Origin of the sequence: Labrenzia sp. THAF187b, assembly GCF_009363375.1 — a bacterium.
GTDB lineage: Bacteria > Pseudomonadota > Alphaproteobacteria > Rhizobiales > Stappiaceae > Roseibium > Roseibium algicola.
Window position 1 is genome coordinate 1,706,806 of sequence record NZ_CP045344.1, and the last position, 55,738, is coordinate 1,762,543.

56 protein-coding genes (2 of these 56 running past the window's edge) are annotated in these 55,738 nt (G+C 60.6%); 16 read left to right on the forward strand and 40 right to left on the reverse strand.

Features of this window, described 5'->3' with window-relative positions; genetic code table 11:
* On the reverse strand, nucleotides 1-187 hold the 5' portion of the coding sequence (locus FIV03_RS07840) for a 2-hydroxychromene-2-carboxylate isomerase (RefSeq protein WP_265733562.1). The gene continues 416 nt to the left of window position 1, outside the view; only the first 187 of its 603 coding nucleotides appear in the window; it begins with the start codon at nucleotides 185-187; the stop codon falls past the left edge of the window.
* Between the two features lie 156 nt (nucleotides 188-343).
* Here FIV03_RS07840 and FIV03_RS07845 point away from each other — a divergent pair, with 156 nt between their 5' ends.
* The gene (locus FIV03_RS07845) at nucleotides 344-1,204 is read left to right on the forward strand and encodes a phosphatase PAP2 family protein (RefSeq protein WP_209009897.1); all 861 of its coding nucleotides are present in this window, start codon (nucleotides 344-346) and stop codon (nucleotides 1,202-1,204) included.
* Between the two features lie 8 nt (nucleotides 1,205-1,212).
* Here FIV03_RS07845 and FIV03_RS07850 read toward each other — a convergent pair whose 3' ends face one another.
* Nucleotides 1,213-1,473, reverse strand: coding sequence for a hypothetical protein (locus FIV03_RS07850; RefSeq protein WP_023002717.1), 261 nt, complete (start codon nucleotides 1,471-1,473; stop codon nucleotides 1,213-1,215).
* A 120-nt stretch (nucleotides 1,474-1,593) separates the two neighbouring features.
* Nucleotides 1,594-2,052 (reverse strand): low molecular weight protein-tyrosine-phosphatase, encoded by a 459-nt coding sequence (locus tag FIV03_RS07855; RefSeq protein ID WP_152509164.1) that lies wholly within the window; start codon nucleotides 2,050-2,052, stop codon nucleotides 1,594-1,596.
* 134 nt (nucleotides 2,053-2,186) lie between these two features.
* Here FIV03_RS07855 and FIV03_RS07860 point away from each other — a divergent pair, with 134 nt between their 5' ends.
* The gene (locus tag FIV03_RS07860) at nucleotides 2,187-2,486 is read left to right on the forward strand and encodes a 4a-hydroxytetrahydrobiopterin dehydratase (RefSeq protein WP_023002719.1); all 300 of its coding nucleotides are present in this window, start codon (nucleotides 2,187-2,189) and stop codon (nucleotides 2,484-2,486) included.
* Nucleotides 2,487-2,524: 38 nt separating this feature from the next.
* Here FIV03_RS07860 and FIV03_RS07865 read toward each other — a convergent pair whose 3' ends face one another.
* Nucleotides 2,525-2,758, reverse strand: a complete 234-nt coding sequence (locus FIV03_RS07865; RefSeq protein WP_152509165.1) for a sulfurtransferase TusA family protein — start codon at nucleotides 2,756-2,758, stop codon at nucleotides 2,525-2,527.
* 286 nt (nucleotides 2,759-3,044) lie between these two features.
* Here FIV03_RS07865 and FIV03_RS07870 point away from each other — a divergent pair, with 286 nt between their 5' ends.
* Together FIV03_RS07870 and FIV03_RS07875 are read left to right on the forward strand one after the other, a co-directional pair.
* Nucleotides 3,045-3,842: an ABC transporter substrate-binding protein gene (locus FIV03_RS07870; protein WP_173013803.1), complete on the forward strand. Its 798-nt coding sequence runs from the start codon at nucleotides 3,045-3,047 to the stop codon at nucleotides 3,840-3,842.
* A gap of 56 nt (nucleotides 3,843-3,898) precedes the next feature.
* A complete protein-coding gene (locus FIV03_RS07875) occupies nucleotides 3,899-4,450 on the forward strand; it encodes a DUF924 family protein (RefSeq protein ID WP_152509167.1) in 552 nt (183 codons plus the stop codon).
* 99 nt (nucleotides 4,451-4,549) lie between these two features.
* Here the strand turns inward: FIV03_RS07875 and FIV03_RS07880 are convergent, their stop codons facing one another.
* The gene (locus FIV03_RS07880; protein ID WP_152509168.1) at nucleotides 4,550-6,361 is read right to left on the reverse strand and encodes an amidohydrolase family protein; all 1,812 of its coding nucleotides are present in this window, start codon (nucleotides 6,359-6,361) and stop codon (nucleotides 4,550-4,552) included.
* 678 nt (nucleotides 6,362-7,039) lie between these two features.
* Between FIV03_RS07880 and FIV03_RS07885 the strand changes: the two genes are divergently transcribed.
* From FIV03_RS07885 to FIV03_RS07895, 3 genes are all read left to right on the forward strand, one after another.
* Entirely contained in the window at nucleotides 7,040-7,378 is a 339-nt protein-coding gene (locus FIV03_RS07885) for a P-II family nitrogen regulator (protein WP_006938248.1), read from the forward strand.
* A 20-nt stretch (nucleotides 7,379-7,398) separates the two neighbouring features.
* The gene (locus tag FIV03_RS07890) at nucleotides 7,399-8,763 is read left to right on the forward strand and encodes an ammonium transporter (RefSeq protein ID WP_023002725.1); all 1,365 of its coding nucleotides are present in this window, start codon (nucleotides 7,399-7,401) and stop codon (nucleotides 8,761-8,763) included.
* 309 nt (nucleotides 8,764-9,072) lie between these two features.
* Nucleotides 9,073-10,293, forward strand: a complete 1,221-nt coding sequence (locus tag FIV03_RS07895) for an ammonium transporter (RefSeq protein WP_152509169.1) — start codon at nucleotides 9,073-9,075, stop codon at nucleotides 10,291-10,293.
* Between the two features lie 88 nt (nucleotides 10,294-10,381).
* Here FIV03_RS07895 and FIV03_RS07900 read toward each other — a convergent pair whose 3' ends face one another.
* The 4 genes from FIV03_RS07900 to FIV03_RS07915 form a co-directional block, all read right to left on the reverse strand.
* Nucleotides 10,382-11,065, reverse strand: a complete 684-nt coding sequence (locus FIV03_RS07900; protein WP_152509170.1) for an HAD family hydrolase — start codon at nucleotides 11,063-11,065, stop codon at nucleotides 10,382-10,384.
* 70 nt (nucleotides 11,066-11,135) lie between these two features.
* On the reverse strand, nucleotides 11,136-11,960 hold the full coding sequence (locus FIV03_RS07905) for an ABC transporter permease subunit (protein WP_152509171.1): 825 nt from the start codon (nucleotides 11,958-11,960) through the stop codon (nucleotides 11,136-11,138).
* Between the two features lie 362 nt (nucleotides 11,961-12,322).
* Nucleotides 12,323-13,216 carry a cation diffusion facilitator family transporter gene (locus FIV03_RS07910; protein WP_209009899.1) on the reverse strand — a complete coding sequence of 298 codons (894 nt, stop codon included), beginning with the start codon at nucleotides 13,214-13,216 and terminating at the stop codon, nucleotides 12,323-12,325.
* 222 nt (nucleotides 13,217-13,438) lie between these two features.
* Complete coding sequence (locus FIV03_RS07915) at nucleotides 13,439-14,212, reverse strand: DUF1223 domain-containing protein (RefSeq protein ID WP_209009900.1); 774 nt, start codon at nucleotides 14,210-14,212, stop codon at nucleotides 13,439-13,441.
* Nucleotides 14,213-14,539: 327 nt separating this feature from the next.
* Between FIV03_RS07915 and FIV03_RS07920 the strand changes: the two genes are divergently transcribed.
* Nucleotides 14,540-15,706 carry a hypothetical protein gene (locus tag FIV03_RS07920; RefSeq protein ID WP_209009901.1) on the forward strand — a complete coding sequence of 389 codons (1,167 nt, stop codon included), beginning with the start codon at nucleotides 14,540-14,542 and terminating at the stop codon, nucleotides 15,704-15,706.
* A gap of 15 nt (nucleotides 15,707-15,721) precedes the next feature.
* Here the strand turns inward: FIV03_RS07920 and FIV03_RS07925 are convergent, their stop codons facing one another.
* From FIV03_RS07925 to acnA, 23 genes are all read right to left on the reverse strand, one after another.
* On the reverse strand, nucleotides 15,722-16,654 hold the full coding sequence (locus tag FIV03_RS07925) for a diacylglycerol kinase family protein (protein WP_152509173.1): 933 nt from the start codon (nucleotides 16,652-16,654) through the stop codon (nucleotides 15,722-15,724).
* Nucleotides 16,655-16,657: 3 nt separating this feature from the next.
* Nucleotides 16,658-17,875, reverse strand: coding sequence for a glycosyltransferase (locus FIV03_RS07930; RefSeq protein WP_152509174.1), 1,218 nt, complete (start codon nucleotides 17,873-17,875; stop codon nucleotides 16,658-16,660).
* Nucleotides 17,872-19,104: a cyclopropane-fatty-acyl-phospholipid synthase family protein gene (locus FIV03_RS07935; RefSeq protein ID WP_152509175.1), complete on the reverse strand. Its 1,233-nt coding sequence runs from the start codon at nucleotides 19,102-19,104 to the stop codon at nucleotides 17,872-17,874. The genes FIV03_RS07930 and FIV03_RS07935 overlap by 4 nt, the downstream gene beginning before the upstream one ends.
* Before the next feature lie 16 nt (nucleotides 19,105-19,120).
* On the reverse strand, nucleotides 19,121-20,056 hold the full coding sequence (locus tag FIV03_RS07940) for a fatty acid desaturase (protein WP_173013804.1): 936 nt from the start codon (nucleotides 20,054-20,056) through the stop codon (nucleotides 19,121-19,123).
* Between the two features lie 57 nt (nucleotides 20,057-20,113).
* Nucleotides 20,114-21,253 carry a cyclic nucleotide-binding domain-containing protein gene (locus FIV03_RS07945; protein WP_152509177.1) on the reverse strand — a complete coding sequence of 380 codons (1,140 nt, stop codon included), beginning with the start codon at nucleotides 21,251-21,253 and terminating at the stop codon, nucleotides 20,114-20,116.
* 9 nt (nucleotides 21,254-21,262) lie between these two features.
* A complete protein-coding gene (locus tag FIV03_RS07950; protein ID WP_152509178.1) occupies nucleotides 21,263-21,892 on the reverse strand; it encodes a hypothetical protein in 630 nt (209 codons plus the stop codon).
* Between the two features lie 142 nt (nucleotides 21,893-22,034).
* Nucleotides 22,035-23,153: an acyltransferase gene (locus FIV03_RS07955; protein ID WP_152509179.1), complete on the reverse strand. Its 1,119-nt coding sequence runs from the start codon at nucleotides 23,151-23,153 to the stop codon at nucleotides 22,035-22,037.
* Nucleotides 23,154-23,311: 158 nt separating this feature from the next.
* Nucleotides 23,312-24,232: an NAD-dependent epimerase/dehydratase family protein gene (locus FIV03_RS07960; RefSeq protein ID WP_152509180.1), complete on the reverse strand. Its 921-nt coding sequence runs from the start codon at nucleotides 24,230-24,232 to the stop codon at nucleotides 23,312-23,314.
* A 163-nt stretch (nucleotides 24,233-24,395) separates the two neighbouring features.
* Nucleotides 24,396-25,016, reverse strand: a complete 621-nt coding sequence (locus tag FIV03_RS07965; protein ID WP_152509181.1) for a DsbE family thiol:disulfide interchange protein — start codon at nucleotides 25,014-25,016, stop codon at nucleotides 24,396-24,398.
* Entirely contained in the window at nucleotides 25,013-25,195 is a 183-nt protein-coding gene (gene ccmD / locus FIV03_RS07970) for a heme exporter protein CcmD (protein WP_152509182.1), read from the reverse strand. Before ccmD ends, FIV03_RS07965 begins: the two co-directional genes overlap by 4 nt.
* A 5-nt stretch (nucleotides 25,196-25,200) precedes the next feature.
* A complete protein-coding gene (locus FIV03_RS07975; RefSeq protein ID WP_152509183.1) occupies nucleotides 25,201-25,968 on the reverse strand; it encodes a heme ABC transporter permease in 768 nt (255 codons plus the stop codon).
* A gap of 80 nt (nucleotides 25,969-26,048) precedes the next feature.
* Complete coding sequence (gene ccmB, locus FIV03_RS07980) at nucleotides 26,049-26,720, reverse strand: heme exporter protein CcmB (RefSeq protein WP_152509184.1); 672 nt, start codon at nucleotides 26,718-26,720, stop codon at nucleotides 26,049-26,051.
* Complete coding sequence (ccmA, locus tag FIV03_RS07985; protein ID WP_353622184.1) at nucleotides 26,717-27,331, reverse strand: heme ABC exporter ATP-binding protein CcmA; 615 nt, start codon at nucleotides 27,329-27,331, stop codon at nucleotides 26,717-26,719. Before ccmA ends, ccmB begins: the two co-directional genes overlap by 4 nt.
* 238 nt (nucleotides 27,332-27,569) lie before the next feature.
* Nucleotides 27,570-28,352 carry a hypothetical protein gene (locus FIV03_RS07990; RefSeq protein WP_023002746.1) on the reverse strand — a complete coding sequence of 261 codons (783 nt, stop codon included), beginning with the start codon at nucleotides 28,350-28,352 and terminating at the stop codon, nucleotides 27,570-27,572.
* Between the two features lie 267 nt (nucleotides 28,353-28,619).
* Nucleotides 28,620-29,510, reverse strand: a complete 891-nt coding sequence (locus FIV03_RS07995; protein ID WP_152509186.1) for a hypothetical protein — start codon at nucleotides 29,508-29,510, stop codon at nucleotides 28,620-28,622.
* Nucleotides 29,511-29,555: 45 nt separating this feature from the next.
* Nucleotides 29,556-30,479 carry an RDD family protein gene (locus FIV03_RS08000; protein WP_152509187.1) on the reverse strand — a complete coding sequence of 308 codons (924 nt, stop codon included), beginning with the start codon at nucleotides 30,477-30,479 and terminating at the stop codon, nucleotides 29,556-29,558.
* Nucleotides 30,476-31,471: a stage II sporulation protein M gene (locus FIV03_RS08005; protein WP_152509188.1), complete on the reverse strand. Its 996-nt coding sequence runs from the start codon at nucleotides 31,469-31,471 to the stop codon at nucleotides 30,476-30,478. Before FIV03_RS08005 ends, FIV03_RS08000 begins: the two co-directional genes overlap by 4 nt.
* Nucleotides 31,471-32,712 carry a DUF58 domain-containing protein gene (locus tag FIV03_RS08010; protein WP_209009902.1) on the reverse strand — a complete coding sequence of 414 codons (1,242 nt, stop codon included), beginning with the start codon at nucleotides 32,710-32,712 and terminating at the stop codon, nucleotides 31,471-31,473. The genes FIV03_RS08005 and FIV03_RS08010 overlap by 1 nt, the downstream gene beginning before the upstream one ends.
* 53 nt (nucleotides 32,713-32,765) lie before the next feature.
* Nucleotides 32,766-33,722, reverse strand: coding sequence for a MoxR family ATPase (locus FIV03_RS08015; RefSeq protein WP_023002751.1), 957 nt, complete (start codon nucleotides 33,720-33,722; stop codon nucleotides 32,766-32,768).
* Entirely contained in the window at nucleotides 33,712-35,034 is a 1,323-nt protein-coding gene (locus FIV03_RS08020; protein WP_152509189.1) for a hypothetical protein, read from the reverse strand. The genes FIV03_RS08015 and FIV03_RS08020 overlap by 11 nt, the downstream gene beginning before the upstream one ends.
* The gene (locus FIV03_RS08025) at nucleotides 35,031-35,687 is read right to left on the reverse strand and encodes a DUF4129 domain-containing protein (RefSeq protein WP_173013805.1); all 657 of its coding nucleotides are present in this window, start codon (nucleotides 35,685-35,687) and stop codon (nucleotides 35,031-35,033) included. The genes FIV03_RS08020 and FIV03_RS08025 overlap by 4 nt, the downstream gene beginning before the upstream one ends.
* Before the next feature lie 142 nt (nucleotides 35,688-35,829).
* Nucleotides 35,830-36,219: a VOC family protein gene (locus FIV03_RS08030; protein ID WP_173013806.1), complete on the reverse strand. Its 390-nt coding sequence runs from the start codon at nucleotides 36,217-36,219 to the stop codon at nucleotides 35,830-35,832.
* Between the two features lie 364 nt (nucleotides 36,220-36,583).
* On the reverse strand, nucleotides 36,584-39,259 hold the full coding sequence (acnA, locus tag FIV03_RS08035; RefSeq protein WP_023002755.1) for an aconitate hydratase AcnA: 2,676 nt from the start codon (nucleotides 39,257-39,259) through the stop codon (nucleotides 36,584-36,586).
* A 489-nt stretch (nucleotides 39,260-39,748) separates the two neighbouring features.
* On the opposite strand from acnA, the gene FIV03_RS08040 reads away from it, so the two are divergent.
* Together FIV03_RS08040 and FIV03_RS08045 are read left to right on the forward strand one after the other, a co-directional pair.
* A complete protein-coding gene (locus tag FIV03_RS08040) occupies nucleotides 39,749-42,541 on the forward strand; it encodes a bifunctional aconitate hydratase 2/2-methylisocitrate dehydratase (protein WP_152509192.1) in 2,793 nt (930 codons plus the stop codon).
* Between the two features lie 200 nt (nucleotides 42,542-42,741).
* A complete protein-coding gene (locus FIV03_RS08045; RefSeq protein WP_152509193.1) occupies nucleotides 42,742-43,341 on the forward strand; it encodes a hypothetical protein in 600 nt (199 codons plus the stop codon).
* A gap of 102 nt (nucleotides 43,342-43,443) precedes the next feature.
* Here FIV03_RS08045 and queF read toward each other — a convergent pair whose 3' ends face one another.
* The 7 genes from queF to ispG all read right to left on the reverse strand — a co-directional run bounded on the left by queF (nucleotide 43,444) and on the right by ispG (nucleotide 49,152).
* On the reverse strand, nucleotides 43,444-43,911 hold the full coding sequence (gene queF / locus FIV03_RS08050) for a preQ(1) synthase (protein ID WP_152509194.1): 468 nt from the start codon (nucleotides 43,909-43,911) through the stop codon (nucleotides 43,444-43,446).
* A gap of 382 nt (nucleotides 43,912-44,293) precedes the next feature.
* The gene (gene queE, locus FIV03_RS08055; protein WP_152509195.1) at nucleotides 44,294-45,022 is read right to left on the reverse strand and encodes a 7-carboxy-7-deazaguanine synthase QueE; all 729 of its coding nucleotides are present in this window, start codon (nucleotides 45,020-45,022) and stop codon (nucleotides 44,294-44,296) included.
* Complete coding sequence (queD, locus tag FIV03_RS08060) at nucleotides 45,019-45,402, reverse strand: 6-carboxytetrahydropterin synthase QueD (RefSeq protein WP_152509196.1); 384 nt, start codon at nucleotides 45,400-45,402, stop codon at nucleotides 45,019-45,021. The genes queE and queD overlap by 4 nt, the downstream gene beginning before the upstream one ends.
* On the reverse strand, nucleotides 45,395-46,084 hold the full coding sequence (queC, locus tag FIV03_RS08065) for a 7-cyano-7-deazaguanine synthase QueC (RefSeq protein ID WP_077291507.1): 690 nt from the start codon (nucleotides 46,082-46,084) through the stop codon (nucleotides 45,395-45,397). Before queC ends, queD begins: the two co-directional genes overlap by 8 nt.
* 160 nt (nucleotides 46,085-46,244) lie before the next feature.
* Nucleotides 46,245-46,982, reverse strand: a complete 738-nt coding sequence (locus tag FIV03_RS08070; RefSeq protein WP_152509197.1) for a DUF429 domain-containing protein — start codon at nucleotides 46,980-46,982, stop codon at nucleotides 46,245-46,247.
* Complete coding sequence (gene pdxY, locus FIV03_RS08075) at nucleotides 46,975-47,871, reverse strand: pyridoxal kinase (RefSeq protein ID WP_152509198.1); 897 nt, start codon at nucleotides 47,869-47,871, stop codon at nucleotides 46,975-46,977. Before pdxY ends, FIV03_RS08070 begins: the two co-directional genes overlap by 8 nt.
* Nucleotides 47,872-47,892: 21 nt before the next feature.
* Nucleotides 47,893-49,152 (reverse strand): flavodoxin-dependent (E)-4-hydroxy-3-methylbut-2-enyl-diphosphate synthase, encoded by a 1,260-nt coding sequence (ispG, locus tag FIV03_RS08080; protein ID WP_075284112.1) that lies wholly within the window; start codon nucleotides 49,150-49,152, stop codon nucleotides 47,893-47,895.
* 223 nt (nucleotides 49,153-49,375) lie between these two features.
* Here ispG and FIV03_RS08085 point away from each other — a divergent pair, with 223 nt between their 5' ends.
* From FIV03_RS08085 to FIV03_RS08105, 5 genes are all read left to right on the forward strand, one after another.
* Nucleotides 49,376-50,161 (forward strand): hypothetical protein, encoded by a 786-nt coding sequence (locus tag FIV03_RS08085; RefSeq protein ID WP_152509199.1) that lies wholly within the window; start codon nucleotides 49,376-49,378, stop codon nucleotides 50,159-50,161.
* 41 nt (nucleotides 50,162-50,202) lie between these two features.
* On the forward strand, nucleotides 50,203-51,090 hold the full coding sequence (locus tag FIV03_RS08090) for a 4-hydroxy-3-methylbut-2-en-1-yl diphosphate synthase (protein WP_152509200.1): 888 nt from the start codon (nucleotides 50,203-50,205) through the stop codon (nucleotides 51,088-51,090).
* Nucleotides 51,091-51,288: 198 nt separating this feature from the next.
* Entirely contained in the window at nucleotides 51,289-52,071 is a 783-nt protein-coding gene (locus tag FIV03_RS08095; protein WP_152509201.1) for a 3-hydroxybutyrate dehydrogenase, read from the forward strand.
* Between the two features lie 72 nt (nucleotides 52,072-52,143).
* Nucleotides 52,144-53,157 (forward strand): patatin-like phospholipase family protein, encoded by a 1,014-nt coding sequence (locus FIV03_RS08100; protein ID WP_152509202.1) that lies wholly within the window; start codon nucleotides 52,144-52,146, stop codon nucleotides 53,155-53,157.
* A 439-nt stretch (nucleotides 53,158-53,596) separates the two neighbouring features.
* Nucleotides 53,597-54,427, forward strand: a complete 831-nt coding sequence (locus FIV03_RS08105) for a pentapeptide repeat-containing protein (protein ID WP_152509203.1) — start codon at nucleotides 53,597-53,599, stop codon at nucleotides 54,425-54,427.
* A gap of 258 nt (nucleotides 54,428-54,685) precedes the next feature.
* On the opposite strand, the gene FIV03_RS08110 is transcribed toward FIV03_RS08105, so the two are convergent.
* Nucleotides 54,686-55,486, reverse strand: coding sequence for a MipA/OmpV family protein (locus FIV03_RS08110; protein ID WP_152509204.1), 801 nt, complete (start codon nucleotides 55,484-55,486; stop codon nucleotides 54,686-54,688).
* Between the two features lie 228 nt (nucleotides 55,487-55,714).
* Here FIV03_RS08110 and FIV03_RS08115 point away from each other — a divergent pair, with 228 nt between their 5' ends.
* Nucleotides 55,715-55,738, forward strand: the 5' end (the start) of a protein-coding gene (locus FIV03_RS08115) for a YggT family protein (protein ID WP_023002770.1). Its footprint extends 273 nt past the window's final position; 24 of the gene's 297 nt are visible here — the first part of the coding sequence; it begins with the start codon at nucleotides 55,715-55,717; its stop codon lies beyond the right edge, outside the window.

Below are 55,738 nucleotides of genomic sequence, written 5' to 3' on the forward strand. Positions count from 1 at the left end.
GCCACATGTAGTGGCCCTTGGCGGGATACAGGTTGAAGGGAGAGGTGGGCCAGCCCTGCTTCTTGAAGATCGGACCGAGCAAAAATGGCCGCCAGGCGATCTCAACGCCATAGTCGCTTGCCAGTGTTTCGATCCGCATGGCCGAGAGATAGCTGTAGGTGGATGCAAACTCGTACCAGAATTCCACCACCGGTTTCCGGTCCTGCCGCAATGACACTATATTCGTGCCGGTAGGGGCCGCAGGCGGCTGACTGTTTTTCACATTCCGCATCTCCGCAAAATCTGAACCGGCCGGTTTCAGGAAGGGATTGGATCGGGCAATCGGATGCGTTAAAGAGCAGCCATGACGCAAACCCAGCCCCAGCAGCATAATCCCAAGACCGGACTGAGCAAACTATCCATCTGGTGCATTAACCATTCGATGGTGTGCGTTGGGCTTTATATCTGCCTTGTGTCCCTGTTCTTTCTGGCCTTTCCCGGTGTCGATCTCTGGGCGAGCGGGCTTTTCCATTTTGGCGATGAGGGCTTCAAGGCCGAGAACGTCGCGTTCTTGCGCGATGTCCGGCACCTTGGACCGTTTCTTGTCCGGGTGATCGCCATCGTCTGCGTGGCGGTTCTGCTCATCAAGCTGCTGGTGCCGGGCCGTCAGCCGCTGATGCCACTGCGTCAGCCGGTGTTCCTGCTGTCGACGCTGATCCTTGGACCGGGGGTTCTGGTCAACCTGATCCTGAAAGACAACTGGGGCCGCCCGCGGCCCCGCAATGTCGAGATCTTCGGTGGGGATCTGCCGTACCAGCCGGTCTGGAAAATCTCGAACTATTGCGACAGCAACTGTTCTTTCGTGTCCGGGGAAGGGTCGGCTGCCATGTGGCTGGTGGCAGCAGTTACCTTGCTGGTGCCCGCAACCTGGCGCAAGGGCGCGCTCGTCTTTCTGATCCCGCTCGGCCTGATCCTGTCAGCCAACCGGGTGGCTTTCGGCGGGCACTTCCTGTCCGATACGCTGTTGTCCTGGGGCGTGACGCTGCTCCTGATCCTGGCGATCCACCACCTGCTTTATCGCAAGACCCCGCCGCTGGTGAGCGATCGCCAGCTTGACGAGTGGTTCACCGTGAAGGGGCGGCGCCTGCAGCGGGTGTTGCAACGGCTGGCGGTTCGGGCCCGACGGGCACTTCGCGGCATCGGTCGCGTATTTGCCGAACGCTGACAAACACTCTACTTCTTGCGTGGTCTTGTGCGTTTCAGGATGCGGGCAAAGCGCAAGGGCGAGCGGTCTTCCACCCAGGTAATGGCATCGTTGAGCGGCGGCGTCTTGCGTCTTCGGCTGCGCAACATGCGTGCCGCACTCCGGTTCGTGCCGACAATGACAATCATGCCGAGCGCAAGCAGGGGGACGCCGGTCGGGATCGGCAGCCAGACCGTTACCAGCCCGGCCAGGATCAGCGCAGCCGCAAGAGACCACCACAGAATTTTCATATTGGTGCCAAGGAAGTCGTGCAGATCAGACACCCATACACCGGTGTCTGAGACGGATTTATGAACCCGTGCCCGGCAATCCCCGGCTTGTCATGTGTTCAAGCAGCGTGCCTGGCTTTGTCAGGCGCTCGTCGTCAGGTCCTGAAAGAGACGTTGACCACCAGTCCGCACGAGCTGGTACACCTGTTCAAAGCCGTCCGGGCCGCCGTAGTAGGGATCGGGAACATCCTGCGGCGGTCTGTTCAAAAGCAATCGAAGCCGGGGGCTGCTCGCTCCGCCCATGCGTTTGAGGGCCGCGAGATTGTCCCTGTCCATGGCGACGATGGTGTCGAAGCGGCGGAAATCATCTGCCCGCACCTGCCGTGCCCGTTGGGCGGAGATATCGACCTCATGCCGCGCGGCTATCTCGATGGAGCGTGGGTCCGGCGGATTGCCGATGTGCCAGGCACCGGTTCCCGCGCTATCGACCACGAAACTGTCTGCCAGCCCTGCCTCCTGCACGATATCCCGGAAAACGCCTTCCGCAAGTGGCGACCGGCAGATGTTGCCAAGGCAAACGAAGAGGACGGCGTGGGGCAAGCGGATTATCCTTGAAATAGACGCCAAGTGGATGCTGGCAGCCCGCCATTGGGCTGACACAGAACTGGATTAGGTGCACGGCAGGCAGGCGGCTCGTTTTCGAGCCGGGCCGTTACGCAAAACAGGAGGACCAGATGGTTGAACGACTGAAGCCGGAAGACCGCGCCGCCGGATTGAACGATCTGCCGGGCTGGCACATGTGCGAAGACCGGGAGGCGATATCGAAATCCTTCAAGTTTCACAATTTCCGCGAAGCCTTTGCCTTCATGACCCAGATCGCGCTGGTGGCGGAAAAGATGAACCACCATCCCGAATGGTTCAATGTCTATCGCAGTGTCGATATCACCCTGTCGACCCATGATGTTGGCGGTCTCAGCAAACTGGACCTGCAGCTCGCAGCGGACATCGACAAGATTGCCGGAAAGATGCAGTGACACTTCAAGCCGGGTACTAAGTACGGTTGTTTGTTGATCTAGCCGCCCTTGGTCAGCACGAACCGGTGGCCGCCCTCTGTGCGCTCTGCCTCCAGCAAGGTATGGCCCTGCTCGTTGCAGAAATGGGGAATGTCGATTTCCGCCATCGGGTCCGTGGTCAAAACGGTCAGTTGCTCGCCGCTGGATAACCGGGTGAGGGCCTTGCGGGTCTTGAGCACGGGCAGCGGGCATTTCAGGCCCTTCAGATCGAGTGTCGTTCCGGTCGTCAACAAAGTCTCCGTTTCAGGGGCGCCGGTGGCGGGTCGAATTTTCTTCCCTTTGTTGGCCATTCATACAAGATTAGGAAGTCAAAACTAGCCTGATTTGCCGGTGTCACTGGTGTGCAGGGATGAAAACCGTCCCAGGCGGCAGGCCAGGTGGGTCCGGTTCCGGAATGACGGCTGTCGCAAAGGCGCACCCGCAATCCGCCGGCAGGGTTTAACTGCGAGAAACGGCTTCTTCAAAGGCGCGGGACGATTGCATGGTGCAGGAATGAAAGCAGGACTCCGGAGCGCAATCATGCTTGCGGCCGCGGCCCTTTCGCTTGTTGCCGGCCCGGCAAAGGCAGACCCCGCCGAAATCCAGATCGTCACCCAGAGTTTCGCACCGTTGCAATGGGACAACGCGGGCAAACCGGACGGTTATGTCACTGCCTACATGCTCGAAGTTGCCAGGCGGGTCGGAGAAACGATCACGTTGAAGATCGGCGCTTACGAGTTCCTGCCCTGGAAGCGGGCAATGCTCCTGGCCGAAACCATGCCGAATGTGCTTTTCTTCTCGCTGTCGCGAACGCCGGAGCGGGAAGACAAATTCATCTGGCTGGGCGAGGTCTCGCCCTATGGGCAGAATTTCTACCAGCTCTCGACCCGACCGAAGATCGAAGTCGACGCGGTCGAGGATCTGCGTGATCTCAACCTGAGGATCGGCGTTCAGGACGGTTCCAATCTACTTTCCTACCTGAAACAGCTCGGGTTCGAGGAAACCGGGAACCTGGTACCGATCACCGATTTTCACCAGGGCATCGAGATGCTCTACCTGGAGCGGATCGATGTGCTGCCGCTGACTGGGTTCCTGGCTGAGGCCAGCGCCTGCAAGCAGGGATATGACGGCGGCCTCCTGCAGCCGGTGGTCTTTGTCGAAGCACTTGCCAACCCGCTGTGGGCCGTGTTCAGCCAGGGAACGGATCCCGCGCTGGTCGAGGCGTTCAGGCAGGAAATGTCCGCCCTGAAAGACAGCGGCTTTCTGGACGCCCGGACACGGCAACACCAGGTCAACTGGCAGACATTGGCCTGCGGTGCGTTGACAGCGGGCAAGTGAAGCTGGCAGGAACGGATCGCACCCGTTCCACTCCTTCATCTCCGGAAATTGCCGCCATGACAGACCAGCCGATCACCTCCCTCGACGTTCTCGATTTCTGGTGGAACGCCGGGCCGGCGAAATGGTTCGCAAAGGACGACAAGTTCGACAAGTTGTGCCGGGACAGGTTCCTGGCCGCTATCGAGGATGCGGCTGAGGGCAAGCTCGATGGTTGGGCGGATACGGCCGATGGCGCGCTCGCGCTGCTGATCCTGCTTGACCAGTTCCCGCGCAATGTCTTCCGCGGCAGCCCCAAGGCTTTCCGGGCTGACCCGAAGGCCGTAGAGGTCGCCGAAAAAGCGCTTGATCGTGGTTTTGACAGGGCGTTTCCCAAAGAGGCGCGCGGCTTTTTCTACCTGCCGTTCGAACACGCAGAAGACATGGCGCATCAGGAAAGGTCTGTTGACCTGTGCCGCGTCCTTGGCGACACGGAACTCTATCACTATGCGCTGATCCACCTCGACGTCATCCGCCGCTTCGGCCGCTTTCCGCATCGCAATGCCGTTCTCGGCCGGCAATCGACACCGGAAGAGGTCGCCTATCTGGAAAGCGGCGGCTTCTCAGCCTGAGGGTCTGCCGGGAGCTGCTTCTGGGGCGGAGGCATTGACCTGGTTTCTCTGTCTTCAGGACGGTCTTGGAAGGCCGTCCCGACGCAGCGTACGGTCTGCTTACTGATTGGAAGCGCCGCTCAAGCCGTCATACATCGCATGCATCAGGTGATGCGCTGCTTCCGGATTGCCAAAGACCGGAAATTGCGGGGAGAGGTCGCCCCGACGGCTGTCTTGCTGTGCGTCATAGACCAGATTGCCGCCTTTCACGGTCCCTTCGATCTTTATCCCGGCCAGCTTCTCCGGATCGATCGCCGTCGGGTCTTCGGACAGCAGAACGAAATCGGCCAGCTTGCCGACTTCGATCGACCCCTTGTCGTTTTCCTCGAATTGTTGCCATGCGGGCCAGATGGTCATGGCTTTCAAGGCGGTCATGACGTCTACCCGCTGGCTCGGGCCAAGGATGTCGCCCGACCGGGTGCGCCGTGTGACCGTCGCTGAGAGAATACGCATGCTGTCCGGGAAAGCGACGGGCGCATCGTGATGGGAGCCGAACTTCATGCCACGTTCGCGTACCCACCCTGTTGGTGAAATATTGTCCGCGTTCACCGGGCCGACCGTATGGTCTCTGTGCCAATCGCCCCAATAGAAGGTGTGCATGGGGAACAGGGACATGAAAACGCCAAGCCGCTTGTAGCTGTCCACCTGGTCTTCACGCAGGAACTGGCCGTGGATGAGCACCGGCCGGTTGCCGGGGTCTCCATATTTTTTCTGAGCCGCGCCAATGGCGGCAATCAGCATGTCGGAGGCGCCTTCGCCATTGGCGTGCGTAATGATCTGGATGCCGTTTTCGTAGCACCAGTTCACGGCGTCCTGAACCTTTTCCATCGTCACCGAAGCATAACCGGCATAACCGGGAGGATAATCGCCGACGGGATCGTAGTAGGGCCGGTCTCGCAAGGCGGTAAAGCCTTGCGGTGAGCCGTCGATTGTCAGCTTGCATCCGCCCACGCGCACTTTGCCTTCATATTCGCGCGAAACATGCTGGGCGATGTAGTCCTTCGCTTCGAGCACGTCGGGATAGGCGATAACGTCAACCGGAAGACCCTTGTCCGCGTCGACCGCCTTCAAGGCTTCGACCACCGCCCCGGAAGAGCGGCCATCCTGCGCGGTCGTATATCCGTAGCGCATCCAGAGGTCTGCTCCGGCTTCTGCGAAAGCAGACAGTCCTTCCGGCCCCAGAGTTCCGAGTAGCGGGATGAGCACATTGAAAAAGGCATATTCTTCAAGAACGCCATTGGGAGTTCCATCCGATGTGCGCTGAATGACACCGCCTTCCGGATTTTCGGTCGAGGCGGTGATCCCTGCGAGTTCGAGCGCCTTGGAATTGGCAACACCGAGGTGGCCTGACTGATGCACGATCACGATCGGGACTTCCGTCGAGACCGCGTCGAGATCCTCACGGGTAGGGTGGCGGAGTTCGGCCAGTTGTGCGTTGTCGTAGCCGAAGCCGATGATCATCTTCACCTTGTCGACTGTCGCAGCGTTCTTCACCGCCCAGGCTTTCAGCGTTGCCTGCAAGCTGGCGATATCCGTGACGTCGCCATCCGGCGGCGCAAGCAAGTTCGCCGAAAGGGCCTGAATTCCGCCCATTACCACGTGTCCGTGGCTATCTACGAACCCCGGTAGCATCGTCCGGCCGTTCAAATCGAACGCCTCCGTCGTTTCGCCTTTAAAGGTCGAAATATCGGCCAACGTTCCTGCCGCCAGTATTCGCCCGTCTTTCACCGCGACGGCTTCAACCTTCGGCTGACTGTCATTGATGGTCAGGATGGGGCCGCCGGAATAGATGGTGTCGGCCACGTCCTGCGCGTTCGCAAGACCCGGCAAGAAGGAAAGGGCGATGGCCGCTAGCTTGGCACTGTGTCTCATTTCTACCTCTGCCGGTTGGTCCGTTGGGATGGGGTCGTTGAAAAGGCAGAGCAACTAATGGCTGCATCTGCCGGGGTTACTTCTGAAAAGTATACTCCAGGATCCCGAACAAGCTCGAACTTATTCGATGTGGCGGCCCTTTCTCTGACGGTTTCGTAAACAGGCGTGCAGCGCCAGTCCTCCACCTGGAACTTGAGGTACGGATTGTGCCTCCGTACCGAGGCGGTAGCTGCTTTCGCGGCGGGCTGCCGCCGCAGTGGCGAGGCACGGCCGTTTGCACTGCCGTAACTTTGTTGACCGGTTCAGGTGCCGCATTTTTATGCGAGGAGCGATTGCCGGTCTTTTGTGCACAATTTTTAACCTCGAAAGTGTGTCGTGTGTAAAAAATAGGCAGAAAAACTGCCTGAAAAGCCGTCATCCCATTTATGCCACAAAGTTGGCTCCGGCGTTTTTTGCACTGCAAAACCGCGGGATTCCGCGAAAGACTCTCCGAAAAAGCCAAGTTGGCACGGTCCTTGATTAGTAAGAGCCGACACCGGCCCGGGGCCACGACACGTGGTGAAGCCGAAGACCTGAGAAGATCCTTCCAGAGGGGGACAGAACCAGGCGCAGTTTCCGGGGTGGTAGGCCGAGCTTCTTCGACGGGAAGGGGCGCTAAGAAGGGGAATGGAACGAGCAATGAAAATAGTGATGGCCATCATCAAGCCGTTCAAGCTCGACGAAGTGCGCGATGCCTTGACCAGCATCGGCATCCAGGGGCTGACGGTGACTGAAGTGAAGGGCTATGGCCGCCAGAAGGGGCACACCGAAATCTATCGCGGCACCGAGTATGCCGTCAGCTTCCTGCCGAAGCTGAAGATTGAAGTCGCTGTGGATGCCGCCTCCGTCGACAAGGTCGTCGAAGTGATTTCCGGCGCTGCCAAGACCGGCCAGATCGGGGATGGGAAGATCTTCGTCCATTCGATCGATCAGGTCGTGCGCATCCGTACCGGCGAAACCGACGCCGAAGCTCTGTGATTTAGGTAAGGAAACGTATCATGAAAAAACTTGTCGCTAAGGGCGCGACGTCGCTGGCTCTGCTGAGCCTTACGGCTCTGCCGGTGCTTGCGCAGGATACCGAGGCTGCCGCTGCAGCTCCAGCCGCAGTCTCTCCCGAGGTTGCCTATATCTTCAATACACTGCTGTTCCTCATCGGTGGTTTCCTGGTCATGTGGATGGCCGCCGGCTTTGCAATGCTTGAAGCCGGTCTCGTCCGCTCCAAGAACGTTTCTATGCAGTGCCTGAAGAACATCACGCTCTACGCCATCGCAGGCCTGATGTTCTGGATCACCGGCTACAACCTGATGTACACCGGCGTTGACGGCGGTTTCATGGGTTCCTTCGGTCCTTACGCGTTTGACGCCGTCGGCGGCGACGCACTCGACACCGGCTACTCCACGGCGTCCGACTGGTTCTTCCAGATGGTCTTCTGTGCGACCACCGCGTCGATCGTGTCCGGCACGCTCGCCGAGCGCATCAAGCTGTGGCCTTTCCTGGCTTTCACCGTTGTCCTGACGGGCATCATCTACCCGATCACCGGTTCCTGGGAATGGGGCGGCGGCTGGCTCAACGGCGAAGCCGTGAAGGCTATCGGCGGCGCTGAGTTCTCCGACTTTGCCGGTTCCACTCTCGTTCACTCCGTCGGTGGCTGGGCTGCTCTGGCCGGTGCGGTTATCCTTGGTGCCCGTAAAGGCAAGTATGGTGCGGATGGCTCCGTGCACCCGTTCCCGGGTTCCTCCATGCCGCTCGCAACCCTCGGTACATTCATCCTGTGGCTGGGTTGGTTCGGCTTCAACGGTGCGTCCCAGCTTGCCATGGGTTCCATCGGTGACGTCTCCGACATCTCCCGCATCTTCGCCAACACCAACATGGCTGCTGCTGCCGGTGTCGTCGTCGCGGTTGTTCTCACCCAGATCCTCTACAAGAAGGTCGACGTGACCATGGCTCTGAACGGCGCTCTGGCAGGTCTGGTTGCCATCACCGCAGAACCGCTTGCACCGAGCGTGTGGGTTTCCGTCTTCGTCGGCGGTGTCGGTGGCGTGATCGTGGTCTTCGCGGTTCCGATGCTCGACAAGCTGAAAATCGACGACGTCGTTGGCGCCATCCCGGTTCACCTGCTGGCAGGTATCTGGGGCACGCTCATCGTACCGCTGTCCAACTCCGACGCTTCCTACGTCACCCAGCTGATCGGTATCGTTTCCATCGGTGCGTTCACCCTGGTCGTAAGCTCGGTGATCTGGTTCGTCCTCAAGGCCACCATGGGTATCCGGGTGTCCGAGGAAGAAGAGGCCCTTGGTCTCGACAAGGTCGAAATCGGTGTGGAAGCCTATCCGGAATTCGGAACCGGCTCCGGCCGCCTCTAAGGCGGCGCCGACAAAAATCTCCCAGGCGGTCTATTGGCTCAGACCGCAAACTTGGAAAGCCCGGGGGCAACCCCGGGCTCTTTTTTTGGTCAGGTGCCCAGAGTTTCTGTTTTTGCCTAAAAAATTTGCGAATGATTATAAAATAATCGATCTACACACTCTCTTCGGTGAAGTCTCCGAAAGTTTCGATTAAAATATCGGCTGATTTCCGGGTCTTTTTTGAGCTTTTGCCCGTTTGGCATGCAGTTTGAATGCTGCGCGCTCCGAAACGCAAAAACAAACGGCAAATTGCCTATCTGGGGGTCAAAAATGAATGAAACCGGGGTCGGGGCGGACGTCTTTTTCGTCCTTGTGGGAGCTATTCTCGTTTTCGCCATGCACGGCGGCTTCGCTTTTCTGGAAGTCGGCACCGTCCGGCAAAAGAACCAGGTCAACGCGCTGGTAAAAATCCTTGTCGACTTTGCCCTGTCGACAGTGGCGTATTTCTTTGTCGGATATGCCGTTGCCTACGGCACCACGTTCCTGGTGAACGCGGCGACCTTGTCAGGTGGTGGTGAAGGCTTCGAACTTCAGGGTCTGAGCCTGGTGAAGTTCTTCTTCCTCACAACATTTGCCGCCGCAATTCCGGCGATCATCTCCGGCGGCATCGCGGAACGCATGAAGTTCTGGCCGCAATGCCTGGCCACCGTTGCGCTGGTCGGCATCGTCTATCCGTTGTTCGAGGGTCTGGTCTGGAACGGCAATTTCGGTTTCCAGGGCTGGCTGGAAGCGACCTTCGGCGCGCCATTCCATGACTTTGCGGGTTCCGTGGTGGTGCATGCGGTCGGCGGCTGGATCGCGCTCGGCGCCGTTCTGCTGCTGGGTGCTCGCATGGGCCGTTACGACCGCAACGGCCGTCCCGTCGGTATTCCGCCTTCATCGCTGCCCTGGCTCGCCATGGGATCCTGGATGCTTTGTGTCGGCTGGTTCGGTTTCAACGTGATGACGGCTGCCTCTCTTGAGAGCATTTCCGGTCTCGTGGCGATCAACTCGTTGATGGCCATGGTTGGCGGAATTCTTGTGGCGCTGGTTGTCGGCCGGAATGATCCGGGCTTCGTGCACAACGGTGCGCTGGCCGGTCTCGTTGCCGTCTGCGCCGGTTCGGACGTCATGCACCCGATTGGCAGCCTGATTGTTGGAGGCGTCGCCGGCGGCGTCTTCGTAATCGGTTTCGAGATCTGCCAGAACAAGTTGAAAATCGACGACGTTCTGGGTGTCTGGCCGCTGCATGGCATCTGCGGAGCGTGGGGTGGTATCGCCGCTGGCTTCTTCGGGCTCGAGGCCCTGGGCGGCCTTGGCGGTGTATCTCCCGTTTCGCAGGTTATCGGTACGGTCCTGGGGGCGGTCTACGCCCTTGGGGCGGGTCTTGCCGTCTATGGTATCCTGAAAGCGACGATGGGTCTGAGGCTGTCTCAGGAAGACGAGCACCGCGGGGCGGATCTTTCGATCCACAAGATCAGCGCAAATCCGGAACACGATCTCGGGCGCTAGAATGGCCTGCCGCGCGCCGGCTAACGGCGCGCGGATCTCTCAGGAGCATTCGGGTTCTGTCAGATTTTTGGATCGACCCAAAACAGCCTCAGGCTGCGGTGCTTTCACTGATCAGCAGCGCGGCCAGGTTGTCGTGGCTGTCGACAACCCGATGTGCACCGGCACCAAGCAGTTGTTCCGCGTGGCCATCGTGACAATGACCGCCGCCGACAAAACCCCAAACCGTCATGCCGGCCGCAAGGCCCGCCTTCACGCCGTTGACACTGTCTTCCACGACGAGCGCGGCTTTCGGGTCCACGCCCAGTTTATCCGCCGCGAACAAAAACAGATCGGGCGCGGGTTTGCCGTTGGTCACCTGCTCGCCTGAATAGATATGCGGCTCGAAATAAGAGAAGAGCCCTGTGTGTTGAAGCTTGTGGGTCAGCCGGTGCAGGCGGGAGGAGGAGGCGACGGCACGAGGGCCGTCATGGGCTGCCAGCAGCTGTTTGATGCCCTTGATTTCCGCCAGTTCGCGGTCGATCCGCGCCTGGGTGGCAGCGTCCAGATCCGGTCCGAATGTTTCAGGCAGCGGTCCCTTGCCAAGGGTCTGGTAATCCACGTCGAGTGCCGCCCAGAAATCCGTGCTGCCCAGGCCCTGGAACCGGTCCATATACTCATGAAGCTCGTACTTCAGGCCGATCCGGGCCAGATGTTCGCGTTCGACATCGACATAGATGATTTCCGAATCCACCAGAACGCCGTCACAGTCGAACAGGATCGCTTCAAATGCCATGGATGAGGTGCCTTTCGGGTCGTTCTGGAAAAATTGGGGCAGGGACCGCCGGTTTCAATGCCGGATGTCGTCAGTGTGAGCCGTCGAACAGGCCTTTAACGACTTGTCGTTGAAACAATATGACAAGCAGGGCCGGAGGCACGAACGCGAGTACCGCCAGCATCAGTCCGCGCAGGCTGGAATTGCCGAAAAACTGCATGCCACGCACCAAGGTGTAAGTGCTTTCCTCCGAAGTAACCATTACCGGCCACAGATACTGGTTCCAGCCATTTACGAACATCACCAGGAACAGGGCGGCCGCTGTCGGCAACGACAGGGGAACTAGAATGTCCTTGAAGAACTTCAGCGGACCAGCGCCGTCGATCCTGGCCGATTCCAGCAGCGCGTCCGGAACCGTCATCAGGAACTGGCGGAAGAACAGCGTCCCAAGGCCGGAGGCGACCAGCGGCAGGATGAGGCCCGCACGCGTGTTGACGAGGCCAAGTTCGACGGTCACGGCATAGGTCGGCAGGAACCGGGATTCCAGAGGCAATAACAGGGTCAGCAGAAGCACGGCGAAGATGGCGCTGGCAAAGCGGACCCGGAAATAGATCAGTGCATAGGCTGTCATGAGGGACAGAACGACCTTCAGGGTCGCAAATCCAGCGCCCAGCAGGAAGGAATTCCACATCATCGACAATGCTGTGACGTCACCGGAAAAGCCCGCGCCGGTCTGCAGAAAGTGTCCATAGTTTTCCAGCGTGCCGCCGCCCAGATCGAGCCTTGGCCGAACCCTTCCGCCCTCATGGGTGGTTGCGGCGAAGATCGAATAGACAGGTAGCGTCATCACAAGGGCGCCGCCGATCAGGATCAGATGATCAAGAAGCTGGGCATGCCAGCGCCGCCAGTTGGGCATATGAGACTGGTTCCTCAAATCGTTCCGAAGTAACCGGGGCGGAAGAGCTGCGAGGACGGAATGCAGATGTTTCGAAGTTGCCGGTTTGGCACGCCAAAACAGTTCCGAATTGAGCATTTGCCCGGTGCTGACCCGTCAGTGAGACGGCGGCGAGGATCGCCGGTTGCAGAGTATTATGGTTAGTCACAGGCAAGGGCAAGCTGGATTTCGGCCAGTCCGTGGGCGCGCCCAAGGGTAGGCCTGGCAAGCAGCATGAGCTGAAAAAGGTGCTGGTGCATGAGGTGCGTTCAGATATCCGGTGTCGTTAAAGATAACAAAACGGCACGTATCGGCCGCTAACGCTATTATTTTTGAACGCTGGCCTAGAGCACCACAATGCCCGAATGCTTGGCTTTGTGTTCCGGCTCGACGTGAATGGTGATCCGGGCTCCGGGGACATCTTCGACGATGGCAATCTCGATCCGGTCGCAGATCTCATGTGCCTTGTCGACGGACATTTCGCCCGGCACCACCAGGTGAAAATCGATGAAGGTGGATTTGCCGGCAATGCGAGTGCGCAGGTCGTGTGCCTCCAGGGCACCTTCGCCATGTTCGGAAATCAGAACACGGATCTTGTCCAATGTGTCGTGCGAGGCGGCCTCGTCCATCAGTCCGCCGACGGATTCCTTGACGAGGCCCCAGCCGGACCAGAGAACGGTGAGGCCGACAAGAACCGCAAGCGCGGGATCCATGACTTTCCAGCCGGTGAGCATCACCAGCACAACGCCGCCCAGAACCCCGACGGAGCTGACCACATCGGTCATCAGGTGCTTGCCGTCCGCAACAAGGGCAGGTGATCTTGCGTGTTTGCCGTATTTCATCAGGTATCGCGCCCAGGCGCCGTTGATGACGGCGGCAAGCAGGTTCATGCCGATACCGGCTGGCGAATATTCCGGACTGTCGCCGCTGATGAAGCCGAGCCAAGCCGCGCGGAAAATCGACAGGGCGGCAAGCACGATCATCACGCCGACGAGAACCGCCGCGAAATACTCAACCTTGTCGTGTCCGTAGGGGTGGTTGCTGTCGGCGGGTTTGGCCGCGAACCAGACGGCTGCAAGCGTTGCGATGGCCGACGCGATATTGACCGTCGTTTCCAACGCGTCGGAATAAAGCGCTATGGAGCCGGTCAGCAGATAGGCGCCGATCTTGAGACCGAGAACGATCAAGCCGAAAACGATGCTCAAAAAGGCTATCTGAAGCCTGCGCTTCAACTTCATGCATTCCCCCAGGACCGATTTGCTTCACCAGACGCCGGCAAAGCAGAGAACCTGACCGGCCACTGGGTCTTGCAAACCGTGCGCCAACAAGGCGTTCACGGTTCAAGGGGTGGCCGAACGGGGCAAGGGGTAGCAGTTTTCTCGGGGGTTACAACCCGGCTTTGAAGCCGGTGGGCTCGTTTTTCAGAGGGAATTGATATTTGGCCACACCACAGCGGCGGTTCATAGACCGCCGCTCTTGTTCATGGTTGCCGCGCCGATGATCCGGCCGGGCCCGTCGGGATTTTCAAGCTGCACGACAACTGCGCAGCGGGCGTCACCTTTCAGCATCAGTTTGGACTTCGGCATGCGGAATGTCTCCTGGCCGCCGGACCACATCCCCATCGGCTGCAGATTGCGCACCACGTTGACGTAACGCACCTTGCGGCCCGCGTTTTCGCCACGGCCGATATCAACCAGAGCTTCATCCTGCATGCGCAGGAAATAGACGGTCGCCATGTTGAAGCCCTTGGGCAGGGAGCCGTTGACCGTTGCCTGGACGACCATGTCGGTAATCTTCAGGTCGATCGTTGCGGTAAAGGGGTCGGTGCGTGCCAGTGCTGCCCGGACATCGCCCTCGCGGCTGCCGACGACGTGTTCCTCGCCGTTGATCACCATTTGCGGGGTGTAGACCGACCGGTCACCGCGCCGCGCGGCATAGGCCCGTTGACGCTGCGAGTTGACGGGACTTGCCAGCGTGTCCTTCCAGCCGAGATAATCCCAGTAGTCTACGGGCATCACCATGGTCAGGACGTTGTTGTCTTCCTGCACCAGCTTTTCCGCCAGCCGATCGGCTGGCGGGCACGAGGAGCAGCCCTGGCTGGTAAACAGTTCGATGACTTTTTCGGGTTGCGCCTGCGCGCCGTTGATTGGCGCTGCCAGGGCAACTATTCCGCCGGTTACAATAAGCGCGGTGCGGAGGGCCTTGCCGGCCCTCCGGGAAAACGATCCCACCATTTGGCTCAATTCCTTGTTCGATTGCCCCTAAAATATGCAATGGAGCACTCAACCGAAAGTCACGAGCGGGTGACTTTCGTCTTAGACGGCCTCATTCGCGCGTTTGTGACAAGGCCTCACCATTTGGCGTGTCAGGCGTCCTGTGGAAAATACGGGCCGAAACGGGCGTTAGCGTTCTGGCCTGTCTGGCTTTCCTGACCTGCGATGGTGGATTGTCTCGGGGGGAGAATCATGTGTTCTGGTGTCTCGCGCCAGCCTGTCGCCTCCTTCGCTTCAGGGCGCTGGCAGATCGTTGCCCGTGGTTCTGGCTGTTGAAACCGGAGACAAGTGCCCCTGTCTGGCGAACGTACCAAAGGTCAAGAGATCCATGACTTTGCGGTTCTGACGAGCGCCGCCCTGCCGTGGATGACCGGACCGTCCTTCATCTCGCTGTGGCACGCCTGCGGGTTGGCTACGCTTGGCTATCGGGTTGTCTATGTACTTCCCTGGCTGGATGAGGCTTCGCAGCAACGGTTGTGGGGCGAGACGCGCTTCGTCGATTTTGACGAGCAGGTCGACTGGCTCCGGACGGAACTTGAAGCATTCGGACCCTACAAATTGCCGGAATGCCGGCCTTATCGGGCAAGGTTTGTGGCAGGCATGGGGTCGATCGTGCCGATGGAAGACGTCTACCGCGCCGCGCCGCCGGCCCGGTGCCTGATCGCGAGTGAGCCGGAGCATCTGTGCTGGTATCCGGTAACGACCGGGCGCAGAGGCATCCGGGCGGACAAGACGATCGGCCTCAGCATGACGGATTATGAAACCTACATCCGCATGTCCGGGCTGCCGTTTCCAAACAGCCTCGCCCGGCTGGTGTCCTTTCTTCACGGCCGCGCCCTGCGGCTGCGCATCGATCTGCCCCTCAGCCTGTCGCCCGCCCTCACCCTGCCGGGTATCACAATGCCTGTGGAACGGGTGACCGGTGTCATGCCCGGTTACGCGCAGGTGCCTCTCGTTACGCAGGAAACCGAAGGGATCTATTTTCTCGGAGCGTTTCTCTGGGAGAAAGGCCTGGACGACCTTGCCCGCATCGCTGCCCGTGCCAAAAGGCCCATCGATGTCATCGGCGGCGGGCGCGATGAAGCAGAGTTTCGTGCCTTTGCACGAGAGGAAGGCGCGGATTTGCGGTTCTTCGGACCGAACCGGCGGTTCTGGTCCGATATCGGACGATACCGGGTGATGGTGAACCCTTCACGCAGCGAAATCCTGTGCACCGCAACCGCCGATGCGCTGGTTGCCGGCCGCCATGTCATCCTGCCGGACTGTCCGGGCAACCTTCCCTACAAGGCCTATCCCAACGCCCATTTCTACACCGAGCTGGAAGGGGCTCTCGAGGCGCTGGAGTATGCGTTGACGACTGTGCCGGAGCCGCCCGTTGCCGCGCGCGAAGACTTCGACTGGATGAGCGCCTGCCGCCGGCTGGTCCATCTTGCCGGGCTGGAAAGCAAAGATTGATCTTAAAGGCTCGTATTATCGCCGGGACACCGGGACGCACAGGCGTATCGGCTGCTCGCAAACCGAGATCTGCGCAGGGGCATGCGCGACGATGTCGCCGTCGGCCTGTATCGGGTCGCCCAGGGGACCCAGGATATCGACTGTTCTGGCCGGCTGTTGGGCAACGAGACCAAGCCGCAGGAGCAGGCCTGCCGGTATCAGCAGAAAGCGTCCGAAGACAGAAAGAGCGCTGCCTGGAGGAAATATCGTTGCGCAAAAAGACGGGTTGGCGAGGTCGCAATTCGGTGCGAGGACAAATGTCCCGCCATATCGTTTGCCTCGGCTGACGATCAGTGTCGCTGCCCTTTCGGGCTCACCGTCCAGCCGGACGTCCACCGGCGGGCAGGTCCATCGCCGCAGTGTCCGGAAAACTTCGATCAGATAGGCGGCCTTGCCGAAGCGGGTCTTGGTGGCGCGGCTGAGATCCGAAACAACCTGGGCGTCCAGCCCGATGCCGGCCATCATCATGAAGCGGTGCCCGTTGACCTGGCCCGGCCGGATCTTAAGGATACGCGCTTCCACAAGGCAGTTCGCGATCCGGTGTGGATCCGTGCCGATGCCGAGTTCGTGCGCCAGCACATTCGCCGTGCCGAGCGGTATGAGCCCCAGAGGCGGCGTCTGCGGGCCGGCTCCCTGGATTGCATCATTGATCGTGCCATCGCCGCCGGCGATTGCCAGGATATCGACGTCGTCGGAAGTCGTTTCCCGAACGAAACCGGCGGCATCGCCCGCCTTTGTCGTGATCAGGATTTCGCTCGTGTGGCCGCCTGCCTCAAGCAGCGCCAATACCGCCTTGAAGCGCTTCTCGCGCTTGCGGCCCGTGCGGGGATTGTAGACGATCCTGATCTTCAGGCTGTGCTCTTGAGGGCGGCTGCCGCCCGTCACAGGGCCCTGATCGTCCTCAGGCATCGGTCAGGCTCTGGACACGTGCCGGGCGCGCGGCAATTCACCGGCCGGCTGCAAGGAGCCTGCTGCCGGAACACGGGAAGCGCCGATGCGGTCCATGATCTCAAGAATGTCGACGGGCGATGTGTTGGCGGCAACCGGTTGCCGCGCCTGGCAGCTCTCGATGGCGGACATGGCCGCCTTGAAACTCTCGCCGAAATCGGAGGCCGTCGAAAAGGCCAGTCCGGTTCCCGTCTTCGTCACGTGGCGCAGGACGGCAGCTTCCTGCGGCAGCGCCAGGCTTTTGTCGAGCAGCATGGATACGCCAAGTGCCATGGCTTCGCTGGTGCTGCCCGGACCCGGCTTGCCGATGAAGAGATCGCTGGCGGAAAGATACTGGGCGACCTTGTCGGTAAACCCGAGAACCTGGACCGGAAACGGCAGGTCCATGGCGCGCAGCTGATCGGCAAGCGCTTCGTTCCGGCCGCAAAGAAACACCGCCTGGGCGTTATGCGGGATGTCGCGCATCGCGGTTGCCAGTTCGATCATGCGCATGCTGCCCTGGGCACCATAGAGCACGGTCACGACAGGTCTGGAAGGATCGAGGTTCAGCGCTTCCCGGCTGGAGCGTTGGGTGGGGTCGGTGAATTCCGGCCGGATCAGCAAGCCGCCCATAGCATGGATCTTGCCGGCAAGCTTCGGCAGTTTTTCGGCATTCCGCAGGGCGTCCTGCGTGCCACAAATTGCGTGGTAGTCGGCCCGGTTGGGAAACCAGACACCTTTCGCCAGCTCTGCCCAGTCCGTGATCATGACTGCGCCTTCCGGCAGCGGGCCTTCCGTTATGCCAGCGCGGTAGCGTTTCAGCGCCTCCAGCATCACCCGGTTGCCGAGCGGCATGACCGACAGCACGATGTCCGGGCGAATGTCCTCGAAATGCCGGGCAAGAATACTGATGGCCGGCGGTTCGCAGAAGACGTAGTTCAGGCGCAAGGCTGCATAAAACAGCCAGCAGGTGAGGCCGGTACGTCCCTGACGCAAGATGACCTCGTTGTAGATATTCTCGCCTGTGCGTGATCCGAAGCAGCTGAAGAGGTCGAGATGCGGGATCAGCGAGGTATAGGGATTTATGAGGCTGACCCGGTATCTGCCGGACCCTTCGAGGCATGCTTTCAGGGCGAAGGCGCTGGCCCTGTGGCCACCGCCTGCATCCGTATAGATCACTGCCACATGGACGGGTTCCGTCATGCACCACCTTCTGAGGATGTACCGGCCGGGGAAGAGCCGGACTTCGGCAGAACCAGATGCTCCCGGGTCATCGGGACATCGTTTTTCAGGCCCCTGGTCATCAGCAGATGGTACAGCCGGTTGTCGCCCCAGCTGAAGGAGGAACTTGCGACTTCCAGATACAGCCGGAAACTTCTGACGAAGGTGTCGTCATACATTTCGCGGATACGGTCGATATTGGCGTCGAAATTGGCGAGCCAGTATTTGACCGTCGGCGGATAGTGCAGCCGGATATTCTCAAGGTCGATCATGTAGAGATCATTGTTGCCGGCAGCCTCGACCATGGTCGTCAGCGGCGATGCCTGAGTTCCCGGGAAGATGTATTTGTCGATCCAGGGGTCGACCGGCCGGGGGATTTCGTTGCCGATCGTGTGGACGAAGGCAAGGCCCTGCGGCTTGAGAATGTGCGCGATCCGTTCGAAGACCGGTGCGATCTGGGCATTGCCCATGTGTTCGACCATGCCGATCGAGGCAACCTTGTCGTAAAGGCCGTCCGCTTCGCGGGCGTCCTGCAGGCGGATCTCGATCTTGTCGGAGAGGCCGCGCTCGGCGATCTTCTGAATCGCATAGTCGCGCTGTTCTGCCGAAATGGTGAAGCCTACGCCCGTGATGCCGTAGTTTTCGGCGGCATACATCAGGAAGCCGCCCCAGCCGCAACCGAGATCGGCAACATGTTCGCCCGGCTTCAGGCACAGCTTGCGGCAAACCAGTTCCAGCTTGTTGTTCTGTGCTTCATCCAGCGTGTTGTCGGGCGAAGTGAAATAGGCGCAGGTGTAGATCATGCCCTTTCCGAGCAGGATCTCGTAGAAATCGTTGCCGATGTCGTAGCTGAAGGAAATGTTCTCGCGCGAGCGGGCAATGGTGTTGCGTGCGCGCAAGAAGTGGAAGGCCAGTTTGATCCGCAGCATCAACGACATGGGCCGTTCCGCGAAATCGATGGCAAAGCCCAGGTAGAAGAGCTTCTTGATGTCGCCTTCCACCTCGATATCGCCCAGCATGTAGCTCTCGCCAAAGCCCATGAAGGCATCCGAAAGCACCCTGGAGAGAGCCCGCTCGTTCTTGAAATGCAGAATGAACTCGGGCTCGGTCCCGATGGAGAAGCCGGTTCCGTCCCAGTAGCGGACCTCGAACTGCGCATCGGGAGAGGCCGCAGACATGGCTTCTGCGAGCTGGCGGATAACGTCTTTCATCGGCGGGCTTTCTAAATCAATGAAGAGAATTTGCAGGACGGCGTTTGGGTCCGCTGATCGCAGTCCAAAGCGAAATGATGCTGTCCCGGTACTCGGGAATGGTGCGCTTCAGCTCCTCGTGGAGCGCGGGCAGATTGTGATAAGGCACCCCGGGATACATGTGATGCGCCGTATGAAAGCGGAACCCGACCGGCTGCACGATCAGGGCCAGCGGAGACTCGATCGTGAAGCTGTCGATCATCTGGTCTTCCCGTCCGGAGGTTTCGGCCAGGCGTTCCAGTTCATGTTCCAGCGGAATGCGCGCGGTCAAAAGCGCCCAGCCCAGAACCAGGACGGCATAATAGAAAGGCAGCGCCGCGGGGAAGAAGATGATTGCAGCAATGAAGAGCGCGAGCGTGACCCGGGCATGCCGGCTTACTTCGGCCTGCTGTTCCGATGTCAGGGTGGAGCTGAGCGAAAAGCCGAGTTTCTCCGTCGCCCAGCGATCGAGCGCAGCTTCGACCCGGAACGCACCGAGCGCGGCGGTCACCGTCATCAGAAGGTTGGTAAAGGGCACCACAAAGGGGATCACGAGCAGAACCATGGCCATGGCAAACGCATTGCCGCGCACCAGCGGGTATTGCGGATCCTCGGGCGTTCCGAAAATGCCGAGCCGATGATGGGCCAGATGAGGCAGTTGAAACCGAAGCGGCGGAACCATAACGATGAGTGCCACGGTCCAGGTGTAGAGCGCCCGGAAACCGCGCAGCTTCTCGTCCTTGATGTGAACGATTTCGTGGCAGAAAAGGCCCGCGCGGTGCAGGCCGAATGTCGCCAGCAGCCAGGGCAGGATAACCGTCGGCCAGGAGGCGTTCAGACCCCACGCAAACCCGACGACAAAAAGCGCCAGATAAAAGCAGAAATCGCGATAATAGATGGCTGGTCGCGGTATGAAATAGTCACGGGCAATCATGTCGTTCCAACCTGCAGCGATAGGGTCGAGCAAGCAGCACTAGCTTAGGCTTGCGTCTCAGATCAAGCCTGTATTGAAGGCCGCGACACCCATCATGTAGTGAATCAGGATCACACCGGCGATGTTCTGATGCCTGATGTAGATCCAGCCGAAGATAAATCCGGTGCCGATTGTCATCAGCACGGCCGGAATGCCGAAATGAAGGTGGAACATTCCGAACAGCACCGAGGCGAGAAGGACCGACCGCCATTTGCCCTGGTCTCCCAGGAAACGCTGGAAGGAAGACTGCAGAAAGCCTCTGGCGATGATTTCCTGCAGGGCGCTGTGAAGAAAGTAGCTCAGCGTGCCCAGCAGGTTGAAGGGCAGTGGCTTGCCGGGCAGCGCGCCGAAATATTTGAGCACTGCCGCCAGTCCCCAGGCAAAGATGCAAAGCCCGACCGAAATGATCGCGCCCTCGATCAGGGACTTCTTCAGGCCGACGGTTGTCAGCCCGAGCGCCGAAATCGAGATGCCCATGTGCCGGATGACAAAGAGGCTTGGCACCATCAGGATGGCGAGATACTGCCAGGCGAAGACTTCGGTATAGACGTCCACGTTGACGATCGTCCGCGCCAGGACGTTGTTCACCAGCGTGCCGATGGACATCATGATCAGCGAATAGACGAAAAACTTGCCGAACTGCTGCTGTTCGTTCCGGAGGTCCAGTTCACGCTGCAGGGCCGCGACATGCTCCTGCGTGGAGGCGCGCATGCGACGTGTCACGAAGGACGCCAGAGCCCCCTTGAACTCTGCAAGCCTGGCTTCGCCGTCGGCCAGTTCGAGGATCCGCTCCGGCTCGATTTCAAGCACGGCACCGGCTGTTTCGGCACGCACGGTTGCAGAGCGTGGTTCACCGTCAAGAAGTGCCATTTCGCCGAAAGGCTGCCCTGGCCCAATTTCCGCAACACGGTGGTCCGAGGCTGTTCCGTCGCCCTTGCGATAGATGCCGAAGGTGCCTTCGAGAACGATGTAGAGCCCGTCGCTTGTCTCGCCCTCGACGATGACGTCCTGATGCGCCGCGACCGGCACCCTGCGCGAGGCCGCCCGCACCGCATCGGCGACCCGCTGCGGCATGAACTCCGTCATCCGATGAAAGATCGTTTCAAGATCTTCCGTTTCCTGGACCTTTTCTTCAACGGGGATGGAAGCCGTGCGCATGGGGTTACCCTACCTCGTGGTCCTGAACCAGCGGCCGCCGAAATACAGAAGCACGACGATCGGCATCAGCAGGACATGGTAGCTGCCATAGAGGCCAAGACCCCAGAAGCCCGGGCTCTGCATCGGGATCATCGCTGATACGCCCAACGTGAGAAGGATGCCGGCGATCATCGGCAGCGTTCCCTTGTTCTGGCGGAACCGGACAACGCTCAGCACCAGCAGGAATATCAGGCCGGCGGAATAATAGAGGATCACGGACAGAAAATCGTCGGAGGTCAGGATCATGAAGACCGGCCAGAGTGCGCCCAGGACGCCGGCAGCCACAAATCCCTGGCGAAGCGGCGAGGACAGATACTGAAAGCTGGCCGCGACGATCATGCTGAGACTGCCCAGAACGATGACGATGCGCGTTGCGATAACGAGCGGACGGTGCGCTTCGTGACCGATTGTTTCGAAGAACCCGTGGTCAATGGCACCCAGCATCGAGGCAAGTCCGATCAATGCCAGTGTCAGGCTCCAGATCCAGGCGGGCGAGAAGGTCTGAATGCCTGGACGCAGGCTCAGGCCGGCGAGAAAAAACAGCACGCAGGCAAGGATTACATCAGTCAGGGCGGAAAGGACGAGTTCGGAAAGCAACAAGAATACTCATGGTTGGCGCCAATCTGACCGGTGGCGGCTGGCGGTATCCGGCCTGAAATTGGCCGGTTCACCGCAATAATCCGCGGTCAGCATTGAGATAATGTTAAGCGGTTTGCCGCCGCGAGACGCGGATTCTGACGGGTCAGGACGATGCCTCGTTCGGTGTTGGTACGGACCGCTTTCCCTTGACCCACGATTTCAGCGCGCGCTCCGCCGGCATCTCATAAATGCGGTAGAGGAAGATCGAAAACGCTGCCGTAATGCACAGCGATACCGGAAAGAAAATGATATCCGCCGGTATGGACGGCCTGAGGAAGATGTTCATCAGGTGAAGCGACGGCTGGTGAACCAGGTAGAAGGCGAAAGAGGCATTGCCGAGAAGCACGAGCGGGCGGGTTGCAAACACCCGTGTGAGTGCGGCGCCTTCCGTCAGATGTGCATAGAAGAACAGTGTGATGACCGGCAGGTAGAACAGGGAATAGCGGAAGGGATCCGGGACATCCGGTGCCAGCCACATCGCCAGGAACAGAAGAAGATAGCTGAGTGGCTGCACTGCGCCGGGCAGCCGGACGCCGCGACGCCAGACCTCATGCAGAACCATGCCGACCAGAAACTCCAGAATTCGGAAGCCGGGAAAGATATAGAACAGCCAATGCGAGAACGGGTATTTGCCGAAGAAGATCACATCGCCCAGGAATACCTGAACCAGCAAGGCGGAAACGAACACCACCACACCGAGCCCCAGGGTCACCGCCACGAGCTTTCGCGGTGAAAACGCGACCAGGCCGAAGAAGCACACATAGAAGAACATTTCATCCGACAGCGACCAGGACGGTGCGTTGAGAGAGAAATAGATCGAGGAGACCGGAATCCAGCTCTGCAGGTAGGTCAGGTTCAGAACCGTCTTGATGACGCTGAATTCTTCCGAGTAGATCGCCTCGACCTGCATGATCGAGAAATAGAGAAACGGCAATCCGGTGAGGAAATGCAGCGGTGTCAGACGGGCAATGCGCAGCAGGAAGTAGTCGCGAAAGGACATCGCGCCGGCAAGGATTCTCGTCTTGTAGGATTGCGTCAGCACGAAGCCGGACAGGATGAAGAAGAACGAGACGCCGACATAGCCCTGTTCGGCGATTGTCCTGACGAAGTTGCCGCTGGTATCCCAGCGGAAATGAACGCCAAACACCAGCAAGGCTGCGAAGAAGCGCAGTCCGGTCAGTTGTTCCAGTCGAACCTTTGCCGCGCTGTCGGTCACGTTCATGCGCAAATCATCCCCTCGATTGACCCGGGGACACTAATGACCGCAGGTTTCCGGGGAATCTATGCCAGCGTCGGTTTTATTATGGGTAAATGAACTGATGCGGCGGGTCCGATTCAGTCAGTCGAAGATCTTCTGCAGGTTCCCGCGCCAACGGCACATCAAGGTGCGCTGTGCTGCTTCACCCATTCCCACGTTTCTCCGATGCCCCGCCGCAGGGGAACGGCAGGCTGCCAGCCGAATGTCGCTCGTGCCCTGGCAATATCCAGCACCACCCGTGGCACATCGAAGTTGCGGCCCGGCTTGTAGACCGGTTCCAGGGTGCGACCTGTGGTCTGGCCGATGATGTCGACGATCTGCGAGATGGACGTGCCTTCGCCGCTTCCGGCGTTGAAGCAGCCGGACGCGCCGGAGGTCAGGGCGCGATGACACAGGTCGGCAATGTCTTCGACGTGAACGAAGTCGCGCACGACGCTGCCGTCCCCCCAGATTTCGATGGGGGCGTCCTCCGCCACCTTGCGCAGATAGGTTCCGATCACGCCCAGAAGGCCGACCTGTGCCTGGCGCGGTCCATAGATGTTCGCCGGTCGCAGGGCGACGAACTCCAGCCCGTGGAGCTGTTGTTCCATGCGCAGGTACTGTTCGATCGCCAGCTTGACGATGCCGTAGGATGAGATCGGGTTCAGCGGATGATCTTCCGGCACCGGATCCTTTGTCGGGATGCCATAGACGGTGCCACCGGAGGAAAAGAAGACGAGTTTCCTCGTTCCGCTTGCCCGCATGGCTTCCAGAAGACGAACCGTGGGAACAAGGTTGCCGGAGATGTCGGCCGCCGGATCGAGGTTCGAGGTCGAGGGAACGGTCGTGCTGGCCAGATGCACCACCGCATCCACACCGGACAGGGTGTCGGCAAGCCGGTGATGATCGGACAGGCTGTGGAAGACGTAGTCGACACCGGGAAGCGGCGGCCGGTACAGTTCCGGCCGGGTGTCCATGACCCGCACCGACAGGCCTTGCTGAAGGCACTTGTCCACGACATGAGACCCGATGAACCCGCAGCCGCCGATCACAAGTACTTTCAAGACGGGCCTCTCCGGAATCGGCTGAAAAAGATGATCCGGACTTTAGAACGGCCCCGTGGCGATTTGTAAATGGGGCTTCGCCGGTTCGCCGTTGTCACCGCAAACAATCAGCGGGGACAATGGCCTGCGCAGGTGACTGGCAGGCACCACAAGGTTGGCAAGATCAGGATTTGTTGCCGTCCATGATCTTCTGCAGTTCCGGCAGGAAGACGTCGTAATAGGTTTCGGGGCTCAGCGGACCAATGAACTTGTACCGGATCGTGCCTTCCCCATCGACGACGAAGGTTTCCGGCACACCGTAGACACCCCATTCGATCGCTGTGCGGCCAGCGGTATCTGCGCCGACGCGCTGATACGGATTACCGAGACTACCCAGGAAGCGGCGCGCGTTTTCCGGCTTGTCCTTGTAGTTGATACCGAGAAGCTGGATGCCCTCGACCTTTGCCAGCTCTTCCAGAAGCGGGTGCTCCTGGCGGCAGGGCACGCACCAGGATGCAAACACATTGACGACGGAAACCTTGCCGATGAGATCCTGACGGGAGAACCCGGCAACGGCGGTGTCACCATCGGTGAGGCCTTCAACCGGCGGCAGGTCGAATTCCGGCGCCGGCTTGTTGATCAGTGCGGAGGGAATTTTCTGCGGATCGCCGCCGAGGGTCAGCTGAAACAGGAACAGGGCGGCGAGCGCTGCAAACACCACCAAGGGCAGCAGCACCAGAACCGGGAAACCGCGTTTGGCAGTCTGCTGCCCGTGCCGGCCGGCACCGGTATCGTGGGACGTCATGAGCTTGCTTTTCCTTCACCGGCCGGCCGGGCGCGGGAAATGCCCCGGGCGGCCAGGTCCTTGAGGGCTTTTTCCTGTTGGGCCTTGTCGATGCGCACCCAGGCGATCAGTCCGATGACCGTGAGCAGGCAAAGGCCGTAGGACGCCCAGATGAAGCCAGCGTGTGGGCCTAGATCCATGAGAATTACTCCGCAGGCTGAGCCGTGGCTGCCGCTGTGCCCGGCTGGGCAGCGCTGGCTGCGCGCAGGCGCAGGGCACGCACGCGGCGGCGCAGGATCTCGTTACGCATTGCCATCAGGTGCAACACGAAGAACAGCAGCGTAAAGGCGATCGCCATGACCAGCAGTGGCCAGAGAATGTCCGGATGAATGGTCGGGCCGTCCATGCGCATGACGCTGGCCGGCTGGTGAAGCGTATTCCACCAGTCGACCGAAAACTTGATGATCGGCAGGTTCAGCGCGCCGACAAGCGTCAGCACGGCTGCTGCCTTGCCGGCCTTGATCGGATCTTCCATCGTGCGCCAGAGCGTCATCAGGCCGAGATACATGATCAGGAGGACCAGGACCGACGTCAGTCGCGCGTCCCAGACCCAGTAGGTGCCCCACATGGGCTTGCCCCAGAGCGATCCGGTCACGAGTGCCATGAAGGTGAAGGCCGCGCCGATGGGGGCCGCACTCTTGGCGGAAACATCCGCCAGCGGGTGTTTCCAAACAAGGGTGCCAAGTGAGGACAGCGCCATGACGGAATAGCACATCATGCTGAGCCAGGCGGCCGGCACGTGAATATACATGATCCGCACGGTGTCGCCCTGCTGATAGTCTTCAGGCGCAACGAAGAAGCTCATGTAGAGCCCGGCGGCGAACGCAATGACGCACAAGCCGATAAGCCAGGGCATAACCACCTGGACCAGCCTCAAAAATCGCGTCGGATTTGCATAATCCCAAATTGCCATGGAACCGTTCTAATCTAGAGCGTTGTCCGCTTCAATGGACGAGTATGCCGCAGGGTGCATTGCGCGGTGTCAAATTGCCGTCAATCTCCTGCAAACCTGAGCGCCGCGGCAGCGGCAAGCGGGCCGATCACCGCCGCAATCAGCGACAGCGAACACAGGATCAGGAACGGCGTCAGAAACGGCACGGGATCATGAATAGCGGCATCCGCGGCACTGACGCCGAAAATCAGCACGGGAATGGCCAGCGGTATCACCAGTACGGCCAACAAAAGACCGCCTCGGCGCAACGAGACGGTAAGGGCCGCGCCGATGGCGCCGATCAGCGTCAGGGCCGGTGTGCCGACCAGCAGCGTGAGCGTGACGGCACCCGTGGCGACGGGGTCGAGATTGAGAAAGATGCCGAGCAGGGGGGCGGCGATCACCAGCGGCAGACCCGTTGCGACCCAGTGCGCCAGGCACTTGATCAGCACCAGCAGTTCCAGCGACCGTCCGGCCATCAGCATCAGGTCCAGCGTGCCGTCCTCCCGATCAGCCTGAAACAGCCGGTCCAGCCCGAGGAGCGTCGCCAGAAGCGCGCCGATCCACAAGATGGCAGGACCAATGCGGGAAAGCAGGTTCAGATCCGGACCGACGCCGAAGGGAATGACGGTGACAACGGCCAGGAAGAACAACACACCGACAAGCGCGCTGCCGCCGACGCGCACAGACAGCCGAAGATCTCGCCAAAACAGCACAACAGCCCAGGAACTCATGCGGGCAGATCCTCCTCGTGCAGCGAAACGGGATCAGCGGTGCGCAGATGCAGGATCTTGGTTCTGGCAAGGGCCAGATCGGTGTGGGTAGCGGTTATGATCATGCCGCCGGCGGCCAGATGTCCGTTCATCAGGTCCAGAAGCTGGCCTTCCGACGCCTTGTCGAGCGCCGACGTCGGCTCATCCATCAGCCAGATCGGCCGTGGCGTGACCAGAAGCCGGGCAAGGGCCAGGCGTCTCGTTTGGCCGGCGGAGAGAAATCCTGCCGGCAGGTCTGTCGTGTGGCCTATGCCGAGGAGATCAAGCGCGGTCTCGGGAGACATTGCCGTTGCGCCAAAGACAGATGTCGAAACCGGTGAAGTGAAGCCTTGCCAGAACGTCAGGTTTTCCAGCACGGAAAGCGCTGCCTTGACCGCGTTCTGATGGCCGAAATAATGGGCGTGTTCAGCCGGCGACCGATCGGCTTCTCCCTGTTCCAGCCGAAGTGTGCCGCCAGCCAGCGCGACAAGACCTGCCAGCGTCCGCAGCAGTGACGACTTGCCGATGCCGTTCGCGCCCGTCACGACCAGCGCCGTGCCGGAGGGAAGATCAAAGGACAGGTCCTGAAACACCCGGCGTCCGCCGCGATCGATGGTCAGGTTTTCGGCAATCAGTCTCAGGGGAATGCTCCGGCGGCAGGTTGGGTTGAACCTTGTTAGTTGGCCGCACTGTTATGATGCAAGGAAAATTCCCCGCCTTGTCTTTGCTCAAAGACAAAACACCCGGGGCTTGCCCCGGGTGCTGTGGTGTCCGGACCCGCTTGCCGGACAATTTCAAAAAGCAGCGCGGTTTGCCCGCGTTGCAGGGCAATCAGTCGAAGACAGATGCGATCTGGTCGACGCTGACGCCTTCCTTGATTTCACGCAGGCGCGCATAAATCAGTGCAACAAGGATACTCAGGAAACCTGCGCCGACTGTGGAAATGGCAGCGAACAGGATGATGCCGATTACCATGCCGATGCTGCCGGCCGAGGCCACGAGGCCGACGACGAACAGAGCGACGATGTTGATGATGGTGGCACAGATGATGGCCAGAACCAGCGCACCCAGGATCGGCCAGCGGTATTCCTTGGTAAGATACTTGCTGCGGCCAAGACCGCCGAAGCCGGCGCGTTCGATCACCACGGCCGGTGCCATGACGGCGAATACCGCATAGACCCAGAGGCCAGGAACGACCAGCAGGACCAGGCCGATACCAACCAGGATCGAGACGACGATCGAGAGGATCGCCAGCGGCACGACAGCACTCAGGGCCGGACCGAAGTAACGGCCAAGCTGTACCGGGCGCGACAGTTTCGCGTCATAGGCAAGCTGCACCAGAAGCGCGGTGGTGATGGAATAGACCACCATGCTGACGAGGATCGACAGCACGTTGGCAACAGCGCTGCCGGGGCCGGTGAACTCCTGCGGCTGGATGCCGAGTGCGGCGCCGAAGCCGACCAGCAGGCCGGAAATCAGGAAGCCGATCAGGTTCGGCACGAAGCCGACGATGACGACCTGAATGAAATGCTTGAGGAGGATCGAGAAGCTCTCGCCGATGATGGAGCCAACGCCAAGGGAGGCCGTGGGCTGGCTTAGGGTCGTGTCGGTCATTCAATTGCTCCGTAAAACTTCCAATAGTTTTTTCAAAAGTGGTTATCTAATTCCAGCCCACATACCAACGAACGCTGCCCGCCAAACGGGAGGAGCGACGATCATCCGCCTGAAGCCGTGGACTGTCCGAAAACCGGTAGATCCCGATCGCATGAGCATCTTGCCCGCCCTCTGCTGAAGACAGTCACTCTTGCGATTTTTCACCATAAATCCTTCTGCAGCAGGTCACAAGCGGGGCCGAGCGCGGAAGTTCAACCCTCCTGACACTCAGTCGAAGACATCGGCGACCTGGTCAACGCTGATACCTTCCTTGATTTCGCGCAGTCGCGCGTAAACCAACGTGGCAAGAATTGCCAGCGGTCCGCTTGCCAGCGCGTTGGTTGCGGCAAAGACGGGCAGGGCCCAGACGTAACTTCCCTCACGGGCGAGAAGCTCCACTGGAAAGGCGCCGGCAATCGTGACGGCCAGCGAGCAAAGCCAGACCGGCAGCAGTGCGCCGGCAATCTGCCAACGATAGGTTTTCGTCAGCGCCCAACTGCGGCTCATGCCGCTGAAGCCAATCCGTTCAATGACGACAGCGGGGGCCAGAACCGAGAAGACCGAACATCCCCACAGGGCGACAAAAGGCAGAACCGCAAGCGCCGTGATGGAAATCAGGGTCGTATTCACGAAGATCGCAATGAAGACCACCGGCAGCGCAATGCACACGAAGATGACGACCAGCAGCCCGTTTTGCAGGCAGATCGGTGCGCTGGCCTTGAGGGCCGGCAGCAAATAGCGGGCAATCGAGATCGGACGGTTCAACCGGGCGTCATAGGTCAGCTGGGCGAGAAAGGCCGCAGTCAGGGCAAAAACGATCACATCGACAAAGGCTGTCGCAAGGTCGACGAGGCCGGCCAGGTCGCTGGTGTCGTCCGTTTCCAGATTGAGGGCGGCATCGACGCCGACAAGCGATCCAGCCAGCAGAGCGCCAAGCAGGCTGACTACAAAACCGATCGCAAGGACCGGCACAAGATTCCGGATCGTGATGGAAAAACTGGTTCCTATCAGCGCGCCGATCCCAAGGGACTGCCGGACTTGGCGCCCCTGTGGCCCCCCGGACTGGCCAACCCGATCAAGGAAATAGGCTCTGAGGCTATGATTGTCCTGTTTCTGCAATCTGGCTGATCCACTTGATGACTGGAGCCGGAGAGGGCGAAAGGTCTATTTTTCCTCGCCGGATTGGGCGTAGTGCTTGTTTTCCCGCTTGTCGCCGAACAGCTGGCGTTGCTCGAGATGTTCCCGCTGGGCGTTGTAGAACGCCTGCAGGAACGGCAAACGATCCACCGGAGGCACCGGCGCGGCGTAGCCGATCTTCTTGCGGATCTTTTCCACGATGGCTTCCAGGGTGGCGTTCCGCTGGTGGGCTGCTTCGGCTCCGGACGGTGTATTCTGGCCACGCAGCAGCGTTTCCAGTGTCTGCAGTTCGAAGGCGCCGTAGTGGTCGAGCTGATGGGACAGGAAGACGAACTTCTTGCGTGCTGTCCCGGTCGCGACCGTCTCGCTGGCCAGATCCTTCAAAAGCACCGGCACCGGCAGGTGAATGACATGGGTACCTGCCATCATGTCGCCAAGCCGGCGCCGGTAGCGGTTGAACAGGGGGATCATCAGCGACATGGCAACCCAGGCAAAAGCGGCAAGCGAGGCAATCGGCGTTGCCGAATCCAGCGTCAGCAAAAGCGTCCCGGGCAGGAAGATCTCCGCCTCCTTCATCAGGTTGCGCAGGACAAGCGCGCGGGCGGTCAGCGGTCCGCCGTCATGGGAAACCACCTTGATTTTCATCAGCCGTTTGCCGAGGGTCTGGCCGTTCCAGGCCAGCTCGGCCAGCACATAGTAGGGAACCCGGATCAGGAAGAACAGCAGGGCGGCAATGGCCATCAGTGTCTGCGGTGTCGTCAGGTTGATCAGAGCGAGCAGGATCACCAGGCAGGTCGCGGCAATCGCGGTCAGTATGATATCGATGAGCTGGGCAGAAAAGCGCACCCCAACACCCGCGATGGGCAGCGTCAGTGCAACGCCCTCCGGCGGCACAAGCGTTGACGCCGGTGGCCGGTCCGTCTTGGTTCGTTTCCAGAAACGCACTCTCATCGCCGGCTCCGGCCTCCTAACAGGAACCAGGACAGCCAGAGCGCACCGATCCCCCAGCCGATGATCAGCCGGGCGTCAAGGCTCTGCACCAGTTGCCGGCCGAAGCCTTCCAGAAGTGCGGCCGCCACCAGCATGATGGCTGCGACAATCGCCAGTTTCACAGCATCGCGACCGGCTTCGCGCAAGGCAACGCTGCGCGATCTGTCACCCGGAAAAAGCACCGCGGCCCCCAGTTGCAAGCCGCCGCCGCAGGCAATGCAGATGGCCGAGATTTCGGTGACGCCATGGATCGACAGCCAGCCGACGAGATCTAGACCCAGGCCCCGGTCGACGTGAAGGGCGAGGAAGGCACCCAGCGACAGGCCGTTATAGAACGTCAGCAAGACGGCAGGGGCGCAGGCGAAGACACCAAGACCGAAAACAAAGATCGCGATGCGGGTGTTGTGGGAAAACAGATAGGTCGCGAAGGCACCGAGCCCGCTTGCCTGGTCGGTGCCGTAGATGACCGAGCGCAGGGATTCCGTGGTCGCGTCCGGCCCACGGTTGCCGGCAAGTTCGGCCGGCATCATCACGTAGAACCAGTCGTTGTTCTCGAAATAGAGCAGATAACCCGTGAGGGCGCCAAGCGCCATGCACAGGAATCCGATCAGAATGTAGAACCAGGACCGGCGCATCGCCCGTGGCGCACCCTCCCTCAGGAAGTGCTCCAGCAGGCCCCCAAGCCGTTCCTGCGGGGCGTAGACGCACAGATATGCACGGGCCGTGAGCGCTTCCAGATAGCCGAGCAGGGCCTTGTCGAGCGAGATTTCGCGCGCAATCGCCAGCGAGGTCGTAGCCTGCCGGTAGAGAGAGGCAAGGTCGCGGGTCTCCGAGAATTCCATATGCTGAAGGCCCTGGCCTTCGGCCTTGCGAACCAGGGTTTCCAGCCTTTGCCAGTCGGCTTCCCGTTCCTTCCGGAACCGGGCGGAGCGCATCAGATCCTGTGTGTCCATCAGATCAGCTCCCGTGCCTTGATTTCAAGATAGGCGGAAATCAGCCGCGCGGTCACGGCATTCGGTTTGGCGTCGACGATGGTGACGCCCATTCGGGACAGTTTTTCGAACACCAGGCGGCGTTCATTGAGTGCCTGGTTGGCGGCAACAAGCGTGGCCGCGCCATCGAGATCTCCCGGTGGCGTTTCCACCAGCTTCTCAAGGTCGGGATCGCGGATTGCGACGAAGATCAGCAGGTGCCGCTTGGCCAGGATGCCGATGTTCTCCACCAGCAATTCGGCCGATGTGGTGTCGACGAAATCAGTGAAGATGATCAGCAGGCTGCGTTTGGGCGTCCGGGCGTTCAACTCGGTGAGCGCGAGGGTGTGGTTGGTTTCGCGGCTGACATAGGAAAGCTCCGCCGTCCAGCTGCGCAGCCGTGCAAACGCCGTCCTGCCCGGAGCGGGTGCGGAAAAGGTGCGCGGTTTGACGTCGTAGGAATAATAGCCGACCAGATCGCCGCCAATGGCAGCCGCCCAGGCGGTCGCCAGCGCTGCGGTCACGGCGTGGTCGATCTTCGGCAGGCCGCCGATCTCCTCGCGCATCAGATAGCCGTTGTCGAGTGCGACAATGACATGGTGATTTCGCTCGGCGCGCAATTCCTTGGCGACAAGGGAACGCCGTCGGGCCGACCGCTTCCAGTCGATCGTCTTGATGTCCATGCCCTGGACGAAATCCCGCAGTTGCTGGAATTCCGATCCTTCACCGACAGCGCGGTTTTCCTTCACGCCGTAAAGCGTCGACAGAACGGTGGTGGTGATCTGCCCGGACTGGACCATGCGGATGTTCGGGACCACGCGGATTTCTGCCCCGACGGCCAGTTTCGGCACGAACTCCAGCAATTTGAGGCGCGAGTGCCAGGATAGCCAGAGATGGTCCACGCGCCAGACGCCGCGCCGGATCGCCCGGCAGGCAACCTCCGCCCGCGAGCTGCCGTCCGCCGCAGGGGCAAACGCGAATTCCGCGTCGCCGCCGAGGCCTTCCGGCCAGTCCAGTTTCGCTCGCAGGGCCAAGGGCGCCTGGGCAAGTTCCAGTTGAAGCTTTGCCGTCTCGCCGACAAATACCTCCGCCGGAGCCTCGAACGTCAGGTTTTGCGGTCGCCGGAGTGACATGGCCATGTCGATGACGACCAGAAGCACGAGCACGATCCAGGGAACCGCGCCGATTTCACGCGCAGCACCCCCGGTGACAACCGTGATCACCGAGATGGCCAGAGCCAATGCGCCAAAGGCGAGCAGTCGTTTGGACGGCCGGATCAGCGGGGGGCCTCGATCTGGTTGAGGATGTTTTCCAGGACCTGCGCCGGGCTGCGGCCTTCGATTTCCGCCGCCGGGCCGAGAACGATCCTGTGGCGGAGGGCCGGCACGAAAAGACGCTTGACGTCGTCGGGAATGGCGTAATCGCGTCCGTTGAGCGCTGCCGTTGCCCGTGCCGCACTTGCCAGCGCGTCGGCCGCGCGGGTCGAGGCACCGAAGGCGATCTCGGAACTTTGGCGGGTCGCGCGGATCAGGCGCAGGATATAGGCGAGGATGTCATCCTTCAGGATGATGCTGTCGACCAGCGCCCTTGTTTCTTCAAGGGTGGTTGAATCGAGCACCTTGGACAGCGTGGCGGTTTCCATGCCGGCTTCCAGCGGCTTGTCCGCGTGCTGGCGCAGGATCGCCATTTCGATGTCTTCGGGCGGGAAGTCGATCACCAGCTTGAACAGGAACCGGTCGAGCTGGGCTTCCGGCAGGGGATAGGTGCCCTGCTGCTCGATGGGGTTCTGCGTTGCCACGACAATGAATTCCCGTCCGAGGGAATGATCCGTGCCGTCAATGCTGACCATGCGTTCGCTCATGGCCTGCAGCAGGGCGGCCTGGGTCTTGGGCGGGGCGCGGTTGATTTCGTCGGCCAGCAGCACCTGCGAGAATACGGGTCCCTTGGTCAGCACGAAGGCGTTGGTGCGGAAATCGAAGATCGAGGTGCCGAGCACGTCGCCGGGCATCAGGTCCGGCGTGAACTGGATACGGCCGAAATCGAGTGCCAGAGCCGCCGAGAAACTGCGGGCAAGCAGCGTCTTGGCGGTGCCGGGAGGGCCTTCCAGCAGCACGTGGCCGCGGGCAAACAAGGCGATCAGCAACAGGTCGATGATGTCGTCCTGACCGAGTACGGTTCGGCCGATCTCCGTCCGCAAGGCATCGGTCCGTTCGCGCAGCGCTTCAAGCGTCATGGGTTATTTGCTCCAATACCTGTTCCAATTGGTCGATTTGCTGGATGGCTTCCGTGGCCGGAAGCCGGGCAGGCAGTTTTCGTATGTCGGCCAGGATCGCGCGCAGGCGCGGTGCAAGGGCCGGATGCCGGCGTTCGGTGTAGGTCAGGAAGGCGTCTTCCCCGGCATAGTGGCGGGCATGGGCCGGACCGAACAGGGCAGAGGCCGTCGCCGAAATACGGGCGGTCGCATATTCGCGAATGAGAGCGCCATCCTGCCCGGAAAGCCGCATAAGCCTTGCGCGCGCCTGGACCGCCAGATCCTTGCCGGCGCCAGGTCCCGCCTCTTCGTCGCGGATGGGTCCGTAGCGGATGAAGCTGCGCCAGAGCGCCAGCCCCAGCAACAGTGCTGTGCCGAGCCACAGGGTCAGGAAGGGCGGTCCGAAGAAACGCAGCAGATCTTCCCAGGTGCGCTCGCGCTTGGGTTCGCTCACGGGATCGCGCAGCCAGGAAGAGCGGCTGTAGTCGATGACGATATTCCGGCTGCCGGCCTTTTCGGTCAGGACATCGAGGGCAATGCCGGCATTGTCGCCCAATCGCAGGCCATGGTTGTTGATCAGGTCCGGATCGGACAGCACCAGAATGCGCTCCTGTTCGCCGTCACCGGCATCGGCGAGCGGGCAATCGGCCAGCAGCATTGCGCCGGTGTCACCGACGATCGGGCGGCAGGCCTCGTTGGCGAAGGTCTGGGCGGCGTAGATCTCCGCCCGCAAGGGCTCGCCTTGCTGTGACTGGTACCGGAAGTCGGAGAAGGGCCGACTTGCGGCGGCAATTTTCGTGCCGCTGGTGCCGGTCACCTTGTTGACGATTGTCTGAAGACGGTCCGCCTCAACCTTCAGGAAAGGGTGGGCAAGGCCGGTCAGGCGCATCCCGCTGCGCCATTTCGGCAGCACAAGCAGGGTTGGAACGCGCTCGGCCTTTTCCAGGACGACGGCGGTCGCCAGATCGTATTCGTCCTGCTGCAGCAGCAGTTCTTCCTTGGTACGGGGGCTGCTGCGTTCGCTGTCCGGCAGCGTATCGTAAAGCGGTACCACAAGCAGGCCGACCGCTGTCTGGTCCATCAGCCAGCCGCCGGCAAAATTCTGCGCACTGGCCCCATTTGTCGCCAGCCAGACCTGCAGGCCGTCCAGCCCGGCGGGCGAGCGGCGTAAGACCTGCTGGCGCTGGGACAGGATGTACCAGCCGGCAATCAGAACCGCGACGCAGATCAGTGCGATGACGGCGGTTTCAAGGCTCGGGCCCTTCGGCCGCGTATTTGCAGCGCTCTCGCTCATGCCGCCTCCGGACCCAGCAGGTAGCGACAGTTCGCAACGTGGTCGTTGAACTCTTCTTCGCTGACGTTCCTGCCGCCGAATTGCACTCGTTCGGCCATGGTCACAAGCTTGCGCAGCAGTTCCCTCGCCTGGCTTTCGGGCAACTGGCGCAAGGCGTCGCGTGCCGTCCAGCTGCGCTGCATCAGGATGCCGTTGGCTGCAATGGCGGTGGCCAGCACCTTTTGCGTCAGCAGCACAAGGGCCCTCTGCCGGTCTTCCATGCGCAGGATCTCGTCAAGCGGGGCGAGCTTTTCCGCCCAGATCGGGGCCTGTCCGCGGATTCGGGGGCGGGTGCTGTCGGGATTGCCGGCCTCACGGCCTAGCGACACCGTGAACCGTCCACCGAACCGCAGGAAGAAATAGGCAACGGCAACAAGGATGCCGCCTACGATAAGGCCCGGAATCCAGCGGTTGTCGATGGTCGGGTCTGCCTGATCCGCCGCAGGTTTCGGCGGCTCCTGGGTGGTGTCCAGTTTGGGTGGCGGTGCGGAGGGGTCGAAATAGGCCACGTCCGTATCGATCCCGCGTAAACGGATTGCGCGCAGGTACTCCGTGCCCGAGTCGCCGATTTCAAGCGGTTCCTGAACGGCTTCTTGTGCATATGAGGGGAGCAACGTCCCTGAAAGGATCAATAAAAAACAGACGATCAAAAATCGGCGCATGACGGGTTTATTAGCGGCTCGGTCTGAGCTTCGCAACCGACAGCTGCTGCCAGGGTTCCGTTCGGATCACGCTCCCCGTTTTTACCCAGGGCATTCACTGCCCGATCCGCTCCAGATGCTCGCCGAAATAGAGCATGTTCCCGTCCGGGTCCCTTGCGCCGAATTCGCGCATGTCCCAGGGCCGGTCGGTGATCGCCTCGGCGATATCGGCGCCCGCTTCTGTCACCGAGGTGTAATAGCCGTCGATCCCGGCCACGAAGCAATAGGCCGTCGCCGGATGCCGTCCGGGCCCGGCCGACAGATGCAATTCGACATGGTCCCGGCACAAAATGGCATAGCGGACGGGCTCGGCCTCCGTATCCGCCCATTCGAACCGGCTCTCGAACAGGAGCCTGTTCCGGTAATAGGCGAGGGCGGCCTTCAGGTCGGAAACCGGAAAGACCGGAGCGATATGGGAGAGATGCGGTGGTTTGGTATCTGGCATGAGGAAACCTCCGGAACTGCCTGAGGTTGAGCCTGACGGACTTTTCCACCAGTGGCAAATAACAAAAGCGCCCTGCAGGGTCCGCGGCCAGACGACTAACTCTCGGCTGGTCATTCCGGGCGGTCTGCAGCGTAGCTGCATGGCCCGATCCGGAATCCAGCGTGTCAGCGTGAGCGAAAGCGAGCACAAACTCGAACAAGCATCCGACACTTAAAAAAGACGCGCCTGCGGCGCGAAGCATGCGCTGGGTTCCGGATCAGCGCGCAGCTTCGCTGCACTTGTCCGGAATGACTCGCTGGGGGGTATCAAAAAAACGGGCCCCTCAGGGCCCGCTTCGATCTCACTTGACTTGAAAAGCCGGCCCTCAGCTCGTCACGAGGTTCCTGAGCACATAGTGCAGAATGCCGCCGGCCTTGATGTATTCCAGCTCGTCCAGCGTATCGACACGGCACAGGCACTCGATGGTCTTGGTGGTGCCGTCCTCATAGGTGACTTCGACGTCCATCATCTGGCGTGGCTGGATGTCGGCGATGCCCTTGATGGTCACGCGTTCCTTGCCGGTGATGTTGTGCGACTGCCAGCTTTCGCCTTCCTTGAAGGTGAGCGGGATGACGCCCATGCCGACCAGGTTGGAACGGTGGATACGCTCGAAGGACTGCGCGATGACCGCACGCACGCCGAGGAGGTTGGTGCCCTTCGCGGCCCAGTCACGGGACGAGCCCGTGCCGTATTCCTTGCCGGCGAAGATGACCAGCGGAACACCTGCTTCCTTGTATTCCATGCAGGCGTCGTAGATCCATTCCTTCTTGCCGTCCTTCATGGTGACGCCGCCTTCGACACCCGGAACCATCTGGTTCTTGATGCGGATGTTGGCGAAGGTGCCGCGCATCATGACTTCATGGTTGCCGCGGCGCGAGCCATAGGAGTTGAAGTCCTTCTGGGCGACCTGGTGCTCGGACAGGTATTTGCCTGCCGGGCTGTCCAGCTTGATCGAGCCGGCCGGTGAAATGTGGTCGGTGGTGATCGAATCCAGGAACAGGCCCATGACCGCCGCATTCTCGATGTCCTGAAGCGGCTTCGGCTCCATGGTCATGCCTTCGAAGTAGGGCGGGTTCTGGACGTAGGTCGAGGACACCGGCCAGGAGTAGGTCAGGCCGCCTTCCACCTTGATGCCCTGCCAGTGCTCGTCGCCCTTGAAGACGTCGGAATAGCGGGTGCGGAACATCTCCTCGTTGATCGAGGCGCGGATGAGGTCGGTGATCTCTTCCGTGGTTGGCCAGATGTCCTTCAGGTAGACCGGGTTGCCGTCCTGATCCTCGCCGAGAGGATCCTCGGTGATGTTGATGTTCAGGTTGCCTGCAAGGGCATAGGCGACCACCAGCGGCGGCGAGGCCAGGTAGTTGGCGCGCACGTCCGGATTGACGCGACCTTCGAAGTTGCGGTTGCCGGACAGCACCGAGCAGGCAATCAGGTCGTTGTCGTTGACCGCCTTGGAGATCGCCGGGTCCAGCGGACCGGAGTTGCCGATACAGGTGGTGCAGCCGTAGCCGGCCAGCGTGAAGCCGAGCGCGTCGAGATCGTCCTGAACGCCGGCCTTTTCGAGGTAGTCGGTCACCACCTGGGATCCGGGGGCCAGGGAGGTTTTCACCCATGGCTTCACCTTCAGGCCCTTCTTCAGCGCGTTGCGGGCCACGAGGCCGGCACCGATCAGAACGGACGGGTTGGAGGTGTTGGTGCAGGACGTGATGGCGGCGATCACAACGTCGCCGTTGCCGATGTCGTAGTCCTTGCCTTCAACGGCAACGCGCTTGGACAACTCGCCTGCCTTCTTGAATTCGTCCGTCATGGTCTTGGCGAAACCGGCTGCGGCATCGGCAAGATTGATACGATCCTGCGGGCGCTTCGGTCCGGAAATCGACGGAACGACGGTGGAAATGTCGAGTTCCAGCGTGTCGGTGAAGACCGGCTCCTCGCCGCCGGAGCGGTACATGCCCTGTGCCTTGGAGTATTCGGCAACCAGGGCGACGCGGTCCTTGTCGCGGCCGGTGGCTTCCAGGTACTTCAGGGTTTCCTTGTCGACCGGGAAGAAGCCGCAGGTCGCGCCGTACTCCGGCGCCATATTGGCGATGGTGGCCGCATCTTCCAGCGACAGGTTGTCGAGGCCGGGGCCATAGAACTCGACGAATTTGCCGACGACGCCCTTCTGGCGCAGCATTTCCACGACGCGCAGCACGAGGTCGGTCGCGGTGATGCCCTCGTTCAGCTTGCCGGTCAGCTTGAAGCCGACGACTTCCGGGATCAGCATGGAGATCGGCTGGCCGAGCATGGCGGCTTCCGCCTCGATGCCGCCGACGCCCCAGCCCAGAACCGCCAGGCCGTTGACCATGGTGGTGTGGCTGTCGGTGCCGACCAGCGTGTCGGGATAGGCGACGGTTTCACCGTCCTCGTCCCTGGTCCAGACGGTCTGGGCCAGGTACTCCAGGTTCACCTGGTGGCAGATGCCGGTTCCCGGGGGCACGGCACGGAAATTGTTGAAGGCGGACTGGCCCCAGCGTAGGAACTCGTAGCGCTCGCGGTTGCGCTCGTATTCAAGTTCGACGTTCTGCCTGAAGGCGTCCTTGGTGCCGAAATAGTCGATCATCACCGAGTGGTCGATGACAAGGTCGACCGGAACCAGCGGGTTGACCTTCTCCGGGTCGCCGCCGAGCTTCACGGCAGCATCGCGCATGGCGGCAAGGTCGACCACGGCCGGAACACCGGTGAAGTCCTGCATCAGCACGCGGGCCGGGCGATAGGAGATCTCGTGATCAGACTTGCGGGTCTTCAGCCATTCGGCGCAGGCAAGGATATCTGCCTTGGTCACCGTGCGGCCGTCTTCGAAGCGCAGCAGGTTCTCAAGCACCACCTTCAGCGAGAACGGTAGCCTGGAAACGCCTTCGAGGCCGTTCTTCTCCGCTTCGGGAATGGAAAAATAGGTGTAGGTCTTGCCGCCGGCGGTCAGTGTTTTCTTACACTTGAAGCTGTCGAGGGACTGGGTCACGACGTGCGATCTCCTTTATTGTCCAAAAGGCCCGGGCCGCGTGTGCACCGGTGCCTGGCATACTCTCTCAAGGCTCCGGAAACAGAGCTGCAGCGCTCTGTCATCCGGCATCCTTCCGCGCGGATACGATGAGAGCCTCTCCCTCAGTCGCCGCCGCAAATTGATGCGCCGCACCTATAGCAATCTTTGGCTACGACCACCAGACACGACGCCGCCGCCGTTGTCGAGACTTCGGTTGAAGTTTCAGCCTCTTGAAACGGCGTCGTCCGGAAATTGAAGCCAGAAAACACCTTCGGAAATTCGAAAATGCGATCTTGGGTGCATGCAGATGCGCCAACCGGTATATAGACATCATTTATTGGATGGGAAGATATTGCATACCATTGTATACTGAATTAAAACGCCGCTCAGCTAGCCTGTCCCGGCCCGCCAGACCTCACGGCGATCCGGAAGCCAGGCTTCAAACAACACCAGGACGCCGGGATCATCATGAGCTTGTATGAAGACTACCTGAAAGAGATCGAAACGCGCAAAGGCCAGGGTCTGCATCCCAAGCCCATCGAAGACGCTGCTCTCGTTGAAGAGATCGTCGCGCAGATCAAGGATACCGGTAACCAGCACCGGCAAGAGTCGCTCAAGTTCTTCATCTACAACACGCTGCCAGGCACCACGAGCGCTGCCGGCGCGAAGGCGAAGTTCCTGAAGGAAATCATCCTCGGCACGTCTGTTGTTGATGAGATCACCCCGGCGTTTGCCTTCGAACTCCTGTCCCACATGAAGGGCGGCCCTTCCGTCGAGGTTCTGCTGGACCTGGCTCTTGGCGACGATGCCCAGATCGCCAGGGACGCGGCTGAAGTCCTGAAGACGCAGGTTTTCCTCTACGACGCCGATACGGACCGGTTGAAGGCCGCCTATGAGGCCGGCAACGAAATCGCCAAGGACATTCTGGAAAGCTACGCTCAGGCCGAGTTCTTCACCAAGCTTCCGGACATCGACGAGGAAATCAAGGTCGTCACCTATGTCGCCGCCGAAGGCGACATTTCCACCGACCTTCTGTCCCCCGGCAACCAGGCGCATTCGCGTTCCGACCGCGAGCTGCACGGCAAGTGCATGATCTCCGAAGCGGCCCAGAAGGAAATCGAGGCGCTCAAGCTGCAGCATCCGGGCAAGCGCGTCATGCTGATTGCCGAAAAGGGCACCATGGGTGTGGGGTCGTCCCGCATGTCCGGCGTCAACAACGTCGCCCTGTGGACCGGCAAGCAGGCCAGCCCCTATGTTCCGTTCGTGAACATTGCCCCGGTCGTTGCCGGCACCAACGGCATTTCACCGATCTTCCTGACCACCGTCGGTGTCACCGGCGGCATCGGCATTGACCTGAAGAACTGGGTCAAGAAGCTGGACGAGAACGGTAAGCCGATCCTGAACAATGACGACAGCCCGGTTCTGGAACAGAAATATTCCGTCGAGACCGGCACGGTGCTGACCATCAACACCAAGACCAAGAAGCTCTACAACGACGCCGGTGACGAAGAACTGACCGATGTCGCTTCCGCGCTGACCCCGCAGAAGGTCGAGTTCATGAAGGCCGGTGGTTCCTACGCCATCGTCTTCGGCAAGAAGCTGCAGAGCTTTGCCGCAGAAACCCTCGGCATCGAGATGCCGCCAGTGTTCGCACCCAACAAGGAAGTGTCGCACGAAGGCCAGGGCCTGACGGCTGTCGAGAAGATCTTCAACCGGAACGCTGTCGGCGTTGCGGAAGGTAAGGTGCTGCATGCCGGTTCCGACGTTCGTGTGAAGGTCAACATCGTCGGCTCGCAGGACACGACCGGCCTGATGACTTCCCAGGAACTGGAAGCCATGGCGGCAACGGTGATCGCACCGACCGTCGACGGCGCCTACCAGTCCGGCTGTCACACGGCTTCGGTCTGGGATCTGAAGGCACAGGCCAACATTCCGAAGCTGATGAACTTCATGAACAAGTTCGGCCTCATCACCGCACGCGATCCCAAGGACGTCTATCACCCGCTGACGGACGTGATCCACAAGGTGCTGAACGACATTACCGTCGATGACTGGGCGATCATCATCGGCGGCGACAGCCACACCCGCATGTCCAAGGGCGTTGCCTTCGGCGCGGATTCGGGCACGGTCGCGCTGGCACTGGCCACGGGCGAAGCAACCATGCCGATCCCGGAATCGGTGAAAGTGACCTTCAAGGGCACCATGAAGGATCACATGGACTTCCGTGACGTCGTTCATGCCACCCAGGCGCAGATGCTGAAGCAGTTCGGCGACAACGTCTTCCAGGGCCGCATCATCGAAGTGCACATCGGTACGCTGCTGGCCGACCAGGCGTTCACCTTCACCGACTGGACCGCGGAAATGAAGGCCAAGGCCTCCATCTGCATCTCCAACGACGACACCCTGATCGAATCCCTGGAAATTGCCAAGAGCCGTATCCAGATCATGATCGACAAGGGCATGGACAACGCCAACAAGGTACTGCAGGGCCTGATCGACAAGGCCGACAAGCGCATTGCCGAAATCCGCTCCGGCGAGAAGCCGGCCCTGACGCCGGACGACAGCGCGAAGTATTTCGCGGAAGTCGTGGTGGATCTGGACCTGATCGACGAACCGATGATCGCCGACCCGGACGTGAACAACGAGGATGTCTCCAAGCGTTACACCCACGACACGATCCGCCCGGTTTCCTATTACCGCGGCGAGAAGAAGGTCGATCTGGGTTTCGTCGGTTCGTGCATGGTGCACAAGGGCGACATGAAGATCGTCGCCCAGATGCTCAAGAACCTCGAAAAGACCAACGAGAAAGTCGAGTTCAAGGCACCGCTCGTGGTGGCTGCACCGACCTACAACATCATCGACGAGCTGAAGGAAGAAGGCGACTGGAGCATTCTGCAGAAATACTCCGGTTTCGAATTCGACGACAACTCGCCGAAGAACACCGCCCGCACCGAATACGAGAACATTCTCTACCTTGAGCGTCCTGGCTGTAACCTTTGCATGGGCAACCAGGAAAAGGCCGCCAAGGGCGACACGGTTCTGGCAACCTCCACGCGTCTCTTCAAGGGCCGCGTCGTGGAAGATTCTTCCGAGAAAAAGGGCGAATCCCTGCTGGCCTCGACGCCGGTCGTGGTTCTGTCGGCCATCCTCGGCCGGACGCCGAGCCTCGACGAGTACAAGGCAGCTGTCGAAGGGATCGATCTGACCAAGTTCGCTCCGCCGAACCAGAAGCCGCTCGACGCACGGTCGGTTCATTTCTAAGAGCAAGCTGCGTTCATTCGGAACACAGACGCAATCTGGGGCCGCCCGATCGATACCGATCGGGCGGCCCTGCTGCATTTGCGGGTCAGGACGGGACGTTGAAGCCAACGAGATGATTGTTTGGCGGCAGGAAAAAGTGTTCCATGGGAATGGCCGGTGAATTTGGCCGATTTCTTAAATTCATTTCCATGGGGGCTTTCATGAAATACCGCGTGCCCGCAGTTCTATTTCTTCTTGCCAGCTCTATGCAGAGCGCTCTGGCTGACCCGTGTCAGGATCGTTTCACGGAACTCTATCTGCAACTCGATCAGACGACGCCGACCAAGACCCAGGTGACCACCGCCTTCAAGGGCGCGCCGCCAACCACCAATGACTTTTTCTACCTGTCGCAAGATCACTATCTGACCGTGCCGACCTCACCGGAAGGCCCCTGGGTGCTTGGCTACGGCAACGTGCTCTACCAATCCGCAGACCAGGGGTCGACCTGGGAAAAGATCCGCGAGATGGATACCGGCCAGAACGCGGATCAGGCACGTGTCGACAAGGAAACGAACGCAGCCACTATCCGCAACGCGGCCTGCAGCGAGGAAGAGCTGGAGGGCGAGGCCGTGGAGGTGGTGGCCGCGGATATCACCGTCAGCCAGGGCATGGTCACGGAAAACCGCTATACCTACTATGTCCGCCGCAGTGACGATTTCATCGTCAAGGCGATCTACGACAGCAAGGCCCCGTCTTTCGAGATGGTCACCACCCAGGTGATCGAAAAAGCCCCTGGCCTGAACCTGCCGGTGCCGGAGTAGGTAAATCGTTCAGGGTGCAGCGAGTCCTGGCGTTGATCGATGGTTCCGAATTCCTGCCCGGACCTCGGGATCGTCGTATCCGCGCAGGCAGCCGAGCTTGCCTTAGCCGCGTCCGCGATAGGGGGCAACGCCCTGGTCGGGGATCCAGACGCCGTCCGGAGCGGGGCCGGTCTGGTAGAAGACGTCGATCGGGATGCCGCCGCGCGGGTACCAATAGCCGCCGATGCGAAGCCACTCCGGATCGAGCAGGTCGACCAGGCGCTTGCCGATGGAAACCGTGCAGTCCTCGTGGAAGGCGCCGTGGTTACGGAAGGAGCCGAGGAACAGTTTCAGCGACTTGCTCTCGACCAGGAAATCACGCGGCACATAGTCGATCACCAGATGAGCGAAGTCCGGCGCACCGGTGATCGGGCAGAGCGAAGTGAATTCCGGGGCGACGAAGCGGACCATGTAGCCCGTGCCAGCCTGCGGGTTCGGCACTTTTTCCAGAACCGCCTTGTCGGGATCGTCAGGAAGTTCGGTGGAAGACCCGAGCTGGATCAGGTTCTCGTAGATGCTCTTGTCGGACATGACTGTCTCCTGATTTTGAGCCCGTTCCGGGGACACGCTTTTGCGCTGTCGGTGGATGGGCTCCGTGTTCTTGAATGAACTCGCAAAGACCCAGAATTTGGGTTTTCGCTTCCCTGCGTCCTCATCCTGAGGAGGACCGTCAGGTCCGTCTCGAAGGATGGGCCGCTTGTTCTGTGCGTGCCGCCCATCCTTCGAGCCGCCGCTGGAGCGTCTCTCCTCAGGATGAGGGAGCGGTTTTGAAAAGCTTCCTCTCCGTCGTCATCCCGGACGAAGATCCGGGATCGGAGAGGCGAAGGCCTGTCGATTCTGCTCGCGACACCGTTGGCTTCCCGGTCCCGGCTCGCGCTACGCTCGGCCGGGATGACGCCGGAAAGGCCGGTTCCTAAACCCCGCGCAAATTGCCCCAGATCATCGTGTGAAGCTGCGGCAGGACGGTGGCTGCATACCATCTGTCGGAGGTAACCCGGTCCACAAGCCAGCGCATGCGCTCCATGATGCCGGCCATGTCGATGGTGGCATCGGTGTCGGCTGCCGCCGGCGGGGTGTGGTTGCCCGGCTGCAGGAAGCAGCTGAGGTGCGGATAACGGTCTGAGACGTCCCGTGCGAAGGCATAGTCCGCCTCGTCGAAGACGACGACCTTCAGGACTGTCTGCGTCTCAGGCCCTGCGGCCTCGACGCATTCCGCCAGGCGCTGCCAGTCGGTGACCATGCCCGAGGACGGCGGTTTCGGGCTCAGCGTCAGGACGTCGAGATCGGCAAACCAGTCCTTGGCGAGGCTGCCCTGTGTTTCCAGCGCGAAACGGTAACCCTCTTTCCGGCCGAGCTCGATCAGGCCACCCAGCGGCTGGATCGCCGGATTGCCACCGGAAAGCGACACTGTCAGCGGATTGCCGCCGGACAGGATCTCCACCTGCATCAGGATGGCTTCCGGCGTCATCGGACACCATTCGTCCCGATGAGCGCTGTCGACCGCATGCAGCGTGTCGCACCAGGAGCAGCGGTAATCGCAGCCGCCAGTGCGCACGAACACGGTGGGTTGGCCAATCAGGGCGCCTTCGCCCTGAATGGTGGGGCCAAATATTTCGCTGACCCGGATCTGTTCGATACTCATGCCGCACGCGCCCCCGGATAGAAGAGGGGTCGGAATTCGGCGCAGGTCTTCGGCGTTTCCTTCACGCGAACGGCCGAGGTTTCCGGCCAGCGCTGGCGGCACCAGTTGTAGAAATAGCGCGCCATGGTCTCGGCGGTCACGCAATCATCGCCCAGCACGTCATTCAGGTGCCGGTGGTCGAGCGTGTCGTCGATGAAGCGCTTGAATTCGGAAAGTTCGCGGTAATCGCGCACGAAGCCGATGCCGTTCAGCTCTTCCGACATCAGCTCCACCTCGACCACATAGTTGTGGCCATGCAGGCGGGCGCAGGGGTGGTCTTCTCCCAGGCCAAGGATCTGGTGGCTGGCGGAGAAGTGGAATTCCTTGGTGATCCTAAACATTGCACGCCTCCTTCCAGAACGCTTCGTCTGCGTAGACCGTCGGGTCGATGCCGCCGGCAAGGTGAAAGGCTTCGCGCCGTTCCACGCAGGTGCCGCAGCGCCCGCAGTGAACCTCGCCGCCCTTGTAGCAGGACCAGGTCTTGCGATAGTCGACGCCAAGCCTCAGTCCTTCGGCGGCGATGTCCGCCTTGGAGGTGTGGACGTAAGGCGTGAATAGGCTGATCTCGCCCATGCCTTCCAGCGCGTGGCGCTGCATGGTCTCGAAGCTTTCGGTGAAGGCCGGACGGCAGTCCGGATAGATGAAGTGGTCGCCGCCATGAACGGCGGTCGCGACCGCTTCGGCACCGCGCGCGCTGGCAATGCCGAAGGCAATGGAAAGCATGATCGCGTTGCGGTTCGGTACAACGGTGATCTTCATGGTTTCCTCGGCATAATGCCCGTCCGGCACGTCCAGATCGTCGGTCAGCGCCGAGCCGGTCAGCTGGCGGCCGATATTGGAAATGTCGATCAGGATATGCTCGGTGTTCAGCTCATCGGCACAGGCCTTCGCGTAGTCCAGCTCCTTCTTGTGGCGCTGGCCATAGTCGAAAGATACGAGGCCGATCAGCTCGTGTTCCCGCGCAACCTTGTGCGCAAGGGTGACGGAATCCATTCCGCCGGAACAGATGACAAGTGTTTTCAACGATGTGGTCCCTTGTTTTCGCTGGCACCGGGTAGGCTGCGACCGGTGGTTCCCTTTTGGGGAACGGCGCGCGTTTTAGCAGGTTTTGGCGAAAAGGGAAGGGTGAGGCATGCCTTGAAGGATTTTCAGGAAAAGCAGGAAAATCGACAACGCGGGCGCTTTAGGCCCAGATTGCCATCCTCAGGCCGCGCTCATCACGGCGGAAGTCCTTCGGAAACGGTTCCGCTTCTCCCCGAAAGATCCGCTCGGCAATCAGGCTGTTGGCGGCGGCATCCAGAAGGTCGTCGCGGCCGCAGCCGCGCGGTGGCCTCTGGTCGAGGAACTCTCCGGGCAACCCCTTGGAGACGAGAAGGTCCCGCCGCTGGTCAAGGCCGTGCGGGTTGGCGCGGCTCTTGACCTTTTTGGGCAGGCTCATTTCCGCGCCGCCGTTGAGGCGCCAGAAGGCAAGTTCCGGGTGAACCTCGTGGACGCGTGTCTCCAGCTCCGGTGTCATCAGGGCGTCGATTTCCTGTATTTTCGGGAACAGGAAGAAACACTGCTTGGAGACTTTTTTAGGCGGTTCGGACGTGGCGAGTGCCGTGTTGCAGGCCTTCAGGTAGTCGTCTTCATAAACAGCGGGGCGGGCGGGTACGGTAAACACCGAGGATTGGCGCATGCCAAGGTGCTTGCGAGCAGCCTTTTCCGGGCCGCGACCGCCAGGGCCGATGCGGTCTGGCAAGCCGATGGGCATGTCGACAGCGACAATGGCAAGATGCGGGGTGTGTCCGACAATATCCGCGAAGGTCGGAAAGACGATCAGATCCAGATCGGCGGGGTCTTCCAGATTGCGGATGACCGCAATCCAGCCGGCCTTGCAGCCGTCGACGCCGGCAACCCTTGTGCCTGCCCCGTCAGGCACGGGCCTTTGCTTCCAGAACCCGGCGCGAGGTGACGAGGGCCATTGCCTTCACCACGGAGTTCTGCTCCTCGGCGAACAGCAATTCGTCCGCGCCCTTGCGCACGCTGCGGGCAACCAGCTCAAAAACGGAGGCCGACGCACGTTTCAACGCTTCCTCGTCGTTTTGTCCGGCCAGAAGGTTGGCCAGGAACAGGCCTGCGATCAGGTCTCCGGTGCCGTGCGGTGGATTGGCGATGGAAGCATGCTCGGCTGCAACGGCGCCGCGCGGGCCTGCCAGAAGGTTGGCAATGGCATTGCGGCGCAAGGCTGGCGAAGAGGTCACCATCACGCGCTCGTTGCCGAGAACCCGGGCGGCAGCGAGAGCCTGCATTTCGCTGTCGATCTCGCGGCCCGTCAGCCAGCCGAGTTCAAAGGCATTGGGCGTGACGACATCGGCCAGGGGCACCAGCTGGTCTCGGATTGCCTCGGCCGTTGCCGTGGGCACATAAAGGTTGCCGCTGCCGTCGTGCTGGTCGCCCATGACCGGATCGCACAGGTATGGCGCATCCGGATTGTGGGTCTTGACGGCCTTCACAAGTGACGCGATGGCAGCCGCCTGTTCCGGATTGCCGAGATAGCCGGAAATCACCGCGCCGACTTCTGCCAGTTTCGGGGACGCGGCAAGATCCTCAACAATGGCAGTGAAGTCTGCTGCAGGGGCGACGATGCGAGTGCCCTTGCCCTGTCCCGGATGCCAGGGCAGCAGGATGGTCGGCAGAAACCAGACATCGTGGCCGATCCGTTCCAGCGCGAAGGTCAGACCGCGACCGCTGATACCGCCACGGACTACCTGGGAGGTGATCACCAGAACCGGCTTTTTCTGTGGCTCGGGGGCGCCCGGCTGCATCATGGGATGGTGTTCCTTCCGGGGTCAGGCAGCGTCGGAAGACGACTTGCTGCCGGTGCCGTAGCGCTTTTCGATATAGTCCAGAACCATCTGCTTGAACTCGTCGGCAATGCCGGGACCTCGCAGGGTCATGACCTTCTCGCCATCGATGAAGACAGGGGCCGACGGTGTTTCGCCGGTGCCGGGCAGGGAAATGCCGATGTCGGCATGCTTGGATTCGCCCGGGCCGTTGACGATGCAGCCCATCACGGCCACGTTGAGGCTTTCAACGCCCGGATATTGTTCACGCCACTTGGGCATGGACACGCGGATGTGGTCCTGAATGTCCTGGGCCAGTTCCTGGAAAACCGTGGAAGTGGTGCGGCCACAGCCCGGGCAGGCGGCCACCACCGGCACGAAGGCGCGGAAACCCATCACCTGCAAAAGCTCCTGAGCTACCTGCACCTCGCGGGTGCGGTCGCCGCCCGGTTCCGGTGTCAGCGACACGCGGATGGTGTCGCCAATGCCCTGCTGCAGGAGAATGCCCATGGAAGCGGCGGACGAAACGATGCCCTTGGTGCCCATGCCGGCTTCGGTGAGGCCGAGATGCAGGGCATAGTCGCAGCGACGGGCGAGATCGGCATAAACGGCGATCAGGTCCTGCACCTGGCTGACCTTGGCCGAGAGAATGATCTTGTCACGGCCCATGCCGAGGCCTTCGGCGCGCTCGGCGGACAGAAGCCCGGACTGGATAATCGCTTCGCGCATGACGGCCGCTGCTGAAACCGGATTTGCACTTTCGGCATTCTCGTCCATCAGCTTCGTCAGAAGCTCCTGATCGAGTGAGCCCCAGTTGACGCCGATCCGGACCGCCTTGTCGTGCTTCTGTGCGATGTCGATGATCTGCGAGAACTGCGTGTCGCGCTTGGCCTTGAAGCCGACGTTGCCCGGGTTGATGCGATACTTGTCGAGCGCGGCGGCGCAATCGGGATAGTCGGTCAGCAGCTTGTGGCCGATGTAGTGGAAGTCGCCGACGAGCGGCACCGTGATGCCGATCCGCTCCAGCCGTTCCTTGATCCGCGGCACCTGGGCGGCCGCTTCCGCGCGGTCCACGGTGATGCGGACGATTTCGGAGCCGGCACGGGCGAGCGCGGCCACCTGTGCGACGGTCGCATCGGCATCCGCCGTGTCTGTATTGGTCATGGATTGCACCACGATGGGTGCATCGCCGCCAACCATCACATTGCCGACCTTCACACCGACGGAGGAGCGGCGGGGCAGGGCTTTCGCGAAATCATCGATCATCACAGGAACCAACGGGTTTTGAGCGTTTGCCCCTCATATGAGGGAACTGGGGCCGACTTTCCAGCGCATGATTAGGGCGTGCGGCAAAAAAGGGCAATGGCAGAGCCGCGGCAAAGGCAGGTCGATCTTCAGGCTCGCGGACGTTGCCACATGGTTTTCAGCCCGCTATGAGCTTGCATGGGCCGGCCCTAACCGTCGGCCGTCTTGTTGTGGAAGGTGCTGCATGTTGAAACGGTTGCTGTCGGACTCTGTTTCCATTGTCTTTGGCAATCTGGAAACCGTGTTCAAGGTTTGTGGTGGCTGGTTTCTCCTGCAGTTTGTGCTGTCTCTCTTCATTCTGGCGAATGGCGCGCAGATCGATGAGGCGACCGCGCCTGAAGATATTTCCGGAACGACGGTCCTGCTGCTGGTAACGACCATGGTGATTGCCTTGTTATCGTCCGCTTCCATTTCGGTCGCCTGGCACCGGTTCGGTCTGTTGAACGAGCGGCCCGGACCGCTGCACTTTCGCGTCGGCGCTGTCGAGTTCCGTTTCATCGGGCAAATGCTTTTGCTGTCGCTGGCCGCGGTCGTTGTTGTGCTGCCTGCAGGGCTGGTGATTGGTGTGCTGTCGAGCCTGTTCAACAGCACCGCCATGACGGTGGTTTTGTGGATCGTCGCGATATTCATTCTCGCCCCGTTCCTGTTCCGCCTGAACCTCAGCCTGCCGGCCGTTGCCGTCGAGCGACCGCTCGGCTTCAGTCAGATGCTTCAGTTCGGAAAGGGCCTCGGCATGCCGATGTTTCTGGCCGCACTTATCCTGATCCTGCCGTTTGTCGTCGTTGGCGAAGCGCTGCAATATGTCCTTGGTCTTTTGTCCGGAGGCCTTCCGGCAGCCCTCATCCAGATGAAGATCCTGGTGCTGAACGTGCTGGTGCAGATCATCGTCACGGTGCTGGGTATCTCGATCCTGACGGCGGGTTACCGGATCGCGATGGAACGGCCGGAGGGGGCTGGTGCGCCGGCCTGAATCGCGTATCCTGCGGCCGTTGCAAGCAACCGGAGCAGACCATGTTTTTCACCGTTCTGGAACGTTCGCTGTCGTTGGCGCAGCATAATTTCGGGACGCTTCTGAAAACCGGCTGGGCCTATATCCTGCTCCTGGTCGCCCTGAATTTCGCCATCGGCGGCTCGCTGATGCCGGAAAGCGGCTTCAAGACCGTTTCCTACATGACCGAGCCGGTCGCCGCTGCCGATGAAGGCGCACTCAGGGCGCTGGCCGCCATTGCCAACCTGCTGGTCGGCTTTTCCATTGCCATTGCCTATGTCCGGCGCATTCTGATCGACGCGCGGGATTTTCCTGTTACCTTCGGGGCGCGCAACATACGCGTCATTCTCAACCAGATCGTCCTCAGCCTGATCGGCGCCCTGTCACTGATACCGCTGGTGATTGTTTCCCTGCTGCTGGCTGCAGTCACGGCGGGCATCGGGCTGCTGCTTCTGTTTCTGGCGCCGTTCATTGCACTGATGGTGGTGCAACGCTTTTCCGTCGTGCTGCCGGCATCGGCGGTGGACGATCCGCTGACGCTCAAGGAAAGCTGGCAGGCAACGTCCGGGCTCGGCTGGGCCATGGCCTTTGCGGCGCTGGTGATGAGCCTGCTTGCAGGTTTGCTGGTCGGCATCTGGGCGGTCGTTCTTGGCGTTAGCGATGGATTGATGCCTGCCAGCGTCTTGTGGCAGCAGATCCGTTCGGCGGTCTTTCCGATGGGCACCATGCTGATCCTGGTCTGGGCGTTTGCCAGCCTGCACGCGACCTTCTACGGCCTGATCCGCGAACGCTTTGCCGCGCAACTCGGACTTCGACAGGAAGATCTTTCCAAAGTGGAGGAAACGCGGGATGCCGCCAGGGCCCGTGCACGCAAGGCGCTTGACGGGGCGCAGCGCATGAACCGGCGCTGATGAAGGCAACATGGATCAAATTTCATCATTCCGATGTTGCAGTGCGGCGATAACTGGTCGAATGTGTGCCTGAAATTTTCTGTTCTGACGCCTTGTTGCCTTCCGTGGAAGGCAGAACGAGGTCAAGCCTTTCAACGATCCGTTTCCGGATGGCCGGACACTCCCGGCCGATGATCCGCCGATCAAGGGAGATCCCAAATGCTTGCCAACAAAACCGCCGTCATCACCGGATCCACTTCGGGCATCGGGCTCGGATGCGCCCGCGCCTTCGCGGAAAAAGGCGCCAATGTCGTGATCAACGGGTTGGGCGATACCAATGAGATCGAAAAGACCCGGGCCGCTATCGAGGCGGATTTCGGGGTGCGCTGCACCTATTCGCCGGCAAACATGCTGAAGGGCGACGAGATCGCCGGCATGATCGCCGATGCGGAAAAGGAATTCGGCGGTGTCGATATCCTGGTCAACAATGCCGGCATCCAGTTCGTGTCGCCGGTCGACGAATTCCCGGTCGACAAGTGGGATGCCATCATCGCCATCAACCTGACGTCCGCCTTCCATGCGATCCGTGCCGCGCTGCCCGGCATGAAGTCCAAGGGCTGGGGACGGATCATCAACACGGCTTCCGCCCACGCGCTGGTCGCCTCGCCCTACAAGTCCGCCTATGTGGCCGCCAAGCACGGCATTGCCGGTCTCACCAAGACCGTGGCGCTGGAAGTCGCGCAGCAGGGTATCACCGTCAACGCCATCTGCCCGGGCTATGTCTGGACACCGCTGGTGGAAGCGCAGATCCCCGACACAATGAAGGCGCGCAACATGACCGAAGAGCAGGTCAAGAACGACGTCATGCTAGCCGCGCAGCCGACGAAGCAGTTCGTGACCATCGAACAGGTGGCGGGCTACGCGGTGTTCCTGTGCTCCGATACGGCATCGTCGATCACCGGCTCGATCCTGCCCATCGATGGCGGCTGGACCGCACACTGATCCACGCTGCTCGCGGTGCGGGCTGATGCCTGCCCGCGACCATCGCCGAACCACCGGAACAAGGGAGCCGTCATGGCCGCGCCTAAGAAGATCAACCTTGCCCTTCAAGGTGGCGGCGCACACGGCGCCTTCACCTGGGGCGTTCTGGACTGGTTCCTGGAAGACAAGCGGCTGAAGATCGACGCCATCAGCGGCACGTCGGCCGGTGCCATGAATGCGGTGGTGCTTGCCGGCGGCATGCAGGACGGCGGCGAAGACGGTGCGAGAGCGCGCCTTGAAGCTTTCTGGTACGAGGTCAGCCGGCAGGCCAAATACAGCCCGATCCAGCGCTCGCCGCTGGACGTGTTCCTGGGGGAGTGGAGCCTCGATCATTCCCCCAGCTATCTGTTCTTCGATGTGCTGACGCGGTTTGCGTCGCCTTACGAATTCAATCCGCTCAACGCCAATCCGCTGCGCGATGTCCTGGAAAAAACCGTCGATTTCGACCGTGTTCACCAATGCGAACACATGAAGATCTTCGTTTCGGCAACCAACGTCTTCACCGGCAAGATCCGGGTGTTCAGCGAAAAGGAAGTCACGCTGGATGCGGTGATGGCATCCGCGTGTCTGCCGCAGGTGTTCCAGGCGGTGGAAATCGAGGGCGAGCCCTATTGGGATGGCGGCTACATGGGCAATCCGCCACTCTATCCGCTGTTCTACGACACCGACACGCCGGATGTGATGCTCATCCAGATCAACCCGATCGAACGGCGCAAGGTGCCGAAGACCGCGCGGGAGATCGTCAACCGGCTCAACGAGATCACCTTCAATTCCACGCTTCTTCGCGAGCTCCGGGCCATCGACTTCGTCACGCGCCTGATCGAGGAAGGCAAGCTGTCGAGCGAGGAATACATGAAGGTCAACATGCACCGGATTTCCGCCGGGGAGCTGAAGCCGCTGCAAGCCTCGTCGAAACTCAACGCCGAATGGGCGTTTCTCACCGATCTCAGGGACCTTGGGCGCAAGACCGCGCAGGAATGGCTCGAGCGGCACTATGACGACATCGGCAAGCGCTCGACCATCGACGTCAAGGAAGAGATTTCCTGACGGGCGGCCGGCTCAGTTTCTTAACCTTTTGTTAGCCGTGTTTGCAGGTGGCGTTGCAATTTGCAATGCAGCAGATGTGAAGAAAGTCTAAACGGAATCAGCATCTTGTGTCAGGCGGGTTTAACTGAACCAGATCTGGTTTGAATGGCTTTGAAAACAAATTGGCAAGGCTTTTGCGTTTTGATTGGCACGCTGATTGTCAGGTAGTGCGTCGTCAGCGCTTAGATGGACGGAAGGAGTGGGCACTCGCGACCCCGCCTGCTTCTTCCCTCCCTCCCTTGCTTCCCGGCGATGATGCCCGCCCTGCGGCAAAGGATCGCCACGATGTGAAGCGGATCTGCCTCATTTTCTCACTTTTTCAATCTTCTGATCGGATACAGTCCTTCAACCGCCACAAGTGCGACCTATCTTTAGGTGGAGATTGGCAAAGGGATTCGCGATGAAAAACAGGGTGACCCGGGTTCTTGCAGGCTGCGTTGGCGCAATGGCCCTTCTGGCGGCAGCCGGTGGAGCACAGGCTGGCAGCGACGCAGAGCGCATGGCCGAGATCAAGGAAAAGGGCGGTTGCCCCGGTTGCGATCTTCGGCTGGCGGAACTTCGTGGTCTGGTTCTTGAGAACGGCGATTTCGGCCGTGCCAATCTGCGGGAAGTCGACCTCAAGGAAGCCCTTTTGAAAGACGCGAACTTCAAGGGCTCCGATTTCCGGCGGACGGAAGCCGAGCGGGCGGATTTCTCCGGCAGCGATTTTTCCGGTGCGAACATGCGCTCCGTCGATCTTGAAAAAGCCAATCTGAACAAATCGAATTTCCAGGATGCGGACCTTCGGGACGCGGATCTGAACACGGTTGAGGCAAATGGAGCCGTTTTCGACGGCGCGGACATGCGCAATGTCCTGTTGACCCGGTCGATTGCGGACGCGGCTTCCTTCAAGGGTGCCAAGATGGATGATGCCAACCTTGAGCGCGTGGACCTGAATGGCGCCAACTTCCAGGATGCCCGCATGCGCCAGGCCAAGCTCGACAGGGTCAAGGCTCATAACGCCAATTTTTCCGGGGCGGATTTCACCGGCGTACGGCTGGTCAGTTCCGACCTGACGGGCGCAAATCTGAAGGGTGTTGATTTCGACGGCGCTCTACTGCGCCGTACCCGTCTCGCCGGGGCGGACCTGTCGGGTGCCTATAATCTCGACCCCAGCCGCATCCTCGGTGCCTGCGGCGACGAGAACACCAAGCTGCCGAACGGCATCAAGCTCGTCCCCTGCGCCTACTAGGTGCCTCCGAGCGGTTCTCCGTCCATCCGACTTGCCACTTCGCAAAGTGAGCGTTCCGGCTTTACCGAAACGCGTACACGGGTTGCGCAATGATCATGCCTGCAGGACAGGTCAAGCCGGCTTGATCTGAACAACTTTCATGCGTTCCCGGGGTGAATGTCCCGAACAGGCTGGTCATCCGGCATGTCGGTCGACCGGAAACAAAAAATGCTGCCACACGTGGTGCGGCAGCATCTTGAACATTGCGGAAACGGCTTCCTAGAACAGGTCGAAGGCGAAACGGTAGGTGACGCCGGCACCGATGCTGAACTGGTTTTCGCTGCCGTTCTTGGCGATCGGGCTGTCCGCCGCGTCGCCAACCAGCCGGTCATAGCCACCTTGCAGGTGCAGGCGGACGTCGTCGTTGAAATCGTAGCTGGCGCGGGCCGCCAGGCCGACGCTCTTGAAGCCGGCGCTCGGGTTGAACTTCGTCAGGCGGCCACCACTGTTGGCTGCTTCGGTCGAGCTCACGCCGAAATAGGTGTCCATGTATTCGTCAGAGGCAAAGCCTGCACGCGGACCGAAGCTGACTTCCCACTTTTCAGCGGGATAGACGATGCCGTCGAGGCCGAGCTGACCAACCTGGCCCGTGTGCCCGTTGATGCCCTGACGCAGTTCGGCGAAAGCGCGGAAATGCTCGGTGCGGAAACCACCGCCGAGACCGAGTTCAAGCGCCCAATCGATGGTGTTGGTGCCGGTCAGATCGGTGCTGTCGCTGGCCTTGCGTTCGCCGATGAAGTTGAACGACGGGTAGAAGAACACACCGGACTTGCGGCGGCCGTCGACAACCTGGCCAAGGCCGGGGAAGTAGAAGCGGCCGACCGAAACGATCGGGAAGGGGTAGACCAGATAGGAGTCTGCAGCCTCGTAACGCGGCTGGACAATGGCGCCGACACCGAGGTCAACCACGAACTGGCGGGTCGCATCCTGCTCAGACAGGTCTCCACTCTGCGCCAGAGCGGCTCCAGACACAGCGCTTAGAGCAAGCGCCAGCGCGGCGCGCGTCATCAACTTGAACATTCAACCCCATCCGACAAGGAATTCCGTTGGCAGGAAGATAGCACGAGAAGAGCTTACACAAACCCTAAGCTGAGAGGGTTTTGCCGGACTGTTGCATTTCCGCACCGCCCAGTTGCTGGTGCGAAGCTTAAGCACAATCAAATGTCGGTGACGCTGCCGTCTTGCAGCAAGGCTGTCAGGAAGCTACATGAGGGCAAGACCAGATTTCGAACGGCAACGGACCGGACCATGACCGCACTCTTCAACGTGATA

What these genes read in the sequence shown, in the direction of transcription:
- FIV03_RS07845 (WP_209009897.1), top strand. Translation starts at nt 344, where the DNA reads ATGACGCAAACCCAGCCCCAGCAGCATAATCCCAAGACCGGACTGAGC.
- FIV03_RS07850 (WP_023002717.1), bottom strand. Translation starts at nt 1,473, where the DNA reads ATGAAAATTCTGTGGTGGTCTCTTGCGGCTGCGCTGATCCTGGCCGGG.
- FIV03_RS07860 (WP_023002719.1), top strand. Translation starts at nt 2,187, where the DNA reads ATGGTTGAACGACTGAAGCCGGAAGACCGCGCCGCCGGATTGAACGAT.
- FIV03_RS07870 (WP_173013803.1), top strand. Translation starts at nt 3,045, where the DNA reads ATGCTTGCGGCCGCGGCCCTTTCGCTTGTTGCCGGCCCGGCAAAGGCA.
- FIV03_RS07875 (WP_152509167.1), top strand. Translation starts at nt 3,899, where the DNA reads ATGACAGACCAGCCGATCACCTCCCTCGACGTTCTCGATTTCTGGTGG.
- FIV03_RS07880 (WP_152509168.1), bottom strand. Translation starts at nt 6,361, where the DNA reads ATGAGACACAGTGCCAAGCTAGCGGCCATCGCCCTTTCCTTCTTGCCG.
- FIV03_RS07885 (WP_006938248.1), top strand. Translation starts at nt 7,040, where the DNA reads ATGAAAATAGTGATGGCCATCATCAAGCCGTTCAAGCTCGACGAAGTG.
- FIV03_RS07890 (WP_023002725.1), top strand. Translation starts at nt 7,399, where the DNA reads ATGAAAAAACTTGTCGCTAAGGGCGCGACGTCGCTGGCTCTGCTGAGC.
- FIV03_RS07895 (WP_152509169.1), top strand. Translation starts at nt 9,073, where the DNA reads ATGAATGAAACCGGGGTCGGGGCGGACGTCTTTTTCGTCCTTGTGGGA.
- FIV03_RS07900 (WP_152509170.1), bottom strand. Translation starts at nt 11,065, where the DNA reads ATGGCATTTGAAGCGATCCTGTTCGACTGTGACGGCGTTCTGGTGGAT.
- FIV03_RS07905 (WP_152509171.1), bottom strand. Translation starts at nt 11,960, where the DNA reads ATGCCCAACTGGCGGCGCTGGCATGCCCAGCTTCTTGATCATCTGATC.
- FIV03_RS07910 (WP_209009899.1), bottom strand. Translation starts at nt 13,216, where the DNA reads ATGAAGTTGAAGCGCAGGCTTCAGATAGCCTTTTTGAGCATCGTTTTC.
- FIV03_RS07915 (WP_209009900.1), bottom strand. Translation starts at nt 14,212, where the DNA reads ATGGTGGGATCGTTTTCCCGGAGGGCCGGCAAGGCCCTCCGCACCGCG.
- FIV03_RS07925 (WP_152509173.1), bottom strand. Translation starts at nt 16,654, where the DNA reads ATGCCTGAGGACGATCAGGGCCCTGTGACGGGCGGCAGCCGCCCTCAA.
- FIV03_RS07930 (WP_152509174.1), bottom strand. Translation starts at nt 17,875, where the DNA reads ATGACGGAACCCGTCCATGTGGCAGTGATCTATACGGATGCAGGCGGT.
- FIV03_RS07935 (WP_152509175.1), bottom strand. Translation starts at nt 19,104, where the DNA reads ATGAAAGACGTTATCCGCCAGCTCGCAGAAGCCATGTCTGCGGCCTCT.
- FIV03_RS07940 (WP_173013804.1), bottom strand. Translation starts at nt 20,056, where the DNA reads ATGATTGCCCGTGACTATTTCATACCGCGACCAGCCATCTATTATCGC.
- FIV03_RS07945 (WP_152509177.1), bottom strand. Translation starts at nt 21,253, where the DNA reads ATGCGCACGGCTTCCATCCCCGTTGAAGAAAAGGTCCAGGAAACGGAA.
- FIV03_RS07955 (WP_152509179.1), bottom strand. Translation starts at nt 23,153, where the DNA reads ATGAACGTGACCGACAGCGCGGCAAAGGTTCGACTGGAACAACTGACC.
- FIV03_RS07965 (WP_152509181.1), bottom strand. Translation starts at nt 25,016, where the DNA reads ATGACGTCCCACGATACCGGTGCCGGCCGGCACGGGCAGCAGACTGCC.
- ccmD (WP_152509182.1), bottom strand. Translation starts at nt 25,195, where the DNA reads ATGGATCTAGGCCCACACGCTGGCTTCATCTGGGCGTCCTACGGCCTT.
- FIV03_RS07975 (WP_152509183.1), bottom strand. Translation starts at nt 25,968, where the DNA reads ATGGCAATTTGGGATTATGCAAATCCGACGCGATTTTTGAGGCTGGTC.
- ccmB (WP_152509184.1), bottom strand. Translation starts at nt 26,720, where the DNA reads ATGAGTTCCTGGGCTGTTGTGCTGTTTTGGCGAGATCTTCGGCTGTCT.
- FIV03_RS07990 (WP_023002746.1), bottom strand. Translation starts at nt 28,352, where the DNA reads ATGACCGACACGACCCTAAGCCAGCCCACGGCCTCCCTTGGCGTTGGC.
- FIV03_RS08000 (WP_152509187.1), bottom strand. Translation starts at nt 30,479, where the DNA reads ATGAGAGTGCGTTTCTGGAAACGAACCAAGACGGACCGGCCACCGGCG.
- FIV03_RS08005 (WP_152509188.1), bottom strand. Translation starts at nt 31,471, where the DNA reads ATGGACACACAGGATCTGATGCGCTCCGCCCGGTTCCGGAAGGAACGG.
- FIV03_RS08015 (WP_023002751.1), bottom strand. Translation starts at nt 33,722, where the DNA reads ATGACGCTTGAAGCGCTGCGCGAACGGACCGATGCCTTGCGGACGGAG.
- FIV03_RS08020 (WP_152509189.1), bottom strand. Translation starts at nt 35,034, where the DNA reads ATGAGCGAGAGCGCTGCAAATACGCGGCCGAAGGGCCCGAGCCTTGAA.
- FIV03_RS08030 (WP_173013806.1), bottom strand. Translation starts at nt 36,219, where the DNA reads ATGCCAGATACCAAACCACCGCATCTCTCCCATATCGCTCCGGTCTTT.
- FIV03_RS08040 (WP_152509192.1), top strand. Translation starts at nt 39,749, where the DNA reads ATGAGCTTGTATGAAGACTACCTGAAAGAGATCGAAACGCGCAAAGGC.
- FIV03_RS08045 (WP_152509193.1), top strand. Translation starts at nt 42,742, where the DNA reads ATGAAATACCGCGTGCCCGCAGTTCTATTTCTTCTTGCCAGCTCTATG.
- queF (WP_152509194.1), bottom strand. Translation starts at nt 43,911, where the DNA reads ATGTCCGACAAGAGCATCTACGAGAACCTGATCCAGCTCGGGTCTTCC.
- queE (WP_152509195.1), bottom strand. Translation starts at nt 45,022, where the DNA reads ATGAGTATCGAACAGATCCGGGTCAGCGAAATATTTGGCCCCACCATT.
- queD (WP_152509196.1), bottom strand. Translation starts at nt 45,402, where the DNA reads ATGTTTAGGATCACCAAGGAATTCCACTTCTCCGCCAGCCACCAGATC.
- pdxY (WP_152509198.1), bottom strand. Translation starts at nt 47,871, where the DNA reads ATGATGCAGCCGGGCGCCCCCGAGCCACAGAAAAAGCCGGTTCTGGTG.
- ispG (WP_075284112.1), bottom strand. Translation starts at nt 49,152, where the DNA reads ATGATCGATGATTTCGCGAAAGCCCTGCCCCGCCGCTCCTCCGTCGGT.
- FIV03_RS08085 (WP_152509199.1), top strand. Translation starts at nt 49,376, where the DNA reads ATGTTGAAACGGTTGCTGTCGGACTCTGTTTCCATTGTCTTTGGCAAT.
- FIV03_RS08090 (WP_152509200.1), top strand. Translation starts at nt 50,203, where the DNA reads ATGTTTTTCACCGTTCTGGAACGTTCGCTGTCGTTGGCGCAGCATAAT.
- FIV03_RS08095 (WP_152509201.1), top strand. Translation starts at nt 51,289, where the DNA reads ATGCTTGCCAACAAAACCGCCGTCATCACCGGATCCACTTCGGGCATC.
- FIV03_RS08100 (WP_152509202.1), top strand. Translation starts at nt 52,144, where the DNA reads ATGGCCGCGCCTAAGAAGATCAACCTTGCCCTTCAAGGTGGCGGCGCA.
- FIV03_RS08105 (WP_152509203.1), top strand. Translation starts at nt 53,597, where the DNA reads ATGAAAAACAGGGTGACCCGGGTTCTTGCAGGCTGCGTTGGCGCAATG.
- FIV03_RS08110 (WP_152509204.1), bottom strand. Translation starts at nt 55,486, where the DNA reads ATGTTCAAGTTGATGACGCGCGCCGCGCTGGCGCTTGCTCTAAGCGCT.